Source organism: Massilia sp. W12, from assembly GCF_037300705.1.
In the GTDB taxonomy this organism is placed as follows: Bacteria; Pseudomonadota; Gammaproteobacteria; order Burkholderiales; family Burkholderiaceae_D; genus JACPVY01.
On record NZ_CP147776.1, the window covers coordinates 230,686 to 287,340 of the forward strand.

53 protein-coding genes and 2 pseudogenes (2 of these 55 cut by a window edge) are annotated in these 56,655 nt (G+C 56.8%); 24 read left to right on the top strand and 31 right to left on the bottom strand.

What is annotated here, in order from left to right:
* From V8J88_RS00960 to V8J88_RS00975, 4 genes are all read right to left on the bottom strand, one after another.
* Positions 1–534, bottom strand: the 5' portion of a protein-coding gene (locus V8J88_RS00960) for a 4-hydroxyproline epimerase (protein WP_338847274.1). The gene continues 414 nt to the left of window position 1, outside the view; the window shows 534 of its 948 coding nt (coding positions 1–534); it begins with the start codon at positions 532–534; its stop codon lies beyond the left edge, outside the window.
* Between the two features lie 156 nt (positions 535–690).
* Complete coding sequence (locus tag V8J88_RS00965; protein ID WP_338847275.1) at positions 691–1,134, bottom strand: hypothetical protein; 444 nt, start codon at positions 1,132–1,134, stop codon at positions 691–693.
* Between the two features lie 123 nt (positions 1,135–1,257).
* Positions 1,258–3,291 carry a carbohydrate-binding protein gene (locus tag V8J88_RS00970; RefSeq protein ID WP_338847276.1) on the bottom strand — a complete coding sequence of 678 codons (2,034 nt, stop codon included), beginning with the start codon at positions 3,289–3,291 and terminating at the stop codon, positions 1,258–1,260.
* Positions 3,292–3,569: 278 nt separating this feature from the next.
* The gene (locus V8J88_RS00975) at positions 3,570–4,802 is read right to left on the bottom strand and encodes a glycerophosphodiester phosphodiesterase (protein ID WP_338847277.1); all 1,233 of its coding nucleotides are present in this window, start codon (positions 4,800–4,802) and stop codon (positions 3,570–3,572) included.
* A 135-nt stretch (positions 4,803–4,937) separates the two neighbouring features.
* On the opposite strand from V8J88_RS00975, the gene V8J88_RS00980 reads away from it, so the two are divergent.
* The 7 genes from V8J88_RS00980 (at position 4,938) to V8J88_RS01010 (ending at position 7,785) form a co-directional block, all read left to right on the top strand.
* On the top strand, positions 4,938–5,225 hold the full coding sequence (locus V8J88_RS00980) for a ribbon-helix-helix protein, CopG family (protein WP_338849977.1): 288 nt from the start codon (positions 4,938–4,940) through the stop codon (positions 5,223–5,225).
* Complete coding sequence (locus V8J88_RS00985) at positions 5,213–5,503, top strand: type II toxin-antitoxin system RelE/ParE family toxin (RefSeq protein ID WP_338847278.1); 291 nt, start codon at positions 5,213–5,215, stop codon at positions 5,501–5,503. Before V8J88_RS00980 ends, V8J88_RS00985 begins: the two co-directional genes overlap by 13 nt.
* A 200-nt stretch (positions 5,504–5,703) precedes the next feature.
* Positions 5,704–6,288: a hypothetical protein gene (locus V8J88_RS00990; protein WP_338847279.1), complete on the top strand. Its 585-nt coding sequence runs from the start codon at positions 5,704–5,706 to the stop codon at positions 6,286–6,288.
* A complete protein-coding gene (locus V8J88_RS00995) occupies positions 6,264–6,791 on the top strand; it encodes a hypothetical protein (protein WP_338847280.1) in 528 nt (175 codons plus the stop codon). Before V8J88_RS00990 ends, V8J88_RS00995 begins: the two co-directional genes overlap by 25 nt.
* Before the next feature lie 80 nt (positions 6,792–6,871).
* Positions 6,872–7,441: a hypothetical protein gene (locus V8J88_RS01000; RefSeq protein ID WP_338847281.1), complete on the top strand. Its 570-nt coding sequence runs from the start codon at positions 6,872–6,874 to the stop codon at positions 7,439–7,441.
* Entirely contained in the window at positions 7,434–7,634 is a 201-nt protein-coding gene (locus tag V8J88_RS01005; RefSeq protein WP_338847282.1) for a hypothetical protein, read from the top strand. The genes V8J88_RS01000 and V8J88_RS01005 overlap by 8 nt, the downstream gene beginning before the upstream one ends.
* Positions 7,621–7,785 carry a hypothetical protein gene (locus V8J88_RS01010; RefSeq protein ID WP_338847283.1) on the top strand — a complete coding sequence of 55 codons (165 nt, stop codon included), beginning with the start codon at positions 7,621–7,623 and terminating at the stop codon, positions 7,783–7,785. Before V8J88_RS01005 ends, V8J88_RS01010 begins: the two co-directional genes overlap by 14 nt.
* A 65-nt stretch (positions 7,786–7,850) precedes the next feature.
* On the opposite strand, the gene V8J88_RS01015 is transcribed toward V8J88_RS01010, so the two are convergent.
* Together V8J88_RS01015 and V8J88_RS01020 are read right to left on the bottom strand one after the other, a co-directional pair.
* Complete coding sequence (locus V8J88_RS01015; protein ID WP_338847284.1) at positions 7,851–8,861, bottom strand: substrate-binding domain-containing protein; 1,011 nt, start codon at positions 8,859–8,861, stop codon at positions 7,851–7,853.
* A 349-nt stretch (positions 8,862–9,210) separates the two neighbouring features.
* The gene (locus V8J88_RS01020; protein ID WP_338847285.1) at positions 9,211–10,422 is read right to left on the bottom strand and encodes a carbohydrate porin; all 1,212 of its coding nucleotides are present in this window, start codon (positions 10,420–10,422) and stop codon (positions 9,211–9,213) included.
* A 382-nt stretch (positions 10,423–10,804) separates the two neighbouring features.
* Between V8J88_RS01020 and V8J88_RS01025 the strand changes: the two genes are divergently transcribed.
* Positions 10,805–11,629, top strand: a complete 825-nt coding sequence (locus V8J88_RS01025) for an SHOCT domain-containing protein (protein WP_338847286.1) — start codon at positions 10,805–10,807, stop codon at positions 11,627–11,629.
* Positions 11,630–11,645: 16 nt separating this feature from the next.
* Here the strand turns inward: V8J88_RS01025 and V8J88_RS01030 are convergent, their stop codons facing one another.
* The 3 genes from V8J88_RS01030 to V8J88_RS01040 are packed head-to-tail and all read right to left on the bottom strand — an operon-like array spanning position 11,646 to position 15,003.
* Positions 11,646–12,185 (bottom strand): SH3 domain-containing protein, encoded by a 540-nt coding sequence (locus V8J88_RS01030; protein ID WP_338847287.1) that lies wholly within the window; start codon positions 12,183–12,185, stop codon positions 11,646–11,648.
* A complete protein-coding gene (locus tag V8J88_RS01035) occupies positions 12,182–13,927 on the bottom strand; it encodes a hypothetical protein (RefSeq protein WP_338847288.1) in 1,746 nt (581 codons plus the stop codon). The genes V8J88_RS01030 and V8J88_RS01035 overlap by 4 nt, the downstream gene beginning before the upstream one ends.
* On the bottom strand, positions 13,927–15,003 hold the full coding sequence (locus V8J88_RS01040) for a protein kinase (protein WP_338847289.1): 1,077 nt from the start codon (positions 15,001–15,003) through the stop codon (positions 13,927–13,929). The genes V8J88_RS01035 and V8J88_RS01040 overlap by 1 nt, the downstream gene beginning before the upstream one ends.
* 242 nt (positions 15,004–15,245) lie before the next feature.
* Here V8J88_RS01040 and V8J88_RS01045 point away from each other — a divergent pair, with 242 nt between their 5' ends.
* A complete protein-coding gene (locus tag V8J88_RS01045; protein WP_338847290.1) occupies positions 15,246–16,193 on the top strand; it encodes a lipid A-modifier LpxR family protein in 948 nt (315 codons plus the stop codon).
* A 228-nt stretch (positions 16,194–16,421) separates the two neighbouring features.
* On the opposite strand, the gene V8J88_RS01050 is transcribed toward V8J88_RS01045, so the two are convergent.
* From V8J88_RS01050 to mdeB, 12 genes and pseudogenes are all read right to left on the bottom strand, one after another.
* Entirely contained in the window at positions 16,422–16,883 is a 462-nt protein-coding gene (locus tag V8J88_RS01050) for an SRPBCC domain-containing protein (RefSeq protein ID WP_338847291.1), read from the bottom strand.
* Between the two features lie 157 nt (positions 16,884–17,040).
* Complete coding sequence (locus V8J88_RS01055) at positions 17,041–17,676, bottom strand: hypothetical protein (RefSeq protein ID WP_338847292.1); 636 nt, start codon at positions 17,674–17,676, stop codon at positions 17,041–17,043.
* Between the two features lie 86 nt (positions 17,677–17,762).
* Positions 17,763–18,278 (bottom strand): GNAT family N-acetyltransferase, encoded by a 516-nt coding sequence (locus tag V8J88_RS01060; protein WP_338847293.1) that lies wholly within the window; start codon positions 18,276–18,278, stop codon positions 17,763–17,765.
* 192 nt (positions 18,279–18,470) lie between these two features.
* On the bottom strand, positions 18,471–18,674 hold the full coding sequence (locus tag V8J88_RS01065; protein WP_338849978.1) for a hypothetical protein: 204 nt from the start codon (positions 18,672–18,674) through the stop codon (positions 18,471–18,473).
* Positions 18,675–18,976: 302 nt separating this feature from the next.
* Positions 18,977–19,111, bottom strand: a pseudogene (locus V8J88_RS01070) (transposase); the annotation flags it as partial.
* 15 nt (positions 19,112–19,126) lie between these two features.
* The gene (locus V8J88_RS01075) at positions 19,127–19,882 is read right to left on the bottom strand and encodes a restriction endonuclease (RefSeq protein ID WP_338847294.1); all 756 of its coding nucleotides are present in this window, start codon (positions 19,880–19,882) and stop codon (positions 19,127–19,129) included.
* Positions 19,883–20,359: 477 nt separating this feature from the next.
* A complete protein-coding gene (locus tag V8J88_RS01080; protein ID WP_338847295.1) occupies positions 20,360–21,214 on the bottom strand; it encodes a DUF6602 domain-containing protein in 855 nt (284 codons plus the stop codon).
* A gap of 240 nt (positions 21,215–21,454) precedes the next feature.
* Positions 21,455–21,661, bottom strand: a complete 207-nt coding sequence (locus tag V8J88_RS01085; protein WP_338847296.1) for a hypothetical protein — start codon at positions 21,659–21,661, stop codon at positions 21,455–21,457.
* A 13-nt stretch (positions 21,662–21,674) separates the two neighbouring features.
* Positions 21,675–22,214 (bottom strand): hypothetical protein, encoded by a 540-nt coding sequence (locus V8J88_RS01090; RefSeq protein ID WP_338847297.1) that lies wholly within the window; start codon positions 22,212–22,214, stop codon positions 21,675–21,677.
* A gap of 135 nt (positions 22,215–22,349) precedes the next feature.
* A complete protein-coding gene (locus V8J88_RS01095; protein WP_338847298.1) occupies positions 22,350–22,583 on the bottom strand; it encodes a hypothetical protein in 234 nt (77 codons plus the stop codon).
* Positions 22,584–22,594: 11 nt separating this feature from the next.
* A complete protein-coding gene (locus V8J88_RS01100; protein WP_338847299.1) occupies positions 22,595–23,050 on the bottom strand; it encodes a hypothetical protein in 456 nt (151 codons plus the stop codon).
* A gap of 380 nt (positions 23,051–23,430) precedes the next feature.
* Complete coding sequence (gene mdeB / locus V8J88_RS01105) at positions 23,431–26,046, bottom strand: alpha-ketoglutarate dehydrogenase (protein WP_338847300.1); 2,616 nt, start codon at positions 26,044–26,046, stop codon at positions 23,431–23,433.
* A gap of 184 nt (positions 26,047–26,230) precedes the next feature.
* Between mdeB and thpR the strand changes: the two genes are divergently transcribed.
* Entirely contained in the window at positions 26,231–26,752 is a 522-nt protein-coding gene (gene thpR / locus V8J88_RS01110; protein WP_338847301.1) for an RNA 2',3'-cyclic phosphodiesterase, read from the top strand.
* A 13-nt stretch (positions 26,753–26,765) separates the two neighbouring features.
* Here the strand turns inward: thpR and V8J88_RS01115 are convergent.
* Positions 26,766–27,517, bottom strand: a protein-coding gene (locus tag V8J88_RS01115; RefSeq protein WP_338846097.1) for an IS5 family transposase whose coding sequence is annotated in 2 segments (ribosomal slippage) — positions 26,766–27,187 and positions 27,187–27,517 — 753 coding nt in all. Because the reading frame shifts where the segments join, the coding sequence is not laid out codon by codon here.
* A 161-nt stretch (positions 27,518–27,678) separates the two neighbouring features.
* On the opposite strand from V8J88_RS01115, the gene V8J88_RS01120 reads away from it, so the two are divergent.
* Together V8J88_RS01120 and V8J88_RS01125 are read left to right on the top strand one after the other, a co-directional pair.
* Positions 27,679–28,368 (top strand): hypothetical protein, encoded by a 690-nt coding sequence (locus tag V8J88_RS01120; RefSeq protein WP_338847302.1) that lies wholly within the window; start codon positions 27,679–27,681, stop codon positions 28,366–28,368.
* A gap of 131 nt (positions 28,369–28,499) precedes the next feature.
* Positions 28,500–28,874 carry a glutaredoxin family protein gene (locus V8J88_RS01125; RefSeq protein WP_338847303.1) on the top strand — a complete coding sequence of 125 codons (375 nt, stop codon included), beginning with the start codon at positions 28,500–28,502 and terminating at the stop codon, positions 28,872–28,874.
* 57 nt (positions 28,875–28,931) lie between these two features.
* Here V8J88_RS01125 and V8J88_RS01130 read toward each other — a convergent pair whose 3' ends face one another.
* From V8J88_RS01130 to V8J88_RS01155, 6 genes are all read right to left on the bottom strand, one after another.
* Positions 28,932–30,098: a hypothetical protein gene (locus V8J88_RS01130; RefSeq protein WP_338847304.1), complete on the bottom strand. Its 1,167-nt coding sequence runs from the start codon at positions 30,096–30,098 to the stop codon at positions 28,932–28,934.
* Positions 30,099–30,144: 46 nt separating this feature from the next.
* Entirely contained in the window at positions 30,145–30,555 is a 411-nt protein-coding gene (locus V8J88_RS01135; RefSeq protein WP_338847305.1) for a hypothetical protein, read from the bottom strand.
* A gap of 66 nt (positions 30,556–30,621) precedes the next feature.
* Positions 30,622–32,181: a methyl-accepting chemotaxis protein gene (locus V8J88_RS01140; protein ID WP_338847306.1), complete on the bottom strand. Its 1,560-nt coding sequence runs from the start codon at positions 32,179–32,181 to the stop codon at positions 30,622–30,624.
* A gap of 206 nt (positions 32,182–32,387) precedes the next feature.
* Positions 32,388–34,391: an ATP-binding protein gene (locus tag V8J88_RS01145; protein ID WP_338847307.1), complete on the bottom strand. Its 2,004-nt coding sequence runs from the start codon at positions 34,389–34,391 to the stop codon at positions 32,388–32,390.
* 92 nt (positions 34,392–34,483) lie between these two features.
* Entirely contained in the window at positions 34,484–35,587 is a 1,104-nt protein-coding gene (locus V8J88_RS01150; RefSeq protein WP_338847308.1) for an ABC transporter substrate-binding protein, read from the bottom strand.
* Between the two features lie 37 nt (positions 35,588–35,624).
* Positions 35,625–35,831, bottom strand: coding sequence for a hypothetical protein (locus V8J88_RS01155; RefSeq protein ID WP_338847309.1), 207 nt, complete (start codon positions 35,829–35,831; stop codon positions 35,625–35,627).
* A 111-nt stretch (positions 35,832–35,942) separates the two neighbouring features.
* Between V8J88_RS01155 and V8J88_RS01160 the strand changes: the two genes are divergently transcribed.
* Positions 35,943–37,127 (top strand): PilT/PilU family type 4a pilus ATPase, encoded by a 1,185-nt coding sequence (locus tag V8J88_RS01160; protein ID WP_338847310.1) that lies wholly within the window; start codon positions 35,943–35,945, stop codon positions 37,125–37,127.
* Positions 37,128–37,281: 154 nt separating this feature from the next.
* On the opposite strand, the gene V8J88_RS01165 is transcribed toward V8J88_RS01160, so the two are convergent.
* The gene (locus V8J88_RS01165; RefSeq protein WP_338847311.1) at positions 37,282–39,612 is read right to left on the bottom strand and encodes an EAL domain-containing protein; all 2,331 of its coding nucleotides are present in this window, start codon (positions 39,610–39,612) and stop codon (positions 37,282–37,284) included.
* Positions 39,613–39,747: 135 nt separating this feature from the next.
* On the opposite strand from V8J88_RS01165, the gene V8J88_RS01170 reads away from it, so the two are divergent.
* From V8J88_RS01170 to V8J88_RS01205, 8 genes and pseudogenes are all read left to right on the top strand, one after another.
* Positions 39,748–40,071, top strand: coding sequence for a hypothetical protein (locus tag V8J88_RS01170; RefSeq protein ID WP_338847312.1), 324 nt, complete (start codon positions 39,748–39,750; stop codon positions 40,069–40,071).
* 283 nt (positions 40,072–40,354) lie between these two features.
* The gene (locus V8J88_RS01175; protein WP_338847313.1) at positions 40,355–41,410 is read left to right on the top strand and encodes a M23 family metallopeptidase; all 1,056 of its coding nucleotides are present in this window, start codon (positions 40,355–40,357) and stop codon (positions 41,408–41,410) included.
* 267 nt (positions 41,411–41,677) lie between these two features.
* Positions 41,678–42,322, top strand: a complete 645-nt coding sequence (locus V8J88_RS01180) for an MBL fold metallo-hydrolase (RefSeq protein WP_338847314.1) — start codon at positions 41,678–41,680, stop codon at positions 42,320–42,322.
* Between the two features lie 668 nt (positions 42,323–42,990).
* A complete protein-coding gene (locus V8J88_RS01185; RefSeq protein ID WP_338847315.1) occupies positions 42,991–45,699 on the top strand; it encodes an Ig-like domain-containing protein in 2,709 nt (902 codons plus the stop codon).
* Between the two features lie 78 nt (positions 45,700–45,777).
* Complete coding sequence (locus V8J88_RS01190) at positions 45,778–46,134, top strand: hypothetical protein (RefSeq protein WP_338847316.1); 357 nt, start codon at positions 45,778–45,780, stop codon at positions 46,132–46,134.
* A 135-nt stretch (positions 46,135–46,269) separates the two neighbouring features.
* Positions 46,270–46,596, top strand: coding sequence for a hypothetical protein (locus V8J88_RS01195; protein ID WP_338847317.1), 327 nt, complete (start codon positions 46,270–46,272; stop codon positions 46,594–46,596).
* A gap of 125 nt (positions 46,597–46,721) precedes the next feature.
* Positions 46,722–46,844 (top strand): annotated as a pseudogene (locus V8J88_RS01200) (IS5/IS1182 family transposase); the annotation flags it as partial.
* Positions 46,845–47,170: 326 nt separating this feature from the next.
* Positions 47,171–48,319, top strand: a complete 1,149-nt coding sequence (locus V8J88_RS01205; RefSeq protein WP_338847318.1) for an HD domain-containing phosphohydrolase — start codon at positions 47,171–47,173, stop codon at positions 48,317–48,319.
* A gap of 195 nt (positions 48,320–48,514) precedes the next feature.
* Here V8J88_RS01205 and V8J88_RS01210 read toward each other — a convergent pair whose 3' ends face one another.
* Positions 48,515–49,249 (bottom strand): glycosyl hydrolase 108 family protein, encoded by a 735-nt coding sequence (locus V8J88_RS01210; protein ID WP_338847319.1) that lies wholly within the window; start codon positions 49,247–49,249, stop codon positions 48,515–48,517.
* Between the two features lie 364 nt (positions 49,250–49,613).
* Between V8J88_RS01210 and V8J88_RS01215 the strand changes: the two genes are divergently transcribed.
* Positions 49,614–51,191 carry a DUF1800 domain-containing protein gene (locus V8J88_RS01215; protein ID WP_338847320.1) on the top strand — a complete coding sequence of 526 codons (1,578 nt, stop codon included), beginning with the start codon at positions 49,614–49,616 and terminating at the stop codon, positions 51,189–51,191.
* Positions 51,192–51,200: 9 nt separating this feature from the next.
* On the top strand, positions 51,201–52,601 hold the full coding sequence (locus V8J88_RS01220; RefSeq protein ID WP_338847321.1) for a DUF1501 domain-containing protein: 1,401 nt from the start codon (positions 51,201–51,203) through the stop codon (positions 52,599–52,601).
* A gap of 314 nt (positions 52,602–52,915) precedes the next feature.
* On the opposite strand, the gene V8J88_RS01225 is transcribed toward V8J88_RS01220, so the two are convergent.
* The gene (locus V8J88_RS01225; protein ID WP_338847322.1) at positions 52,916–55,522 is read right to left on the bottom strand and encodes a zinc-dependent metalloprotease; all 2,607 of its coding nucleotides are present in this window, start codon (positions 55,520–55,522) and stop codon (positions 52,916–52,918) included.
* 200 nt (positions 55,523–55,722) lie between these two features.
* Here V8J88_RS01225 and V8J88_RS01230 point away from each other — a divergent pair, with 200 nt between their 5' ends.
* On the top strand, positions 55,723–56,655 hold the 5' portion of the coding sequence (locus V8J88_RS01230; RefSeq protein WP_338847323.1) for a response regulator. The gene runs 3,399 nt beyond the window's last position; the window shows 933 of its 4,332 coding nt (coding positions 1–933); its start codon is at positions 55,723–55,725; its stop codon lies off the right edge, out of view.

Here is a 56,655-nt window from a genome sequence, read left to right on the forward strand (position 1 = left end):
ATTCTCCAGCGCAATGCGCTGGCCATGTTCAGCAATCAGGAAAAACCAATTCCCGCCCCAGGCCACATCGCCGCTCACCATACCGATGCCCGGCACATCCACTTGCAGCGCATGATGCAGACGGTAGGCCGGCACATTGCGCAAAGTGACGCTGCGGTCAGCGTGCAATTCGACTTGCACCACGCCCACCGGGGTGTCGATCTGATGTTGGCCGGCCTGGATTTTGCCCAGAGCGGCGAGGGAGGCGATTACGCCTATCATGCCGTGTCCGCACATACCGAGATAGCCGGCGTTATTGAAAAAAATCACGCCAAAACTGCATTCCGGCGCATGCGCTTGAGTCAACAGCGCACCCACCAGCACATCCGAGCCGCGCGGCTCGCACACGATAGCGCTGCGGTAATGGTCGAAATCCTCGCGCCAGCGTGTGACGCGTTCGGCCAGAGGTCCGTCGCCCAGATCGGGGCCGCCGGACAGCACCAGACGGGTCGGTTCGCCGCCGGTGTGGGAATCAATAAAAGTGATGGTTTTCATAAGCACAGAATAGCAAGCAGACGGTTTGCCGTCTTGCCGGAATGTGGCCAGACGTATGACGAATTCTGCATAGATTTTGTGCCTGTGTGCGAGCTTCTGTGCACTGCTGGCGGGATTTTTTTCGCGCCGCCGGCTGGGCGGCGCAAGGCAGGGGGCTTACTTCTGATGCGCCTTGATTTGCTGCACCAGCCAGATGCCGGCCTTGGGATAATGGTCGCTGAACAGCTCCAGATCTTCCGCCTGCATGATTTCGAGCCGGCCCTGGCACTCGGTTTGCGCATCCGCCGGCGTCAGCGCGCGCAGATGGGCGTTGACGGCGGCAAAGATTTGCTGGCGCTGCGGATTGCCAGCGTCTTGCAGCGCTTTCAATTCAGCCAGCGGCAATTGATTCAGCTTCCAGCTCTGCCAGGCTTGCTGCAGCGCTGAAGCATGCGGACTTTTCATTTCCGCGCAAGCCGGCGCAAACGCGGCATATTCAGTCAAGGCGAATGCGGCGCACTGCGACGGCGCATTGCAAGCAGGCATACCGGTCGATCCTTGCGCCGGGGAAGTAAGCGCGAACAACAGACTGCTGGAAAGAAGAATCGACACAAGACGCATATGCACAGCTCCAAAGGTTGAAAGTGCGCGTATTGTAGGGAGAGTGCGGGGGCAGGGGAATGGCTTCTGAGTAGAGTGCAAATTCCAGCAGCGGCGCAGCTGCAGCCGCGCCGCCCGCCAAGCTTACTCCAGCGTCACATCGCCCTCCAGCGGATGGGCTTCAAACAGCAAGCCGCCGTCAGCCGCCGCGCGCGCAGGCAAAATGCGCCCGCCCTGTTTCACCAGGGCCCCAGGCGCGCCGTGCAGCTTGATGCTCAAGGGCCGCGCATAGCGCCGGCAGGCGTCTGACTGTGCGGCAAAGCCCAAGATCAGCGCACGTTCGCCGGCTTGCAGCGGGGCCAGCGGGCAATGCTGACGCGCCATGGCGTATTCCAGCACATCGCTGACTGTCCCCACCCACAAGCGCCCGGCTTGCTGCAATGCTTGCAGCTGGTCTAAATGGGCGCGGTATGGCGCCAGCGGCACAGATTCGTAATATTCATCTTGCACCGAATGGAATACGCGGATGCCCCAGCCGCCCAGCTCCAATGTGTCGCGCAACAAGCCTTCCAGCGAAGCCGGATTGCCGGCAGCCTGATCGGCTGCGGCGTACACCTGGAAGCGCAAGCGCAGCGGGTCTTCAATCTGCGCCGGGTTCACGCCATTTGCCTGCCAGTAATTCGGTGTGCGCGAGCCGAGATATTGCCCGCGCATTTTCAGGTAGCGCAACTGCTCTTCGCTGGCGACATCATAAGGAAAGGCAAAAAAGCGCATCTTATAGCCGCCCAGTTTTTGCTCCACCATGCGGGTTGATTGCAGAATTTCCAGATCATTGCCGCCCCATTTCTTCCAGGCCCAATCCGCATCCAGCGGGTGGCCATGGTCCCAGGAATGGTTAAACACCTCATGCCCGCGTGCGATGAAGGCGCGCAAATTCGGCCAATGCGGCGACCAGGCTTCATCGCCGCAAGCGCCCGGCATCACGCCGAACGCCGCACTCAGCCCGCGCGCCGCCAATTCGCGCTCTCCCAGCAATTGCCCGGCGTCATTGCTCCAGCCGCAATAATCATCAAACAGAATTGAATAGGCCGCAGCCGCATCGCCTTTCCAGTTTGTCACCTGCGCCCGGGCGCTGGCGCTGAAACGCGGCGACAACATGCGCCAGGCCCCGCTTTGATCTTGCTCTGGCGCGCTTTGCGTCCACCAATTCGCCTGATACAGCCGGCCATTCTGGTGTGCGCGTTGGCCCGCCAGATACACCTGTCCGGCCTGCCATGCCGGCGCCGCAGCATCCTGACTGGCGCCTGGCCAGTGGCCGAGCCAGGCTTCGCTCTCGCTGCACAAATCGCCCTGGCATAAACGCACCACAAATTGATTGATTCCCGGCCCCGCCGCCGCCGCGCAGCCGGCCTGCTGCATCTGCTGTGCGCCGGCCTCGGTTGGCAATACGCCGTGGCAGACCTCGACCCCGTTGCGCAGTAATTGCCAGCGTTGGGCCGGCGCACCCCACCATTTCGTCCACCCAATTTGCAGCAGACTGCCGGAAGAAAGCCCGTGCGTATCCACAAATTGAATCTTGGCCTGTCCCGGCGTCGCTTCATTCCATTGCAAGCGGTCTAATCCGGCCATGAAAAAAGTGTGCGCTTGCGGCTCATGTTCGCGTTCTGCGCGAAACAGCGCAAAACTTTGCGTCTTGGCTTGCCAACCTTGCAAACGCCGCGCCTGATCCTGGGGGCCAAGGCCGCTCAATGGCGTGTCATTTGATTGCATGCCGTGCATATGTTGCAGATGCAAATTGCCGCCTGTTGCGGCAGCGATGCCGGTGGCGCCATGCTGCAAGCTGTCCACCACATCCGGCCCGCCGTGGCCACGGATGCTGAGCGATTGCGCAAACGTCAGACTTTGCGCGCTGAGCGGCAATTGATAGCTGAAACTGCGGCCATCGACACTGACTTGCACATGGAGTTGTCCCGCCCGTTCCTCTTGGCTCAGGCGGTAAGGCTTGCCGTTCAAGCTTGCGCCCGCCGGGCCGAATAAGCCGGCGCGGTCATAACCGTCCACAATGATGCCGCTGCTGGCGGAAGTGAAGGCCGCTGCCGGCAAAATACTGAGCAGACCGACAGATGCTGCGCAAAGGCGCCAGGCCTGAGCGCGCTGCCGTGTTCCTGATTGATGCATGATTGTCCCCTTGATTATGGCGACCCGGCGCATGTGCGCCTGGTCTTATCTGCGTGCGCCGCCGTATGCCGGGCGGCGCGGGGATTTTGGCATGATAATACCAATATGTAAATTGGTATTTGTTTGGTAATGCATTGGTTTTAATGTGGCGCAGGCTGGATGATGCGGCGGGAGCAGGCCCTGCCGCTGCAATGAAAAACCCCGCACGCGCTGCGGACAGCGGGCGCGGGGCAGAGAAGGGCTGTAGAGGGACAGTGCGGATATGCGGGGGAACAGGCTTATTGGCCGATTCCGGAGAGGAAATCTTTACGCGCCTGCAAGGCAGTGTCTGTGAAATCAGTGAACAAACCATCCACCCCCAGCTGGTAAAACTGCTTGTATTCGGCCAGCGGGTCATTGTTCAAGTTCGCCGTCAGGCGCCGCTTTTCATTGCGGAAGGTGTAAGGGTGCACAAACAGGCCGGCCTTATGCGCATCTTCCAGCAGGCTGGTGGGGGCTTGCATGCTGGCGTCGGCCCAATTCACTTTGCCATCGCCATTCACGTCCTTGGCTTTGCCGTCAGCGCCAAGCTGTCCCTTGACCGGGATCAGATATGGTTTCCAGGGGCCGATGCCATCCGCATAAGTCTTGATTTCGGCCAATCCGGCTGGCGTCACCATATCGGCAAAGCCGCGCTTGTCTCCGCTCAGATGCCAGTCATAGGGACGGTCATATGGTGCGGCGTAAGTCAGTTTGCCGCTGCTTAAATCCACATCGTCAGCGTCGATCAATTGCACCATTTTCACTTGCACGCCGAGTTGGCGCAGGCGTTTCAAGCTGCCCGGTTCAAAGCTTTGCACAAAGATTGGCGCCTCTTTGCCCATCCAGCCGGCGGCTTGCAGCGTTTGCGCCAGTTTTTCTTCCAGCGGCAGACCGAGCGCGCGGTGAAAGCTGGGGTTTTTGGTTTCCGGGTACAGCAAAATCGGGCGCGCCGCAGTCGATTTGGCTTTCACCAGATCAATCAATTCCTGCAGCGTGGGGATTTTGTACAAGCCATTGAATTGCTGTGGCCGCTCGGCGTCAGTGCTGATGCCGCCCAGGGTTTTGATTTCCGCCAGCGTGAAATCAGAGGCAAACCAGCCTTCCTGCTGTTCGCCATCGACGCTCATTTTGCGCTTGCGGCTGGCGAATTCAGGGCGGTTGGCGACATCGGTGCTGTACGCCAGATTCGGATCATGGCGCGCAATCAGCACGCCATCCTTGGTGGACACCAGATCCGGTTCAATCGCATCCGCGCCCAGTTCGATGGCGCGCACAAAGGCTTCCCAGGTGTGTTCCGGCAAATATCCCGACGCGCCGCGATGCGCAATCACCAGCGGGGTTTGCTGATTCAAGCTTTTCAGTGCGGCGCTTTTTTGCTGGCTGCCGCTTTGCGCCGCCGGCGTGACTTGCGTGCTGCCGCCGCATGCGCTCAAGCTGGCGGCGAAACTGGCCGCAAGCAAGGCGGCAAAAATGGTGCGTTGAGGTGTCATGATGAAATGATGAGCTGCGGAAATGCGCACATCATGGCAGTGGCTTATTTCATCCGGATGACGGCAGAGTTTGGATTTTGGCGGGTGGGGGAAATGTGCTATGTTGGTGAATGGATAGAATCGACTGAGGCGATTATGAGCACCGCAAATCATCGGATAACTTTGCACTTGGATGCAGAGATGAATGGACGCCTTGAGCGTTTGGCTGATGTCCAACAGCGCCCGGCTTCAGGCTTGATGCACGAGGCGATCAGCCAATATGTCGAGCGTGAAGAAAAGCGCGAAACATTCCGTCAAGACGCACTGCAAGCCTGGGAAGATTTTCGCAGCAGCGGTTTGCACGTGAGTGCGGAAGAGGCGGATGCCTGGTTGGCTGAATTGGAGCAGGGCAAGGATAGCGAGCCGCCTGTATGCCACGTTTGATCTGGTCGCCTGCAGCGTTGCAGGATATGCAGCGACACTACCGTTTCCTTGCCAATAAAGATGTTGCCGTGGCTAAGCGCGCCATCCGCGCACTGCGGGCCGGGGTCAACATCTTGAGTCACCAGCCGGAGATGGGCCGGCAGATTGACAATTTACCTGCAGAATTCCGGGATTGGTTGATTGATTTCGGCGCCAGTGGCTATGTGGTGCGCTATAGGGGCGGGCCGGAGATAATAACTTTGCTCCGGGTTCGGCATCAGCGGGAAGCCGGTTTCTGACACGCGGATCAGCTGTATTCGACAGTCAGTGAGAGCACTCGGTGATTGGCTGCTTGTTGCTGTGGCATATAGCGATTAGTCGGGTTGCTCCTTTTGTCGGCAAAATCTTGAGCAAGCCCCGGTTTTGGCGCTTACTCCGCGTTTTGTCCCGCCGCCCCATCTTGCATACTGCCTGTGTGAAAAAGGCGGGGAGCGCGGCGATGCATGACTGGCATGATTTTGAAGACTGGAAGCAAATCACCACCAATCTGACGGTGGCCGAGGGGCAGTTGTTTGCCTTTGACGCGCTGCTGGAGCGTCTGCGCATGCGGATTGCCGCCGCCAGCTGGATTGTGTTTGCGCTGGCTTTAGCTGCCTTCACCCTGGCCTTGCCCATGCTCTTGCACATGGTGCGCAGCATGAGCATGCCGGCGCAGCCGGCGCCGCTGATCGCCACCGCGCCATTGCAAGCGCAGACCCAGGCGGGGCCGCCCGGCGCTGCTGCGCGCACGGCGCAAACCCGCAGCGCAGCCCTGAATGCGCCAGCGCAAATGACTTCACCTGTCCCCATGGCTGAAAGCGCAGCGCAGTATGCCACGCCGGCCTGGTTGGATTGGGTGCCGGCGCTGCTTTTGCTGTGTTTGTTCGCCATGGCGTCCACCCTGGTTTATTTGCATCGTTTGCGCGAATTGCGCGCCGATGTGGCGTTGTCGCGCGCAGCGCAGGAAAGAGCGCGGCGCTTGGTGTTGAATCGTGACTTATTGAATGGGGAGGCGAGCAAATGGCTGTCACCGAAATCGACTTGAAAACCCTGGCCGCAACCAACCGCGCCAGCCGCCAGGCTTTGCAGGAATATCAGGAACGCGCCGGCGGCCTGGGCCGGCAACATCACCTTACCCTGGCCGGTCTGGCCGGCGGTCTGGGCGGTTTATGCCTGGCCTGGGGCTTGGCGCAAGCCTTGCAATTGCCGGCGCTGGTGCTTTCCATTTTGCTGTGCGCCTGCGGCGTGATCATCGCCGTGCTCTTGCAAATGCACAGCTTGCGCGGTCATCGCGCCACCATGCTGGAGCAAAACCGCGAGCAATTACAGGAAGTGCTGGCGCGCATCCGCACCCTGCCCAAATCCACCCCGCAAGACATCCGCGATGAAATGTGGGCGCTGGTGCGGCATCTGAATGAACAGGCTTTCGCCTGGCGCACCGAGCTGCCATCCGAGCGCATCGAAGCGGTTTTGCAGCAACAGCAGCAGGAAGATTTGCCGGCCTGGGCTGATCCGCGCGTGCGCATGTTGCAGCCGAGAGCGGCGTGAGCGCACTGGTTCTGTAAAACTATTGTCGGCTATGTTTCATTATTTTTGGTTGATATTTTTTATAATCGAAAAGAGTTTGCATGGAGAAAGTAGATAAATCCGTAGTTAACAGAAGTTTTTCCGCCACGGTTGAGCATTATCAACAGCTGAGGCGTATTGCATACCAGATTACCGAGAAGAACTTTCATGCGCTTGGCGTGAAGCTGCAAGAAATCAGCTATGGCAATGCAGTTGAAGGCGATCAGTGGAGCAAGAAGTGGGCAGCACATGAAAAGCAGGCAAGCTGGAGCTGGGTTGCAGCTTACGATAATTATCAGGCTAAAAATGCATGTAAAAGATTTGATGCAGCACTGTTTTCAGGTGGATGCTTATGCGCGCTCTGCTATGGCGTGCCGACCAAAAAGAAATTGAGCTTGAAAATTCATCTATTGGCGCGCAATCCGCTTGATAATCCTCTTTCGGGCCATACACTGACGATTATCCTGTTTGCTGCGTTCGCATATGCCCGCCTGTTAGGATGTAAAGAAGTCTTGTTGTGTGAGCCGATGAATGAGCGCTTGGCTGGAAAATATCAGGAGCGGGGTTTTTCCCCTCACAGGAACCGCATGGGCGTGGTCACATATTTGTCAGCGAGGTTGAGTTATGACTGAGGAAGAATTGAAGCAGTGGATGGAAAAAAACATGTCGGGATTACAGCAGGATTTGGCCAGGTTGCAAGGATTGGATGCTGATCTGACAGAAATTGCCGGTAACAATCCTATTCTGCACGGGCCAAAAGATGAATTGTCTTTCCATCGCTTGATGAAAGAAGTACGAGGGGAATCTGATCATGAAGAAAAATGAGATTGACGAAGTCAGGTCAATTGAAGAGGCGCATGCAAGGTTGAAAAATATGGAAGGAAAAATCATGCATGAACTGAATTTTTTGCTCATGCAAGTGCGAACGGAGCAGTATGCAGAAGAAGTAAAACAAGTTACTCTAAAACAAAAGTAAATTTTCGCAGCAGCGACGCCTTCAGCAAATGTGAAGGCGGTATTGCAAGTCGCAAAATCCTGAACTCAATCCAAACACGGCCCCGCCGTTTCCCCCAAAAACAGCACCGGCTGCCACAGCACCTGCAAACTGGCGGGGGCGGCGCCGTCCAGCAGGGCCAGCATCATTTCCACCATTTTGACGCCGGCGCGCGCAGGTTCCGGCTGGTGCACCGTGGTCACGTTATAACCGGCCAGCGAATCTTCCATTTCCCCCCACACCACCAGCGACACTTCTTTGCCGATTTCCACCTTGGCGTCGAGCAGGGCGCGCATCACGCCTACGCCGGACATATGATTGTCCACAATGATGGCGGTCGGGCGCTGGTGTTTTTCGAGCAGCATGCGCGCTGCTTTGTAGGCGCTGCGGCGGTCGATGGTGTTTTCCAGCAAAAACGCCGGCTCAGGCTCATGCCCGCCCTGGCGCATTGTGTGCAGGAAGCTGTCATAGCGCTGGCGCGCAAAATTCATGTCCAGCGGCGCCGAAATCAAAGCGATTTTGCTGTGTCCCAAGGCCAGCAGGCGGTTCACCGCCAGCCGCATCCCGGCTTCATTGTCATAATCAAACCAGGCGTATTCCTCATCCATTTGGGTGCGCCCGTGCGCCACAAAGGGCAGGCCGGATTTCAGCAGCAGGCTGATGCGCGGATCTGTGATGCGGGTGCGCCCCACCACCAGACCATCCACGCGCCGGCTTTGCACCAGCCGTTCATAGGCGGCGAATTCTTTATGCGAAGGCACGGGCGATAAGACCAGGCTCATTTGGCGCGCATCCAGCGTTTCCGACATGCCGCCGACGATTTCCATAAACATCGGGTCGCTTAAATCATTCGGCTGCAGCGGGTAGATGATGCCAATCACATTGGTGCGCCCGACCGCCAGACTGCGCGCCATCGGATTCGGACGGTAGCCTGCAGCCTGCGCTGCCGCCAGCACGCGTGCGCGGGTGCGTTCCGAGACTTCCGGATAGCCATTCAAGGCGCGGCTGACCGTGGTTTCAGAAATGCCCAGGGTTTTGGCAAGGTTTTTCAGATTCATCGCGTTTCATGGTAAAGCCGGGTGGATCGCGCAATGATACCTGTTTCCCTGGCAAGGGGTGGCATGCCGGCGTCCGGCGCGCACAAAAAAAGAGGCGCTTGCCTGGAGCGGCAAGCGCCTGCATAAAGGCGCGATGCGCCTGTCGCCGAGTCAGCCCATGTACCCCAACACGGGCCGACGTACTCGAAACAGCCCAAGCCCAAGCCGGGCTTGAATTGCCTCAACCGGCGCCTGCAAAACAGGCGCCTGACCAGGGCCGGACCATGCAAACCCGGCCCCCGGTTTCCTGCCAGGCGCGTACAGCGCCCTTCAAACTGTCATGCGGCGCATCGTTGCCGCATGCGCGCGATCACCACCAGGCTTCGACTTGCACGCCGACGGTCGAACCGTTATTCGCCGTGCCGAAAGTGCCGTTGGCGATGCCACGGTTATCCGCGCCGCGCGCGGCGTCATTCCAGCGGGCGTAGGTGTAGTAAGCGCGCAGCACCGGACGCGACCAGAAGCTGTTGCCGGCGGAGAGTTGCGGCGCAATCGTGAACTTGGTCAGATTGCGGCTCGGCATGCCGTCTTGCTTGACGTTGTCATGGCCGACTTCCATCGCCAGGCTCATATTGTCAGCAAAGTGGTACACCGGGCGCACGCCGATCGAGGTCCATTTGCTGTGCTTGCCGGAAATTTTCTTGTCTTCATACACAAACGTGCCCATGGCCGACCATTGGCTGCCGGACGGTTGCACCTGAATCTGTTCCACCAGACGGAACACGGAATCATCTTTGCCCGCATCAAAATTGATGCCGCCGGTGCCCACGCCGCTGCCTTTGCCATACGCCAGGCTCAGCTTATTGAAACCGCCCCACAGATTGCCCTGGGTGTGCATCAAATTCAGCAAATAGCCGCTGGCCACGTCTTTGGCGTTGCTGCCAACGCGTTTTTGGTTGAATTGCACGCCGACTGTCAGTTCGCCATCCGGATTGGTCTTGATGCCGGAGAAACGCACATCGTGCGCAAAGCCGGTGCGGCGGGTGTCGTCGTAAGCGGTGGTGCGCAAAATCGCATACGCCAGCTTGGCGCCGCCCAGATCAATGTTTTCAATCCCGGCGCCAGGACCGGTGTTGGCCCAGAAATAGTAGTCGCTGATATGCACATCATGACGGTCGTAATAGCGTTTGCCGACCCATGCTTTGGCCTTGGCCAGTGCGCCGGAACCGATGTTTTCCGCCACCACATTCATTTCGCGGAAAGCCGGTTTGGTGTCTTCCCAATCGTGTTCCTGATTCACTGCGAAAGCCACCAGGGTGTTGATGCGCATGGTCATGCCGTTGCTGGCTTTGAAGGCTTCGCCGCCGAATTTCAATTCGCCATAGGTTTCGCACTCATTGCCCAAGCGGAATTTGGAGCTGGCGCCATTCAAACCGAAGCAAGCTTCTTTGCCGCCATCGCTGCTGGTGCCGAAACCGGAGCGGAAATAGCCGCCGAAATCGATAGGCAGGCCGGCGTTAGCGTATGCGCTCAGGGCCAGCAGCAGGGCTGCAGGCAGACTTTTTTGCATCATTTTTTTCATCTTCATTCTTCCCAAGGTCTGGATGGTTATTTTTCATCGGCTGGCGCCGGGAATGTGTTGTCTTTGGCAATCCCGGCCTGTGTCCCGCGCAGGGAGCGATGGCTGATTGCGCTGCATGAACCGCTGGCTTGATGTAGTTTCAAGACATGTTTTAAGGGTTTGATTCATGTAGTTTTAATTCATTCCGGTTGCCATTCTGGCATATGGATATAGAAAAAACCATACTCAAAGCGCTTTAAGTCCGAAATTTTTTTGCATTACCAGTGGAGGCCTGTTGCTTTTATGCAAAAAACAGATGTCAAGCATGATGCATGTAATCAAACTACATGATATTTGACTACATGCGCTACAATCGCCGCCATGCCACTTTCAGGAGAACCCCATGCCCGCCCCGACACTGCTTAAACCATTGCCCGCCGTTTTACTTGCCGCTGCGCTCAGCTTCAGCACTGCCGCCTCAGCCGCCAGCCCGGTCAATTTTCTGTATGAAATTTGCGCCCAATGCGCGCCTGGCGATGTGTTGTGGAGTGAGGGCGAGTTTGATCAGATCCGGCGCGTGCCGGCAGAGGCCGGCGCGCTCGCCACGCCGGCGCGCAAAATCGATGGCGCGGCCCTGGTTCCCGCTTTGATGCAAGTGCAAGCCGGCGGCAAACCCTGGCTGGATGCAGAAGCTGCGCAACGCTTGGCGCAGGCCGTGGCGGCCTATCTGGCGCAAGATCAAGCACAGCGGGATGGCGTCTTTTTGCTGACCGTGAAAAGCGCCGGCGGTTTTATCGCCAATCGCAACGGCGTCAGTGGCCGCGTGTTTGCCGACGCCGGCGGGGTGCATCTGATTATCGGCGAGAGCGGGGTGGATTTCATCAGCGCTTACCGCGCCACCCGCATGCAGCGCGCCTTTCAATTCGGCAGCCGGCAACAGGCCTCGAATGTGCGTTTAAGCTCACCCTGGCAGCACAAGGGACGCGCTGACTGGCTCTACATCCCCTTGCAGGAAACGCGCCAGGCTGCGCCGGCCCCCTTGAGCGTGGTTCCGCTTGCCGCGCCCGCCGCAGTCGCCCCCGCCGCAGTCGCGCCGCCAGTGCGCGATGAGAAATTTTATGCAGAGCAGGAAATGCGTTTAAAGAGTTTGAAGCGCATGCGTGAGCAGGGCTTGTTGACGGAAGAGGAATACCAGGCCAAGCGGCGCGTGATTGTCGAGCAGCTGTAAGCGCGGGCCGCCGCAATCAATCCGCAGCGCACTGCAGGGCTTTGCCTGCGCCTTTGCCGCCCGGCTGGCGCTCATCCGGGCGCCGCAGCCATAAGCTGCTGGCCCAACCGCTTTGCAGCACGCCGTCTTCGGCGCGCGTATAACAAATCCGCCACCAATCGCCGCTATATTGTCCGCTGCGCCAGACCGCCAAGCCGGCGGGCAGGGTGGCGATGCGCGGCGCGCTGGTCGCTGGCGCGCTGCGCAGATGCAATCCTTGATGCGTGACATACCAGCCGCCAGCGCTGGCGGCGCGCGGCGGCGGCGTGAGCGGCGCGCTGGCGGGCGGCGCATCTTCCTCGCGCCAGGCTTGCGCCGCTTGCAGCACCAGCCAGCTGCACAACATACTCACCGCCAGCAATAGCGCGCCATTCGCCATGGTCGGCTGACGCCACCAGCGGCGCGGGGTGGTCAGCGCCAAGGCAGGAAACGCCAGCAGCAAGCCCAGGCTGATGCACAGCAGTGGCGTAAACCAGGCAACGCCGCCGGAGAGGGGATAGAAAATAGTCGGATTCATGCCGCTTCCTTGCAGGCGTTGCCGCTGTGCTGTCCCAATTGCAAGATATACGGCCCGACTGCCAGCAAGGCGCCGGGCGCACACTGAGCTTCTTGCGCCAGCGCTTGCGCATGGCCGCCATTTTCCTGCAAGACAAACAGCGCTTGTTCCGGCGCACCGCGCGTGACACAAAAGCCGCCATCCTGCACCCGCAAATCGAACGCATGACGTGACAGACCGATGCGTTCAGCGCTGCATCGCTGCTGCGCCTGGGTGCAGGCGGCGCGCTGCAAAATGCGTAAAGCCGCCAAGCCTTGTTGCTGCCGCCCGAAACGCAGACTTTCACCGGGGCGCAAAATTTGCTGCGGGGTTTGGGCCAGCCACAGCAGGGCCGAATATTGCTCTTGCATGGCAGGCGGCGGCGCTTGCAAATGCAGCGGCGCGCCGGCTTGCGGCTCCAGCCGCGCCGGCAAACTCAGTACGCTGCATTGCCCCGCCTGCCAGGCTTGCAGCGCGCCATCGGCCTGCACGCGCAAATGCAGCAGGCCGGGGCCATGGCTCATGAGGCGCATGCCGGGGCCGAAAAATAAATCCAATTGTGCGATTCCGGCATGTTGATAGCAGGCGAGACGCGGCAGCGCCAATCCGCGCAACAGCACGGGGATGCCGGCCTGGCGTTGCGGCAAAATGGTGGCGGCGTCATGCGCGCTGAAACCGGCCAGCCCGGCCAATCCTGTCCCGTTATCAGGGGACGCGGCAGGGCGCCGGGCAACGCTGTGTGTGCGCGGCGCATCGGTTTGCGCAGTGCGCACAGACAGCTGCAATGCCTGCGGCGAAGCGCAGGCTTGGGCTTGATCGCGCAATTTCCACACCAAGGCTTGCGGCCCGCTGCCGCTTGCGGGCGCCGCAGCAGCGCACGGCTGGCGCGGCGCCGTTTGCGCCGGCTTGCACGCGGCCAACGCTGGCCCCGGCATGCTGGCAGCGGCGGGGGCCGGGGTGGCGCGCGGCGTGCGCGGCGCGTTCTGGCGCGCAGTTTGCACGCTGGCGTGCTGCTGCCGCGCTTGCAGCCACAGGCTGCGCACCTGTCCTGCTTCTACGCCGGCGCGGTTGCCGCATGCTTGCAGCAACCATTCGCGCGCGCCTTGCTGAGTGATCTGAAACACCTGCGCCGGCTCGGCCTGCAGCTGCAATTCGCCCTCTTCCTGCAACAGCAGCAGCGAGCCGCCGAACGCCGCCGGCCACAGCGGGCTGCATAAGCTGTTGTCATCCGCATGCGCCCCCAGCAGGCACAAGCGCTGATCGCGCCACAGCGGGCCGCAATCCTGCCAATGCATGCGGTCAAGAGAGAGCGCCAGCTGGAATTGCGCCGGCTCTTGCGGGCCGGGCAGATACAGGGCGTGGCCGAATTGCACCCCGAGCTGATGCGCTTGCAGGCGGCTGTCGGCGCGCAATTGGTAGCGCACCTGCACACCCGGCGGCAGGCTGAACGCTTTGCTGTGCAAATCTGCCAAATCCTGCAGCAATTGCGCCGCCTGCGCGCCACGGTACAGGCAGCGATCCTGTTGCAGCAGATCGGCGCACAGATGCAAGCGCACATGGGCAAAGGCATAGCCATGGCGCAAATGTTGCAAATGTTCTTGCAAGACATCGCGCAGACGGCGCGTGCGCGGCAGCAGCGGCAGATTACGCGCCTGCCATACGGCGGCGGCATGCAGAGGGTCAGTCACGTCCTCAAATAAAAAACTGTGCAGCCAGGTTTGCATCACGCCACCCCCGCGTTTTCCAGCATCTGTTGCAAATATTTTCCAGCCGGCCATGCCAGAGCCAGCAGCAGCCAGGAACTGCATAAAATCAGCGCCGCCACCATGGCATGCTCATGCCAGCTGGCCGGCGGCGGCGCTGCTGCGTTGTCTGCGGCGGGCGCGCACAGCTGCAATATTTTCTGTAAGGCTTGCGCCACTTGCAAACCATGGCCGGGGCGTTGCGCCGGATTGGCGGCCAACAGATCTTGCAGCAGGGCCAGTGCGGCTTGCGCGCTTTGGGCGCCGGCCTGGGCGCGCACGCTGGCGGCGAATAATTCGGCTTCTTCCGCGCTCAAGGTCGGCGTTGCGCCGGGCTGCAGGCGGCTGGCGGCCTGCCAGCCATCCTGTTTCCAGGCGCGCTGGCATTGCATGCCAAAGGCCAGCGGCAAACCGCCGCACACCAGCCAAAACCAGAGCGCGCCCAAACTGAATAAATCGCTTTGCGCGCTGAACGCATAGCGCCCATGCTGATCCGGGAAAAATTGTTCCGGCGCCTGCCAGCCCGGCGTGCCGCAAAATTCCGCGCCGCCCGCCGCCGTCACCGCGCGCACGCTGCCGAAATCCGCCAGCTTGGCGCGCAATCCCTGCGGGGTGCGATACAGCAGCACATTCGCCGGCTTCACATCCAGATGGGACAGGCCGCGTTCATGTAATTTGAGCAAAGCCTGATTCACTTGCTGCAGCCACAGCGTGGCGCCGTGAAAATCCGGGCTGCGGCCGGCGGCTTTCAAACTTTGCATATGGGCATGCAAATCGGTGTGCGCCAGTTCCAGCGCCAGCACCGCGCCGCCCTGATCCTGGCCATGATCGAGTAATTGCGGCAGGTGGGCGCTGTCCCAGGGCATGAATTGTTGCAGCAGCGCCAATTCCTGTTGCGCCGCACTGGCCGCCGCCGCATTGGCGCTATCGCGCCGCACACGCTTGATAGCACAGTGCTGCCCTTGCGCATCCTGCGCGCGCCAGACCTCACCAAAAGCGGATGCTCCCAAAGCGTCTTGCAGTTCATATTTGCCGCCTTGCAGACTCAGCTGTTCCATATGCGCCTCCCTTACTCTGGCCTGCGTCGCCGCAAACCGGTTTGCCATGTTGCTACCGTATCAGGCGGGGGGAGCAGGTAAAGCCGGGAAAAGGCGGGGCGAAAGGCTTCTGTTTCCATTTGGCAAGATTGGCCGGGCAAGACTGCTGCGCGTGGCGTGTTTGCCACAGCATGCAGCGGCAAAAAAAGCGACAATGACGCTTTGACCGCCCCGCACTCTGTGCCTCCTCTGCCAAAACGTCTATGAATATCCGCTTGCGCCGCGCCAGTCGCGCGATTCTTTATATTGTTTCAATCAGCAGTTTCACTTGCAGCGCACAGGCTGCAGATGATGGCTGGACCCAATTAGTCGCCACCTGGCAACAAGGCGCACAGCGCCATCTGTTGGAAATTGATAACGACAGCCTGCTGTTGAATAAAGTTGACGGCCTGTATTCGAGCGGCGCGCGCTGGCGCGTGCAAGCCGCGCGCCGCCAGGGCCAGATCTGGCGCATGACCGAATGGTCGCTTGGGCATCAAATGTACACCCCGCTCGACATCAAGTTGCCGCCCGCCGCCGTGCGTGCGCCGGATCGCCCGTATGCCGCCTGGCTCTACACCCGGGTCGGGCATCAGGGACAGATGGCCGATGGCAGCGGTTTTGGCTATGGCCTGAGTTGGGGCTGCCTCGGCCCCTGCGCCGGCGGTGAAAAAGTGCAAACCCGCTTGCACCGCCTGTTGCGCCAACCGGAGCCGCAAGCCTGGTCGCGCCAGATGCGCCAGGAATGGGGGCTGGTGGCGGATGCGCAATGGCAGTTTGCGCGCAGCGTGCTGGGCCCAAACGCCGATTGGCAAAGCAGCGCCGGTCTGCGCCTGGGCAATATCCACAGCGACGCCAATCTGGGCGGCATATTCCGCTTTGGCCGCTTAAACCGCCTGCCGGATGAACCGGCCTTGTATGCCTATCTGGACGGCGCCGCGCATCTGGTGGCGCGCGACGCCACCTTGCAGGGCGGCGTATGGCGGCATGACAATCCGCACACAGTCAAACCGCAGCGCTGGCAAGGCCGGCTGGCCCTGGGCCTGGAATGGCAGGGCGAACGCTGGTCGGCCAATCTGGCCTTGCAGCGGCGCAGCAATGCAGTGCAAGGCTTGCCAGCAGAGCAGGGGCGGCAAACCGTGGTGATGCTGGGGCTGGCTTATCGGCCTTGATGGCAGACCATGCCAGCCTGCGGAACTTCCCCACAAAAGATAGAATGGCGTCTTGATGGTATGCAAATATAATATTGCCGCTTGCCGCAGCGCATTTTGTAAAGCGTTTGAGGCAGCGTTTTTTGTGTGGAGTGGATGTGGACGATAATCTGGTAAATACAGTGAGGGCGTGGTTTGAGGCGGCCTTGCTGGCGCCAGCGCCGCCTATTGGCCATGTCCCCCTGAAAATCAGCCCGTAGCGCCTTGCTCGCTTAACTGCTTGAGCAAAAGCAGGGCTTGCGGCCATGCTTCGTTCATGAATTGTTCCCACTCTGCCGGCACGTCCAACTCGATCAGCAAATTGACGCCTGCGGGAATGCTGACGAAGGTGTAGTTTTCATAGCATGGGGCCCAGGCGCGCACCGCATCGCTGCTGGTATCTTCCACGCCATTCGAGATCATTCCCAAGTGACGGATTGAAATGAATTCATCTTTCCGGCTTTGCGCGATTTCGGACAGCATGCCGTCGCCGGATGGTTGGGCCAGAAAACGGATCTTCGCCCCTTCTTCCCACGAGCCTTCATAGTAACTGCCGGCGGAAAATGCAGATGTCCAGCGCTGGTAGCTGTCCGCCTCTGTCACGGTGCGCCACACCGTTGAGGCGGGCGCGTGGATGGTGATGTTGAATTGAATGTGTTTCAGGGAAGACATATGCAAGGCTCCTGGGTGATATGGCGGGGCGAGGGAAATACAGCAATTTCCCGGCAGCCTAAGATAGCATGCTTTGCGGCCCGTTTTTGCTTGCCGGCAGCTGGCTGAGGCGCCGCTTGCCGACCGTTTGCAGATCCTGATCAAGCCGCATTTCTGCTCAGGCCTTGATGATATAAGGCTCTGTCGCGAGTGACTCGCGCAAGGCGTCAAACTGCGCCAGATGCGCCGGCAAATACAATGACACCGCGCGCCAGGGTGCGTCTTCCTCGCCGATGATTTGCTGGGCTGAGGCAAGCGCAGCGGGCAGCGCCAAGGCCAGCCAGTTTTCGCGCGATTGCGGCAGATCTGTGATCACAATATGCGGCCAGGCCGGCCACTTAATCTGCTTAAGCATCACGCCTTCGCCGAATTCGCAGAAATCGAGCAGGCGCACCGCAGAGAAATCGCAATCTTGCATGCTGAACGTACTTGTTTCATCTTCCGCGCCGAAGCGGCAGCCGCTGTACTTTCCCTCGAAAACACAAGCCTGCAGCGTGCAATCCGTCAGGCGCCAGCCCTTCATTTCCCGGCGCGCTTGAATGGTGCATTGCTGCAGCGTCGAAGCGAAAATATTGACATGCGAAGCGCCGCAAAAAATCGCGATTTCACAATCCAGCAGCGTGCAATTGAGAATAAAGTCCTGCGATTTCCCTTTGCCGATTTCAATCCGTTTGCCAACCAGGGTTTGTCCCTTGATGTGATGATGGCCATCGGGGTGATTCGCTAAAAGAAGTTCGCGTTTGGGCTTTTGCATAGGGTTTCTCTGCCTGGATTGTTTGAGAATGTGGCGCCGCCAACACGCCACGCCATCATATTTGCGCGCCGGGCTGCAAGCGCAGCTCAGCGCGCCGGCTTGCGCATGACGATTTCGTCCGGCTCCGCCTGAAACCCGGCTGCCTCAGCCGCGCTGGCTGAGACAAAGCCCAGCTTGCGCAATAAGCCAGCCGACCGGTAGTTGGCGGCTTTCAGTATGGCGCAAAAAAGATCAACGCGGTAAGCCGCATGCAGTTCTTGCAGCATGGCGCTGACGGCATTGCTGCCTATGCCCTGGCGCCAGAAGCGGCTGGCCAATTCATACGCCACCAGCGCCACGCCCGACTCCAGCACGGTCGCTTGCACATAGCCGGCCAGCGCGCCATTCGGCAGGCGCACAACCCAGTTCAGCCAGATTTGGCTGCCATCCCGGGAGGCGCGCCGCTCCAACACACGATAGCGCTCGGCAAGCCAGGCCGCAGACGCTGGCGGCGCATTCTCGAATTCATAGATTGCGGGGTCGCTCAGCACCCCGAACATTTCCTGTGCATGCGCCGCCACCAGCGGCTCCAGGGTGCAAACAGCAGTGTTGAGGATTCGCATAAGACAGAAGGGAAATGGTTAAGACGGCGTTCTGGATGCTTGGGCTATCTGCGCTGCTGCCTCAGGATCAATGGGGATCAATGGGGTCAGGGATCAATGGGGTCAGACTGGGATCAATGGGGTCAGACTGGATTGATCCTGGACTTTATTCATCCAGTGATCAATGGGGTCAGACTGGATTGATCCTGGACTTTATTCATCCAGTACTTTTTGCGCGGCCTGCTCAGGCGAAAGTCCGTCATAAAAATAGTCGGTCAGCAACTCGATTTCTTCTTCGATAAATTCCTGAGCCTGCTCCACGGTCGCGCCGCCAGCCACCAAATGGCCTTCGACTTCGATACACCAGTGGATCAGGGCAAGGGTTTCTTCATCGAGCGGCTGCTGTTTTTTGGCCATCATGGGCTTTCTTGAGGAGAGGAGACTCTCGCATTATCCCTGCAATCGGGCGCCAATTCAGCGGATTAGCTCACAATTTGACGCGATCTGATAAGCGGTGTGCAGATTCCTTCGTGCTGGGCTTGTTTAGGATCAATGGGGTCAGACTGGATTGATTTTGGTGAGAGTTTGCCAGAAAAGTCATATACGCAGCTATTTGCATAATTGATATATTGGCAATTTTTTTGATGCTGAGTAAAGGTGGAAAGATAAAAGAATTTCAAATCAATCAAGTCTGACCTCATTGATCCGATATTACGCTAGGCCAGGGAGAGCAATTTGCTGGAGGTGTCATCGCTTGGGAAATGCCCCCGGTCTTTGACGATCTTGCGCAATTGCATGCTCTCGATGGCGTTGGTGGTGTAAATGATTTTGCGCACGTCCCCAGGATAAACGAACTGTCCCGTTTTTCGTTAATATCGTTGGAGCCATGACTTTATATCGGTAAAATCTTTTAGATCCAGTTGGCTTTCCATTTTTTCGGCCTCCTTCATTGCATCTTTAGAGAAGAAGCTAGTCGTAACGATGATGCTTTTTGAAGGCTTGCGTATGTGATGGACACCAATTACTTCCCTGATGATAGCAACACCAACTTTATTGTCTGCAGCATAGCGTTTGCACTCGATGTAAGTTAAGTAGCTGCTAACTGCAGTCCTCACTTGAGCGATGATGTCTCTTCCACCATCTCGGGTTGCCTGAGTAAGCTCTACGTCAAAGCCCAAGTCTTTCAAAATGCTTGCCACAAGCTCTTCGAATTGCCTTGGCGATAACTCATAGAGCTTCTGCGGATGCTTTTTAAGGTACTTTTTTATCTCGTCGTCAATGGATGTGATGACTAACGTAGCCTCGTTTTGAGCTATCGTCTCTGGCTCCGTGTATAGCTCTTCTTCATAATATCCCACGATTTCAATGCGAGTCGCGGAGGCGTATAACTTTGACTCTGCATCCTGCTTAGTAGGTAAGCTATCTTCTCCTCCCGTATACCTGTAAAAGCCGTCCTCATCTTTGGCCAAGAGGACATAGGCCCAATCCTTGTCGACTGGATCCCTAATGACGGTCCCAGCAAGATCAAGCTCCGTGCTTCTAAACCAAGCTTGCTCGGGAACGAAGGCAGTTCGTTCGATATCGAGTGAATCGAACTCTTCGTGCGAAATTTTAATGATGCTCATATGGAGAGATGACTGGATTTTGGACTAACATGTGAGTTTAGCGGGCACCGTAGGCGATCCGCTGCACGATGGCTTAGGCACGTTGAAAAATGATGACGCATAACACACCTTGAACCCAAACTAAATAATGATGGCTGATTGTAAAGCGCCGCTTTGGAAATGGCAATGAGCATGCGCGTGCCTGCTGATTGCGAAATCTGAAAATTGCGGCGAAATCATCACAAAAATTGAAGTCGGTGTTTTTACTAATGGACGTAAAACACGCCAAAACAGAATGCCACCTTATGTTCGCCATAGCTGGAGTGCAAGGCAGAGCGAAGCAGCGCTTTTGCACGTCCGACTTGATGGCGTTGTTACGGGCGTGGTAGCCCAACATTTCTACTCTTGTTGTTCCAAGGTAAGTCGGTATCGTTGCTTGTGTTGCGAAAGATCAGTTGATCTTCCAATGCCAATTCACTTTTTTCATGACTCTGTTTTTCAGAGGGCCGACAAGTATGGGGGGGGATCATCAGTGCAGGAGTACATGACTTCAGCAGTCCAATTGTGTATTTCGTTCAGATACTCCCAATACGGTAGCCCTGCGACACGAATTTCCTCGATTGCTTGGCCAAGTAGTAGAAAAAATCTCATAATCAAGTCGGGTGAATCTTCAGCTTTTTGGAGCGCAATTCCGCGCGCGTGCATGGGGTTTGGGCACACACCATCATCACAACAGAAGGTTACGAGATATTGATCCAATGCGAGAAATACATTTGGCCACAGATGGGCTTCACGAGAAATGACATATTCAAGAACGTGCTCTTGAATAACTGCACCCGAAATGGCCTTCCCAGTCACTAATACGAAGCTAAAAATTTGATGAAGGTGATTGAATCTATGGTCAATCTTCTCGTTGAAGCGCTTATCGAATGCCCTACCGCGAGCTGAACGATCGAGTAATTTTACCGACTCCAGGTTATCTAAGGAGTCAAGGATTTTTTTTTCAGAGGTGAGGGACGATTTAACTTGGCCTATTGCAACCACAGACTCACACGGGTAGTACCGTGTGCCTCCGGATGTTTCGAAATGCGTGCAGGCAAGCGAATCGGCAATGATTACATCGATTTGTTTGCTCACAGCTCCGCTCGCGTCGAAAACGAACCCCGTCGATACTTCAAATCGCTTCGGCAAGTAGGATCTAAGAAATGACCGCACCACTTCCTCGCGGTCTGTACCAAGCTCACCTGGATGTGCAATTAACCGTTCGCGAAGGTCTGCCTTCATGCGATCGGCTGCTGATGCCAGGAGCTTATCGAGTCGAAAATTCGGTGCGGGTAGCTTGGGTTTTGACATGGATCAAGCTGCCCAACGTTTGAGTTTAGAGGGAGCCAATGGCGATCCACTACAATGAACGTTTAATCTGTTTGATGAGCGATAGTGCATAACTCCCCCCTCAAAAAATCTACATAAAATAATAGCCAATTGTAAAACAAGCCAACGGGGTCAGTTCTAAAATTCCAACAAATTTCTCATGATGTTTGTTTGCTGGAACTGACCCCGTTTTTTCTCAAAAAAACCGTTCCGACCAGATTGCTAGGGAATGGCCGTTATACCAGGGGCAGCTTTAGCACGCGACATCTCTGCCAATACACTTTCGATAATCAAAATATCTTCATGTTCACCGCCTTGTGGATCTTCAGCGGCTTCGCGTTGCAGTTGTTTTATATATTCTTGCATGGCAATGATTGCATTGGAAATTTGCAATCGGGTTAAATAGATCGTTTTGAATTCGGTGTTCATGAATATCCTCTCCTTAGATTTTTTTACCGTAATAACTAGTGCCAGCACTAATAAATTTAAGCGTTAGCACAAGTTGCATGAAGGCATTGACAGGCATTTCCCTTGTCACAGTCAAGGTACAATGCCCTGGCGGAACACCATCATAGATAAGCTGCAAACCAGTAGGTAGCGGTTGCCCTGATTCAATTTGCCACCAGAATCTTTCGTCGATTGGGTTGAAGTCATTTTTCAAATCTTTGATCTTTGTCTTTTCTATACCATCACCCAGATACACAGTGCTTTGAGGAATCATTCGTTTGATGAACAAAGAGATGCCATCGCCTGGTCCGACGACAAAGTTCCCCCACTCCTCTTGTGGAATTCGCCCTCGTCCTTTAGTTTCTTCAAGACCAATATCTTGCCATCTCAAAAAATCAACCCCCGGTGCATTTTTTCCGCCTGACCTGAATGCCTCTTCAGAAAGTGGCACATCAGTAGCCCAAAGCAATGTTCCCGGTGTCAGACGCTTGCTTTTGGCGTAGGCATTGACTTCATCAGAAGTGTAATTCGTCATTCAAGGCTCGTTTAATGTTTAAAGGTAGCTAATGGCTGGCGGTTTTTGTATGATTACTGACATGCCTGCGTTAGTGTTCTTAATGGTGTTTCCTTAATATGTGCCTGTTATATCTTATTCCGTCTTTTATAGGGATTACATATTCTTTGTTAACTCGTCAAAATCAGGAAATTCAGGATATTCTTTCCAGGCTTCTTTGTAGGCCATACCCAGTTCTCCAAAAACCTGAGTTAAATCAAGAACATATTGGCCATGGTCTGCACGTTCCTCTTCGCTCAGCGATTCATCATTGTTCAGTCTTGTAAAATGTTGAATATCGCGGTTAATTGCAAATAGGGAAAGCATTATTGCATTCATTGATATATTCATGGTAAATCCTTTTATGCGTCAATCAGTTGATTATCTAATGATTTTAGCCATGCAAGAAATAAATCAAGTGGCATATCATCTTTTGGTGCAATTGTATAATGATTAGCCTTATCTTTATGGGCAGATTCTTGTGTAATGGCAAGTGCTTCAGGAATTTTCACTCCCACTGGCAGGCAATACCAGCGAAAACCGGATAAATCTGGATTTTTCCGGTCAAAAGTTGAGACGCCACGATAATAGCCTGACGTCGTGCGGCAGCCTAGAACAAATTGCATGCCATCGCGCTCGACAATTTTTACATCCGCAGGGCGGATTTGGCCATTACCGCGATTGAAACCAGGATTAGGAAAAATCCGAGGCAAGCCTTTCTTTGCGTCAACATCTCTTTGGCCTCGAAATAAGTTGCATGGAACTTTATCATCAAAGTAGAAGTGCAACTTGTTTTCATTCTTGTAAATATTTTTCAAGTCGTCTGACATAGCGGAAATTAGTGATTTATTGGAGGTTGTTGAATGAATGTTTCAAGAAATGAAAATAACTCTATCGCCGTGAAGCCAATGGGTAAGAAACGAGACAATGAGGTCAGTTCTAACATTGCAAAATTTAATCTCTCCCAAAAAACAGACCGCCAAGCAGGCAGAAACCCCAATATACCAAACCCAAACCCGAAGTGACAAAAATCACCGCCAGTTTTGCAAAAATTTTTCCCCCTCCTGCAACAGTCCTATGTCTTGCCTGCACTGTCAGGCGCCGGGCTTCGCTCAGTACCAGCGTCAGCCTGCGCCGGTACGGAGCGCCAGCAAAACCCGGCTCTCACGCGCATTTACCAATCCGCGCCGCCTTCACATCACCCAGCCACCCGCCTTGCAACCTCCGCAATCCTCCCCGCATCCACCCCAAAATACCCCCGCAACGCCGCCCTGGTGTCACTGCGCCCAAAGCCATCCGTCCCCAGCGTCAAATACCGCCGCCCTTGTGGCAAATACGCCCGCACTGTCTCCGGCACGGCGCGCACATAATCGCTGGCGGCGATAATCGGTCCGGCGCCATCTCCCAGCAATTCCAGCAACCATGGCGTGTGCGCTTCCTGCCCCGTCAGTTGCGCGGCTTCCCAGGCCTGCCCTTCGCGCGCGAGTTCGCTCCAGCTGGTGATGCTGATCACTTCCACCGCATGCCCGTCTTGCGCCAACGCCTGCGCCGCTTGCATCGCCTGCGGCAAAATCGCGCCGGAAGCCAGCAGGCTGATGCATTGCCCGGCGTCCTCAGATCCAACACTGCAGACGCGCCAGGCGCCGCGCAGAATATGTTCTGCGGCGCCGTCCGGCATGTCCGGCTGGGCGTAGTTTTCATTCATCAGCGTGATGTAATAAAACACATCGCGTTGCGCAAGCAGCATTTCGCGCATGCCGTGGTCAACAATCACCGCCATTTCACAGGCATAGGCCGGGTCCCAGGCGCGGCAGTTGGGAATGGTGGCGGCGACCAGATGGCTGGAGCCGTCCTGGTGTTGCAAACCTTCGCCGCCCAGGGTGGTGCGGCCTGACGTTGCGCCCAGCAAAAAACCGCGTGCGCGCTGGTCGGCGGCGGCCCAGATCGCGTCGCCCACACGCTGAAAACCAAACATGCTGTAGTAGATATAAAAAGGCAGCATGGCCAGGCCGTGCACGCTGTAACTGGTGGCTGCGGCGGTCCAGCTGGCGATGGCGCCGGCTTCGCTGATGCCTTCTTCCAATATCTGGCCGTCTTTCGCTTCGCGGTAGTACAGCACCGAGCCGATGTCTTCCGGCGCATATTGCTGGCCCACGCTGGAATAAATCCCTACCTGCTTAAACAGATTCGCCATGCCGAAGGTGCGCGCCTCATCCGCCACAATCGGCACGATGCGCGCGCCCAGGGTGGCGTCTTTTAAGAGATTGCCCAGCATGCGCACAAAGGCCATGGTGGTGCTCATTTCTTTTTGCTGCGCTTGCAGGGCGAAGCCGGCATAGGCATGGATTTCAGGCACGGGGACGGGTTCGCATCCGCTGTGGCGTTGCGGCAGATAGCCGCCGAGGACGGCGCGGCGTGCGTGCAGATAGCGGATTTCCGCGCTGTTTGCGTCCGGCAAAATATAGTCCAGATTCAGCGCCTGCGCGTCTGTCAGCGGCAGCTTGAAGCGGTCGCGGAAGGCTAATAAATCATCGTCTTCAAATTTCTTTTGGCTGTGGGTGGTCATTTTGCCCTGTCCCGCTTCGCCCATGCCATAACCCTTTTTGGTGTGCGCCAAAATCACGCAGGGCTTGCCGCGTTGCGCCAGGGCGGCGGCATAGGCGGCGTGGATTTTCACCGGGTCGTGGCCGCCGCGCTGCAGGCGGTCGATTTGTTCGTCCGTCATGCCTTGCACCAGGCGTTGCAATTGCGGATTTTGGCCAAAGAAGTTTTCCCGGTTAAAGCGGCCATCTTTGGCGGCGAAGGTTTGCATTTGTCCGTCCACCACTTGCGCCAGCGCGGCCAGCAAGGCGCCGTCGTGGTCGCGCGCAAACAGTCCGTCCCAGTCGGAACCCCACAGCAGTTTGATGACATGCCAGCCGGCCCCGGCGAACAGGCGTTCCAGTTCGTCGATGATGCGGCCATTGCCGCGCACCGGGCCGTCCAGGCGCTGCAAATTGCAGTTCACCACCCAGACCAGATTGTCCAGTCCCTCGCGTGCGGCCAGGGTGAGCGCGCTCATGGATTCCGGTTCGTCCATTTCGCCGTCGCCAAACATGCCCCACACTTTGCGCCCGGCGCAGTCTTGCAAACCACGATGGCTTAAATAGCGCATGAAGCGCGCTTGGTAAATTGAGCTGATCGGCCCCAGTCCCATTGAGCCGGTGGGGAATTGCCAGAAATCCGGCATCAGCCAGGGATGCGGGTAGCTGCACAAACCTTGCGCGCCGGCGGCTTTGGCGCTGATTTCCTGGCGGTAGTGGTTCAGGTCTTGCGCTTGCAAGCGCCCTTCGAGCAGGGCGCGCGCGTAGATGCCGGGCGCGCTGTGCGGCTGGAAAAACACCAGGTCGCCGCCATGATCTGCGCTGCGCGCGTGGAAGAAATGATGCAGCCCGGTTTCAAATAAATCGCAGGCGCTGGCGTAGCTGGCGATGTGCCCGCCCAGCTCGCCATGCAGGCGGTTGGCGCGCACTACCATTGCCAAGGCATTCCAGCGCATCCAGGCGGACAGGCGGGTTTCCAGCTCCAGGTCGCCGGGGAAGGGCGCTTGCTGTTCCGCCGCCACCGTATTGCAGTATGGGGTGTTGCGTGCCGCTTGCCAGTCCAGGCGCGCGGCGTGCGCTTGCGCCGCCAGCATGTCTAAAATTTGCCGCGCGCGCGCCGGGCCGGCGCTGGCCAGCAGGCTGGCGAAGGCTTCGCGCCACTCGGCGCTTTCTTGCGGGTCGGGGTCTGCATAGGGTAAAACCTGGGCTGAAGGGGGGGGCTGCATCATCATGTTTATTCTCCGGGGGTAGGCGGGGCCTTGTCTGCCCCGCATAGCGCTTTGCATGTTGCAGCAGTATAGGGGAATGCCGGGCGCAGGCTTGCGCCGGCGCGTGCTTTCTGCAGAAATTCAGGGAAAGCGCGCTTTGCTCTATACTGTATATGAATATATCCCTGCGGAAACTTTTGAAATCAATATGAGCAAGACGCTTCGCCTGTTTTATGCCCTGATGCCGGATGATGTCTGCCGCTCGGCCTTAACCCGCCTGCAATTTGATTTGCCCGGCGCGAAGACGCGCTATCGCAATTTTCATGTGACCCTGGCTTTTTTGGGGGAGCAGGATGCGGCGCTGTTGCCGCGCTTGCAACAAGCGTTGGAGCGGGTGCAGGGGAATTATTTTGAGATGCAAATCGATAAGCGCGGGCATTTCGCCAAGCCGCGCGTGGCCTGGGCCGGTTGCCGTCATGAGCCGCAGACCTTGAAAGAGATGCAGGCGGCTTTGGTGGCGGATCTGCGGCAAATGGGGGTGGCGTTCGCCGACCATGCATTGTTCAAGCCGCATGTGACGCTGGCGCGCGATGTCGATCAGCCGCCGCCGCCGCTCGATTTCCCGCCCATCATCTGGCATGCGAAACAAGTGGTGTTGGTGCAATCGGTGCAGGCGGAAGATGGCTTGCGCTATGATGTGCTGGCTTCACACTGGTTGAAAAAAAACTAGGGTGTGTTGACATTTATTTCAACCATATCATTGATGCCGCCAAGGTTACAAACGAAGAGAAACGGGTATCCAGTTTGTCGTAGCGGGTAGCGATCCGTCGAAATTGCTTAATTTTGGCGAAAAAGCGCTCAATGAGATTGCGGTTTCGATATTGGAACTGATCATAATCCCGCTGTTCTTTCCGGTTCGCCTTTGGTGGAATCACGACCTTGGCATTTTTTCCCTCAATGCAATCAATCAGTGTGTTGGCATCATAGGCTTTATCTGCCAGCACCGCTTGTGGCGCGACGTCATTGAGTAACGCGGTTGCCTGGGTTATATCGTGAACTTCTCCGCCTGTCAGGATGAACTGAACCAAATTGCCCAAGCCCTCAACGCAAGCATGAATCTTGGTGGTTAATCCCCCACGAGACCGGCCAATGGATTGCGGCCCCTTTTTTTTGCGGCTCCTGCTGCATGCTGATGCGCCCGCACGATAGTGCTATCAAGAAAAACTTCCTCAAAGTCCGCGTCCTCGCGTAGCACGGCAAAGATTTTGTGCCATACCTGCTTATCCGACCAACGCGCAAACCTCACATAGACGCTGTTCCATGGGCCAAATTCAGCAGGCAAATCCCGCCACGGGCTGCCTGTCTTTGCTATCCATAAAACAGCTTCCACAAACAGCCGATTATTCACGCCTGTTCTGCCTCTATCGCCAACCTTTCCTGGTACCAAGGCTTCAATTCTTGCCCACTGATCGTCCCGTAACATCATCCGTGCCATTCTGTTTTGCCCAAAAACAAGAATGTAAACACAAGTGGCAAAAAGTTAACAGCTTTTTTTGAAAATTCCCATCCAAAGTGCTGTTAATTGTCAACACGCCCTAGCACGCTGCCGTATGCGCAGTGGCAGGAGCGCTGCGGAAAATCTGAAAAGGGGGCGGGATGGACATTGTGTTGACCTTGCTCAAACTGCTGGCGGCGCTTGCCGGGATGTATTACACCATCAAAATCTTTCGTGATGCGCAAGCCCGCCATCCCGTCTTCGACTATACCGGGCATTCGCAAGCCAACGACGCTGCATGGCGCTGGCGCAAGCCGGATGCGGAACTCGGCTTGCGGCTGGAAGATGATGCGCAAAAAAGCATCTTGCATATCCCTGTCAATTTTCTGTTTTTTGAAAAAATCTGCATGCTGGCCGGCGCTGCCTGCACCTTGCTGACGCTGTATTTATATGGCTTGTTCGTGTGGCGCAACAGCGGTGTGGGTGAATATCTGATGGGCTTGATTTTTGTGTTTCTCTCGATTGCCCTGTTGCATGTCGGCAGCCGGGTGAGTGCGCTGATCCTGTATCCCGATCATTTGGTAGTGGTGGTGCGCTATGCCTGGTTCTTGCAGCATCGCTATATTTACCAACGACATCAAAAACTGGCGTTCAGCGGGAAATCTGAGTCGCCGCTTGAGCTGACGGTGGATCACGCGGCGCCGGATTATAAACTCTTTATTCTGCGCCGCCGCCCCTTGTTTTTTTCCAGCCGGCAGCGCTTTATTCTTTCGCTCAATCAAAGCCAGGGCAGTTGGCTGGCGGCGGGTTTGCAGTCGTGGCATGCCCAGGCTGTGGAGCCGGCGCCATAGCCGGCCTGTGGCTTGCCGCACAGTTTATACACATTGTTTGCCTTGACGCTTGCGTGGCTTTGCTATAATTGCCGGCCTTATGCATACATGCAAAGGCTGCCGCTCTTCCTTCTTTTTCCTGCAAGCTGCTTATGAGACTCTTTCTGATCCTGTTTTTTATCGCTGCCGCCTGGTATGGCTGGAGCCAGCGCGATGAGGCCATCACTATCAAAAAAGCGCCTGGCCCGGAGCAAATTCAAACCCTCGCCGCCAGCGTCAAGGCGCATGAAGTGGTGATGTACGGCACGCAAGAATGCGGCTACTGCCATCAAGCCAAGGCTTGGCTGAATCAAAACGGTTTTGCTTTCACTGAGTGCGATTTGCGCAAGGAAAAACATTGCGAGGCCGAGTATGCGGCGTATGGCGCGAACGGTACGCCTTTTCTGGTGATCCGGCGCGGCGATAAAGAATATTTGATGAAAAACGGCTTTGATTCAGATGAGTTCTTGCGCGCTTTGCGCACTTGATGATGCGTCGATAGCGCTGCAAGTCAGCGGGCGCGGCGTTTGCCGCGCCCGCTGACTTTAAAACACGCCCTGCAAGGAAACCGACAGCATGCGCGCATCGCCAAAGAAGGGGTAGGGGTAATGTGATTTATCCTTGGTGATGTCGTATTGGATCTTCAGCGCGGTGTCTTTGCGGAAATCCCAGCGCAGCGAAAAATATTTGCTGCTGCGCGCTTCAATCGGCTCGGTCACGGTGGTGTAGCGCGACATGGTGAACATCGGCGTCCAGTTGCCATAGTTGTAGCCGACCCCGAGCAGGGCGTATTTATAGATATTGCGGATGCCGGCTTCCGGGTTGATCTGCTCGAAGCGGTCGAATTCAGATTTCACAATCCAATTGTTGTAATCCAGATTCGCCGCCAGGCCGGCGATGCGGGTGAATTGATTATTCAGCAAATAGGTTTTGGCTCCGCTCGCATCTTCCTGCCAGACGGTGGCGCGGTGTTTCATCAACATCGCGCGCAATTCCAGCACGCCATTGTTCAAGGTCACCCAGCCGCCGGTGATCTGCTTCCATTTTTCATGGGTCGGCGTGGTGTAATAAATCAGGGTGTCGTAGGCGTTATTGCGCTGGGTGAAGCCGCCATACCAGAGTTGTGCGGCGAGCGACCAGTCGCTTTTGCCTAGCTGGGTTTTATAGCCGATATTCACCCCGTCATAGGCGTAAATCGGCCAGCCATACACATCCGGCGCCGGTCTGACCCAGGGATAGGCGTAACCGATGTACAGATAATCGGAGTAGTAATACAGGGGAATGCGGAAGCGCCCGGCCTGGATCGTGATCGGTTGTTCCGGCCAGGGGTTCCAGCTGAAATAAGCCCAGTCTATGGTCGGTTTGCTGCCCCGATTCGGGTTTAAGGCGCGCGTCACCAGTTGCGTGGTGAAGGAAAAATTCGGCGAGAATTCTTTTTTGATCTGCACCCCGAGCAGCGATTCCTGATCCAGCTGCCAGCCTTTTTCTTTTTGATAGACTCCGGTGTATTCCCAGTTTTGCATCATGCAGGGACATTTCCAATTCTGATATGTCCACGGCGTCGAGCTGCCCTGCGCCGTGCCGCTCAAGACTTTGCCGGCGGTCAGGCTGTAAAAGCCGGTCAGGGTCAGGCTGCCGCTATCATCCAGGTTGATGGCCTGCGAAAAGCCGGGAAGCAATGCAGCCAGCGCAAGCAAGAATTTCGATTTCATCAGATGCTCTCCTCAAATCGGATCAATGGTGCGGGTTGCAGCCCACTCAAGGCACACTCAGCACAGCCTTGACGCTGCCATCCAGCGCACTTTTCTCGATATAGCCGATCGCATTCGGATCCGCCGCCACGGCTTTTTTCACGTCATCATTACCCGCCAATTCACGCGGCATCCGTCCCTTGCCGGTAAATACCAGTTTTGCCCAGATGGCGCGCACCTGTCCCGGTTCTTTATTCGTGACTTTTTTGTAAAATTCGGCGCGCAAGGGCGATTCCACCTGATCGAGCGGGGTGAAACTGTTGGAAATGCCGAGATACACTTGCGACACCTGTTCCACCGTCAGACTGGTGGCTGGATTTTTCGGATTCACCACCAGCACAATTTCCGCCGCCAGCGCCGAAGCGCACAGCGCGCAGCAACTGAGCGCGGCTAAGCTTTGCATCAAGAAATATCGCATACTGAGCTCCTGATCAAAAAATACTGAGCTTGCGGCGCAAACGGTTTTGCGCCCAACCGGACCGGCTTAACGTAAAGCCAGCCGGCGCGGCGGCGCAGCCGCTGGGCTGTCCCCTAATTTGAATACCGCCAGCAACCGGGTCAGGGTGGCGGCTTGTTCGCTCAACGATTCGGCGGCGGCGGCGGCTTGCTCGACCAGCGCGGAATTTTGTTGCGTCATCTGATCCATTTCATTGATGGCGCGGCTGATGTCGGCGATGCCGGCATTTTGTTCCTGACTGGCGGCGCTGATTTCGCGCATGATGCCGGTTACATGTTCGACTGAGCTGACGATTTCCTGCATGGTTTGGCCGGCCTGATCGACCAGGTTTTTGCCGCGCTCGACCTGCTGCACGGAGTCATTGATCAGGCTTTTGATTTCTTTGGCGGCGGCTGCGCTGCGCTGCGCCAGGCTGCGCACTTCGCCCGCCACCACGGCAAAGCCGCGCCCCTGCTCGCCGGCGCGCGCGGCTTCCACTGCGGCATTCAAGGCCAGAATATTGGTTTGGAAGGCGATGCCGTCAATCACGCCGATGATGTCCACAATTTTGCGTGAGGCGTCATGAATGCCGCCCATGGTGTGCACCACTTCCTGCACCACGGAGCCGCCACGGCTGGCGATGCCGGCGGCGGTCTGCACCATATTGTCGGCCTGTTGCGAATTGTCGGCATTGTGGCGCACTGCTTCGCTTAAGGTTTCCATCGCGCTGGCGGTTTCTTCCAGGCTGCCGGCCTGGCTTTCGGTGCGCGCGGACAGGTCGGCGTTGCCGCTGGCGATATCCGCGCTGGCGTGGCGGATGGTGTCGGCGGAGAGTTTAATGCCGCTCATCATTTCCTGCAGCTTGACTTGCATATCGTGCAGCGCGCCGAGCAGGCTGTGCACGCTGCCGCTGACATCAATGCGCATGCTCAAATCGCCATCAGCCACGCTGCGCGCGATTTTGGCGGCGTATTCCGGTTCGCCGCCCAGCTCTTGCCAGATCGCGCGGATCACAAAAAACGCCACCGTCACGCTCGCCAGCACCACCCCCAGCGCCACCAGAATAATCGTCAGCAGGGTTTGCCGCACCCCTTGTTTGCTGTCTGCAATGCCTTCATTAAAATCCTTTTGCGCCTGCGCGTTTAAGCGGTTCAAATCGTCTTCCAGCACTTTTAAACCGTCTTGCATGCGCTTGACCAGCTCTTGCGGGTCGCCTTCAGCCCCCGGCACGCCCAGCATGCTGCGCGCGACTTGCAGCGCGGGTTGCAGATAGGCTTCAAATTCCTGCAGCAGGCGTTGTGCTTGATTTTGCTGACCCGGCAGGGCGGACAGGCGGCGGATGCCGGCGCGCACTTTATCGGCTTGCGCGGTGCTTTGTTCCAGGCGTTTTTTATCGCCTTCTGAAACAGCTTCTTTGAAGCCATCCACCAGGGATTGCACGTCCAGCTTGAGTTGTTTGGCGCTGTCCAGGGCTTGATAATCGACTTTTTCGGTGCGCTCGATGGAGCGCAGGGCGGACAGGGAGAAGGGGATGCAAATTGCCAATCCGATCACAAAAATCACAGTGGACAGGAGCGGCAAAGCCCAAATTTTCGTCTTGATGCGCATGTCAAACACCTTCCATAAAATGCGGTGTATTGGCAAGGCCGCCGGGGCGCTCCGGTGGTCTTGCTGCTTGCTTCAAGCGCCGGTTGATGGAGGGCTTCTCCGGCGTTTATTGCAGTCTGCATGCACTTGGCATGCGCTGCTTATTTCTTATATCTTAGCCTGAATTCTGGCATTAAGTTGTTGTTTAATAGCAACTTTACGCCATTTCAGGGACTGTCTTGCGGCATCACTTGCGCTGCTGTGTCTGTCGCTGGGGCAATGCGCGGCAGCTCCAGTGTGACACAGCAACCTTGTCCGGGGCTGGATTCCAATACAATCTGTCCGCCCAGCACATTGCGCACCAGGTTGTACACAATGTGCATGCCCAAGCCATTCCCGCCTTGTCCCATGCGGGTGGTGAAAAATGGCTCAAACACATGCTGCAATACGCTTGCTGACATGCCGTTGCCGTCGTCGCGCACGCTGATCCGCACGGATTGCGCATCGGGCGCGCTGGCGCTGACGCTGATGCGTCCCTCACTGCGTCCCTCCAGTCCGTGCAGGAGCGCATTCGCGAGCAGATTGTCCAGCACCTGGCTCAGGCTGCCGGGGTAGGAATCCAGGCTCAGATCCGGCGCGAGTTGCAATTCCAGGCGGCAGTTCTGTCTTTGCAAGCGCGGCCCGTACATACTCAAGGTGTCTTGCAATACGGTGCGCAAATCAAAACTGCGCCGCGCATCCTGGCTGCGATCGACCGCCACCTGTTTGAATGAGGCCACCAGATTGGCGGCTTTTTGCAGGGATTGCAGCATGGTGCGGGTGGCGTGCAAATTGTTTTGCAAAAAATCCAGTAACTGGCTGCGCTTTAAGACATTGTTTTGCACCGCGCTTTCCATTTCCTGGCTTTGATCGTGCAGCGCGCTGGCCATTAACAGGCTGTTGCCAAGCGGGGTGTTCATTTCATGCGCCACGCCGGCCACCAGCGAACCCAGCGCCGCCATCTTTTCTGAAGTCACCAGTTCGGCCTGGGTGCGGCGCAAGGTGGCTAAGGTTTGCGATAGTTCCTGATTTGCGGTTTGCAGCGCGGCGGCGCGTTCGGCCACGCGTAATTCCAGGGTGGCGTTGAGTTCCTGCAGGGCGCGGCGGGCTTGCAGTTCCGCGCTCAGATCCAGCAAGGCCCACACCAGATTGCCTTCATCGGTGCGGGCCGACCAGACCGCCACTTCCAGCACCACGCCTTGCGCGGTACGCGCGCAGGCCACGATGCCTTGCACCTGTCCTTCGTTTTTCAGCTGATCCCAGATTCTGGCGCGTTCTTCCATGCTGTCCCAGAAGCCAATATCTTGCGAGGTGCGGCCCAGCACTTGCGCCGGGCTGTAGCCGAAGCAGTTTTGCCAGGCTTGGTTGACCGCTTGCAGCCGGCCATCGATGCTGGTCACGGTGAGGGGCGCGGGCGCAAGTTCAAACAGGGTTTTAAAGCGCGCTTCGGATTTGCCCAGTTGGCGGCGCGATTCTTCCAGCACTGCGATGCGCTCTTGCAGTGCGCCGCCGAGCCGGTTCATGACTTCCGCCAGGGTGGCGATTTCATCTCCGCCCCGGGTCGATAAGCGTGCCCCGTATTCGCCTTGTTGCAGGCGTTGCGCATGCGCATGCAGGGCCTGCAGGCGGCGTCCGATGCCGCGTGTAAACAGCAACAGCAACATCCAGCTGAGCAGGGCGATGACGCAGGCGATGGCGATCCCCTGCCACAGCAGATTGCGGCGGGTTTGGCTTAATTCTTCGGTGGAAATGGCGAAATGCATTTGCCCAATTTCGGCGCGCTGCAGCAGAAAAGGGGCGGCGGCGTGCAGCAGCAAGCCGCGATTGCGCATTTGCAGCCCGGCCTGGCGCGCCAATTCCTGGCCGCTGATCACGTCTTGCGGCGGGGGCTGGCCGACGCTGAAAATGCGTTCGCCCCGGGCATTGCTGATGTACAGATAGCGCAGATAACTGTCTTGCGGGGTGGCCAGCATTTCATCCAGATAGGGTTTGACCTGATCCAGCCGCGCTTGCTGTGCATAGGGGGAGAGGGAAAAATTCAGCGTCACCGCATACTCCTGCGCGATGCGGCTGGCGTTTTGCATGATGGCGTCGTCCAACAGCCGCCCGCTGTTGGCCAGCAGCAGCGCCACCAGCAGGAATTGCACTACTCCCGCCAGCAGCAGGAATTTAGCGCGCAAGGAAAGCTTCACGCGGCTACCTCACAGAAAATACCGGCTGTCACAGCCGTGTGGCCAGGATTGGCCGCTCTTCATGGTAGCCGCGCGCAGGCTGCGGGTCAAATTTAAAACATCAGGCTGCGCCCGCGCCGCAGCAGGGCGATATCGACATAATTCGACATGCCGCCCTGTGGCGTTAAGGTGACATTGAAGCCGCCCAGGTCGATTTGTTTGCGTGACAGTGCGGCTTGCAAGCTGCCGCCGCGCGCCAGGCTGATCGCTTTCACCAGCGACTTGGCGACGGCATATCCTTCCAGCGTCATGCTGTTGGCTTCTTCATCGCGGAAGCGTTTCATCATCGCCAGATGTTCGCTTTGCAGCGGGGTGACGGGGGCGCCGGGATTGGGCGTGACTTGTGAAAACACCGCCCAGTCGGTGGCGCGCGGGCCGGCGATTTCAACCAGGGTCGGCAGATTGATCAGTGAAGCGCCGGCGACAAAGGTGGTGGGCGCATATTTGCGGAATTGGCGCAAAAACAGGCCGGCCCCGATGCTGTCTGAGAGTGAGAACACCAGATTCGGCTTGCGCTCGGCCAGTGCGCGCGCTTCCCGTTCGGTGCTGGCGTTGTCTCTGTGCACGCGCGCCACGCCGCTTAAACGCAGCCCGCGTTTGCTGATTTGATCTTGTACAAATTGCAATAGCTGGCGGTTCACATGTTCTTCCTGATAGCTTAAACCGACATCGCGGATGCCGAGTTTTTCAAACCAGCCGAACAGATATTCGATTTCCTGTCTTTGTCCCGGACGCCAGATTAAGGCCCGTCCCTCCCACTCTTTCTGTGGATTGGCCAGCGGTGCGAACAGCAAGTGATTGCGCATGCCGGGCAGCGCCAGGATGGCGTTGGTGCTTTCATCGCCGATGCCGCCGATGATGTAATCGGTGCGTTCCGCCATTTCAGCGGCGTTTTTGGCGGCGGTCTGCGGGTCGCCGCGATCATCCTGCACCACATATTTGATGCGTTTGCCCAGCACCCCGCCTTGTGCGTTGACTGCGTCAAAGCAGGTGGTGATGCCGGCCACATAGTCGCGCCCCAAGGCGCCATTCGGCCCGCTCAAGTCGATGCTTTGACTGATCAGGATGGTTTTTTCACCGGCTCCGGCCACCGGCGCCAACATGCCTGCGCACAGAAAGAGTGCGGCAAGTTTGCTGAGAATGGATGAGAGTTTCATTTTTTTGACCCCTTATTATGATTTGCGCGGCGCAATATTAGGCAGCCTGTGTGACAGCTGGATGACAGTTGATGCCATACAGAAACATTGCCGGGGAATCACCAGGATTCAATGCGATATTCTTTTTTTTAGAGAGAGAAAGCGGGCGATTGTCCGGTGCATCCAACAAGATTTTGCACAGTTCTTTGTGATTTTTACTAGATGTCGCCAGCATTGATGCGCGGTTTTTGCTGGTGAAATGCAACTTTTGCACTGCAGCATTGAAATCCGCTGCAGGACATGTGCTTGCGTACTGACCGGGCTGGCTGGATAATCAGGCGATCCACCTTGCGTGCCATCAAGACAGGAGATCGCCATGTCCACATTCGGCCCCGAAGAGGCGCTAAATTACATCCATCAATTATTGAAAGTGATGCACCATGCGGGCGGTTCGGATTTGTTTATCTCGGCTGATTTTCCGCCCAGCATGAAAGCGCAGGGCGCGATGAAGCCGCTCAGTCAGCAGCGCCTGACCGGGGACATTACCCGCAAGCTGGCGTATGCCTTGATGAACGATAAGCAAAAGCATGAGTTTGAAGCGGAGATGGAATGCAATTTCGCCATTTCGCTGCCCGGGGTGTGTCGCTTCCGGGTGAATGTGCTGGTGCAGCAGCAGCAGGTGGCGATGGTGATCCGCACCATTGCATCGGAGATTCCGACTTTTGAAAAACTTGATCTGCCGCCGGTCTTGAAAGATGTGATCATGACCAAGCGCGGCCTGGTGCTGGTGGTGGGCGGCACCGGTTCAGGTAAATCGACCACGCTGGCGGCGATGATTGACTACCGCAATACCAATTCAGCGGGACATATCATTACTGTAGAGGACCCGGTTGAATATGTGCACCGGAATAAAGGCTGTCTGATTACCCATCGCGAAGTCGGGGTGGATACCCTGTCCTGGCATCATGCCTTGAAAAACACCTTGCGCCAGGCCCCGGATGTGATTCTGATCGGTGAGATCCGCGACACGGAAACCATGGAGCATGCGATTGCGTTTGCCGAGACCGGCCATTTATGTCTTGGCACCTTGCATGCGAACAATGCGAACCAGACTATGGACCGCATCATCAACTTCTTCCCGGAAGAGCGGCGCAATCAATTATTGATGGATCTGTCCTCAAATTTGCGCGCCATCATTTCGCAGCGTCTGGTGCGCACTGAAGATGGCAAGGGACGCAAGGCGGCGATTGAGATTTTGCTCAATACCGCCACCATCAGCGATATGATTATGAAGGGCAATTTCCACGGCATCAAAGAAGTCATGCACAAGTCGCGCGAACTCGGCATGTGCACCTTTGATCAAGCCTTGTACGATTTGTATAACAAAGGCTTTATTTCCTACGACGAAGCGATTCGCAACGCTGATTCCGCCAATGGCCTGCGTCTGGCGATTAAACTCAACTCCAGCCGGGGCGAACCGGGCAGCCAAAACCATGCCGCCGGGCCAACGGAATTGAATATTCTGGAGGAAGAAGAGCCGGAAGAGGAGGAAAAGAAATAAGCTTGCAGGGGCTTGCCGTTACGCATGTTTTCAACGGCGTTGTTATTTTCCTTGCGCAAGCATGCCCTTCGACAGGCTCAGGGAGAACGGCGTATAAGTCTCAAGTCCGTCTCCGGCGCGCGCCCCGCAAGGCTATGCTGTGCGCGGGCGTTTTTCACGCCACCAGCAAGCCGCTCCCGCTTTCCCTTGCGTTGCGCGCGAGTGCTTCTTGCAGCGCTTGCAATACCTTTTGCGCATCGTCCTGCGGCCCCAGGCAGCGGCAGATGTCGAGCTGGTTGATCAGCCATTGCCATTCGCCCAGTTCGGGGCTGGCGCTGTGAACCACGATTTGCATCTGCGGGTATAGCGCATGCGCTTGCAACAGCCAGTCGGCGGCGGCGCGCAAGCCTTGCGCCGGGGCGTGCCATAGCAGCAGCGCTACCGTCTGGCGGGCCAGGAATTGCAGGGCGGCAGGGCCGTCTTCCACTTGTTGCAAACGCCAGCGCACATCCGCCGGGGCCGGCCCGCCCACGCTCAGCAGGCAAGCCTGGCTTGCGCCGGCCTTGGGCGGCAGCAATTTGACCGCACGCAACATCTGCTCGCATTCGCTGGAGGGCAGCGGGCGGCTGAAATAATAACCTTGCATGCGTTCGCAATGGTGACGCCGCAAAAAACTCAGCTGTGCTTCGTTTTCCACCCCTTCCGCAATCACTTCCAGGCGCAGGCTGTGCGCCAGCGAAATAATGGTGCGCACAATCGCCGCGCCATCCGCCTCGCGCCCCAGGTCTTGCACAAAAGATTGATCAATTTTCAGCACATCAATCGGAAAACGCTTCAAATACGCCAGGCTGGAATAACCCGTGCCGAAATCATCAATCGCAATCTGCACCCCGAGTTGCTTCAAGCTGCGCAAGACGCTGCTGGCCTTGTCCACATCCTGCATTAAGAGGCTTTCCGTCAGCTCCAATTCCAGCAGATGCGGCGGTAAGCCGCTGTCGGCCAGGGCTTGCTCAACTTGCGCCAGCAAATCGCTGTCGCTGAATTGGCGCGCGGAGATATTCACCGCGATGCGCGGCGGCGCATCCTGGCGTTGCGTATCGTCCAGCCATTGTTTGGCCTGACGGCAGGCTTGTTGCAAGACCCAGGCCCCGAGCGGCACAATCAAGCCGGTTTCTTCCGCCAGCGGAATGAATTGCGAAGGCGGGGCGATGCCCAGATCCGGGTGTTTCCAGCGCAACAGCGCTTCCATCCCGACCACGCTGGCGCTGTGCAATTCAACTTGCGGCTGGAAATACAGCACAAATTCGCCGCGCTCCAGCGCGATGCGCAAGCGGCTCTCCAGATGCAAGCGCAACAAGGCTTTATCCTGCATCGCAGGGGTGTAAAACTGAAAACGGTTGCGTCCGCTCTGCTTGGCGCGGTCCAGCGCGATGTCGGCGTGTTTGAGCAGGGTTTCGCCATCCTGGCCGTCCGCCGGCCAGGTTGCGACCCCGGCGCAAGCGCTGGGAAATACACGCTGGCCCATGACTTCCACCGGTTGCGCCAGCGCTTGCAGGCAGCGCTCCAGAATGCGGGTGGACAGGGTTTCAGATTGCTGCCGGCTGCGTTCAGGAAACACCAGCACGAATTCATCAGAGCAAATGCGCGCCACGGTGTCGGTGTCGCGCACCGCCGCCTGCAGGCGCTGGGAAATGATTTGCAAGACCAGATCGCCGGCTTGATGGCCCAGACTCTCATTAATCAGTTTGAAGCGGTCCAGATTCAGGCACATCACCCACAGCTGATGCTGATAGCGGCTGGCGTAGGCGATTGACTGGCTCAATAAATCCAGCAATAAGGTGCGGTTCGGCAGGCCGGTTAAGGCGTCGCGCCCGCGTTGCTGTTGCAGGCTGAGGCGCCAGTTCTGGCTGGCGCTGATTTCTTCCAGCTGTCCACAGTAATGGGTCAGGGCGCCATGGCTGTCGTACAAACCTTGCAGCCGCAGCCGCATCGGCAGCGCATCGGCATGATTGCGGCGCAAGCGCCATTCCAGCTCCAGCGTGGCGGGGCCGGCTTGCAGACCGGGCGGCAAGCCATCCGGCGAGAGTTGCGCCATGTCTTGCTGTAATAAAGAAGCTGCCGGCAGCTGGCAGATTTCAAGCAAGGCGGCATTCACAAAGCTCAGGGTGTAGCGCTCATCGCACTGCACGATAAAGGTCGGGTTGCGGCTGTGCTGCAAAGCGCCCAACTGCAATTGATTGCTGTGTTGCGCCGCCGCCAGCTGACGCCGCATGCGGCGCATATCCTGCCATTGCCACCAGGCGAACAAGGCCAGCAGCGGCAGCGCCAGCGACAGGCAGAGCAAAGTGGCGAACGCATCCAACTGCCAGCCGCCGGCGCCAAACGCCAGCAGCACGAGCAGTAAACAGATGAATATAGCCAGGCGCGCAGCTGGCAGATGTTTGCGCGCAAGAGGGTATTTGATATCCAGCATATAGTCGGGGCGCAAGCTAATAGGCATGCTCATCTTTATCGTGCGAGGAGTCATGCAGTCCGGTCAGTTTTATCGGCGCTACAGCCGCCTTATACAGCCGTGGGTGTCGGCTTGCAGCTAATCATCGGCGGCCTTGGCCTTCCATGGTAGCTGTCAGCTTTATCAGTGTTGCAATCGCCTTTTTATGCTTTGACGGCGCTGGCGTGTATTCAATCTAGGCGGCTTTCGCGAAATTGGGGAGGCGGGGCTGCTGCTGCGGGCGGCATCAAGCATCGTGATGCGCCGGATTGCTGCTTTTGCCACACTGCGCAGCCGCTTTTTTTATCTGCAGAGGAGGCGCCGCCGGATTGTCTGATGGTGATGGAAAGGGGGTTGGAAAAATTGTGGCGCATGATTTGCTGTTTTTATTTTTGTGATGGCAAGGGCTTGATTTTTCAGGATTTCTCATTTCCTGATGCTATCAATGAATATGTTTATCTATTGCAAAATTGATTTCCTAATGGAAGCAAACACCTTCGTTTTCATAACAAAAAGCAAGATCAGTTTCCATTTGTGCAAACTGTATCTATTAAAAAAGACTTAATCTGTATCTGTTTTGTTTTAAAAATGGGGCGTAAGATGCTTACATCAGATCGCAATTAAGCGCAAAACAAGCAGGACAGTCAGGGGATGCGCAGCCAGAGGGCCATCCTCCTGAACAACTGAAAAGCGCGCGTATCTGAGGGTATCTATCCGGCTCTGACCGGGATGTCAAAATCTATTTAGAGAGAAAAACATGAACAACGCTCTTTCCGCTTTCAGCATCAGTCTGCTGGCAGGTTTCACCCTGTTTTCAACTTCCAGCATGGCGGCGCAATTCCCCTTGCGCGCTGACGACTTGAATTTGAATCACCGCTACAGCACCACCACGCACGGTGGCGGTTATCTGCAGGGAGAGGCAAAAGACATCGTGGCGCGCCGCCGCACCGCAAATGGCACATGGAGCGCCCTGGTCAGCGATGGCGCTGACGCCACCGTGAACGCAAACCACCTGATTTATAACAAGCCGATCCGCGCCATGATCTCGGGTACGGTGGTGGGTTGCTGGCGCAATGCGCCGGATAATGCCAAGGCCGGCACGAAAGACGCTGATGTGGTGAACGGTTATATCGGCGTGGCCGGCAACCACGTCTGGATTTTGGGCGATGACGGCACCTATGCCCTGCATGCACATGCGATTCCGGGCACCGTGCCGGCCAGCATTTGCCCGCACAACGCCACCAAATTCAAGAACCCAAGCAGCACCGGCTGGATTGCGCCGGAAGCAGCGGTGACCAACGGCGTGCGTGTTAACGCCGGCCAGATCATCGGTTATGTCGGCAACAGCGGCAATTCGACCGGCCCGCATCTGCATGTGCATATGGCGAAAGACAGCGTGGCGAAAAAGATGCAATTTGATCGCGGCATGACCACGCCGAATCCGAATAATAATGCACCGGTGAACGGACCCTGGACGCTGCTCAAAGGCGCGGCGCTGCCGGACGGCCCGATTCTGGTCTGGGCCCCGCATTCGACTGCTTATTGGACGGTCAACAATATCCAGGATGAAAACATGCAGAGCTGGTTCAACCATATGGCGGATTCCGGCGAGATGGCGGAAAACATGTCTTGCACCAATAATGGCCAGATTTATAACACTGACTGGGTGCCGGCGACCGGCCCGTGGTATGCCAACTTTGGCATGAGCGTGGCGGACTTTGAATCCAAGAAACTGCTGTACGCATCGCAAGGTTTCTATCTGTACAAATGGTGGTATTGCGGTGATGTGCGCTCGGCAATCTGGCGCAAATAAGCTGAGCAGGCCCGTACAGGTCTGACCGCGCCAACACAGCCGGCCTGGCATCAGGGCCGGCTGTTTTGCTTTAGGGGAAAAATATCGTTGCGCTAAGATGGTCTTTTTCAGCAGCCTGAAGCCGCTTGCGAAAAACTGAGGCGGTCTGGCGGCATACAAGATGCCGCCATGGCTGTCGCATGAATGCATGCGCGGATGCCGGGCCGGGCGCCGCCATGGCGCAAAACTGCCGTATCATGTGGGCTTTATTTTGCCTTGAAATCCGCCATGGCCTTGCAATATCACATTATTCCCGTCACCCCCTTCGCACAAAACTGCACCCTGCTGTGGTGCGATGAAACCATGCAAGGCGCCTTGGTTGACGCTGGCGGCGATTGCCCCAAATTGCTCGAAGCGGTGCGGCAAAGCGGGGTGCGCATCACAAAATTGATTTTGACGCACGGCCATCTGGATCATGTCGGCGGCGTGTTGGAGCTGGCGCAGCATTTTGGCGTGGCGATTGAAGGCCCGCAAAAAGAAGAGGCGTTCTGGCTGGATATGTTGCCCACCCAGTCCACCATGTTCGGCTTCCCGCCGGCCAAGGCGTTTGCGCCGCAACGCTGGCTGGAGCCTGGCGATAGCGTGCAAGTTGGCAATCTGAACTTGGAAGTGCGGCACTGTCCCGGCCATACGCCTGGCCATGTGGTGTTCATCCATCATCCCGGCAAATTGGCGATTGTCGGCGATGTCTTGTTTCACGGCGGCATTGGCCGCAGCGATTTTCCGCGCGGCGACCATGAGCAATTATTGCACGCCATCCGCAGCCAATTATTCACCCTGCCGGATGATTACCGCTTCATTCCCGGCCATGGGCCGATGTCCACCATAGGCTGGGAAAAACAGCACAATCCCTTTGTTGGTAAATTCGGTTGACAACTCGCGCAGCTATGCATCAGTTATGTTCCTCCTTCCAATGCGAAGGAGGGCAATATATGCAATCGCTTTATCAATAAGTTAAAGCTGGATTGTTCACGGTTGCCCCTGTTTTTTCTGCGCGCAGCAGATCGTGCACAGCGTTCCACCCTGATCTCCCCTTATTTGCCCCAGCGCCGGCGGCGCGTTTTCCTATGTACACAGTTGGATCAAGGCGATCTATTGTGCATGCCACAGTGCTGGCAGAGTCTGCGACGCGTATGCCGGATGGATTTTATGCACAAGTCTTTTCAGCTCATCGAACTTTGTGTGCGCAAGAGTATTCATGCAACACATGCCTATACCCAGCTGCCTGCATCGCATATGTAATAGCAAAAACTCTGTATCTGAGTAAATTTACCATTTGTAAATATGATTTATGTTTCATCCCATCTTTGTTCTTGCATAGGGAGATCATGAATTGCTCGAAGTGAATTTTGTATTTTAATCTAAAAATTTTAATGATTTAAAACCAGCATTAAAGATGCAAAAACAGAAATAGAATTTTCTCTACTTTTTGATATAAAAAATGCACTATTTCTCCCGTTGCATAATTATTTAATAAAAAAATAGATCCTGATGTTATAAATGCTTGCTTCTTGCTGTGAGTAAAATATAGAATGCTTGCAATGTCTTTTTGGTGTAAAGGCTATTCCTTTAATGAAGGGGGAATGTTAAATATGGTTATTAAAAACAGTATTGGCAGGCTGACCTTGGCGGCGATGCTCATGGGTATGGTGAGCATGGATGCCATGGCGCTTACGGCGCAAGGTTTTGTTATTGGTGTCCGTGATCCTGATACTAAGATTGATTTTGGGGTCGGAGCCAAGTATGTCTGGGGTCAGAAAGTTGAAGTCTATGTTGCAGCGACTTCGCCTGGGGCTGAAATCTCTGCCGCCAATCCAGTGGATTTTATGTCCCAGATGATTGGTTCGCCTTCAGCTTGTAATTTGACGAATGAAAATAGAAGTGAGGCGAACGCCTCAGTGGTTGTCGAGTTTTTGCACGGCACGGATGCCACTCATACTTGCAAATTGGCCGTGGTTCGTCCGGCGTTTGGTGCGTTTTCACCTGCAGACTATCCAGTATCATTCACTGTAGGTAAGAAAACTCCGCGCGATATTACCTCTGATGCGGGCGGTTCGAGCATAAAGTATGGTTCTGCGCCACAAACCTTCACTATCAATTCTTCACCGGATCTGAATACGCCGCTGCAGGTCACATCCAGCAACACTACGGTGTGTTCCTTTACCCAAAACGCTAACACAGTCACAGTTACGCCAAAAGCCATCGGGACTTGCACCTTGAATGCAAAAAACATCGGTAATCTGGACTACTTTGATGCAAACAAAGCCTTCAGTATCACGATTGAAAAAGGTATAAGCACGATTAGCTCAAGCAATATCAAGTCAGAAATGGCGGTTGGCGAATCGGCTTCTTTCGCGATTCAAACCACTGGCTCAAAAGCCAAACCGGGCGTTGGCGGCTCGGCTTCTCCCACTGGCGCTTGCGAGGTATCCCGCATTAATGATTTTTCATACCTGCTGAAAGCATTGGCTCCAGGTGTTTGCACAGTTGACTTGAAGCTTGATCCAATCAAAGGAGATAGTATTGATAATAACTATCTGAATGCGATTAATACCTATCAGGTCGAAATAAAGAAAAAACAATCAGTTTCAATTGTGGGCTTGCCTGCCAGCTTGGATGTTGGCGCTGCTGTGAACTTTACGGTAATGGCGGATGCCGCACCGGGTGTATCACCGTTGATCAGCAGCAGTGATCCGAGTGTTTGCCGTCTTACAGGAAACAGCGCAACAGGCGCGTGGCGACTTGAAGCCTTGCGTGGAAATTCCTGTAAGGTGAGCGCGCTGCTGGCTGGCAACGCCGAATATGTCAAAGCTGAAGCAATCCATACGGTGCAAATTGTTAAGAAAACAATTCCGATTGATATTGTGCCGCCACTTGGCCTGAAAGTGGGGCCTGCGGTAGAGGTCAAGGTAAGTGGCGACACGCCCAACAGCAGAGTGCGTCTGATCAGCAAAACCCCGACTGTGTGCACAGTCGTGCCAGGCCCGAATGACGGATTTCTGCTGAATCCATTGAAAGCGCAGACTTGCATTCTCGAAGCGGATCGTCCGGATGATGGGTATGCGTATGCCGCCGGCCCTGTCACGCGCTCCATCCTGACGGCCAAAGGTTTGCAAACTCCTCAGGTGCTTTTCATGGGGCGCTTGGGTTATATGCGCGATGGTATATACGACGATCTGAAAGTGACCGGCGGCGCCTCTGGCAATCCGGTTGAGTTGACGGTTTTGCCTGACGCCAATGCACGTTGCTCAATGTCTAATCCACTGCGCACTGAAAATGCGCTGACCGTGAAATTGCTTGGTATTGGTCGTGGCACATGCACTGTTTACTATTCTCAAGCTGGTAATGATGATTGGGAGCCTGGCTCGATAAACATCCCGCTTGATGTGAAGTATTATCAGCTTGTCGGCTTCGAAAATACTTACACCAAGATTGGCATGGGGGCGCAGCTTGAAGTTAATCTCAAACCCACCATCAGTCAGATTGAGCCGACCCTGCATTCGCGCAATCCGGAATACTGCAATGTGCTCAAGACGGATGTGCGCAAGTATCAAGTGATGGCGATCAAGCTCACACCGAGCGGGCAAGCATGCCGTTTGGTCGCCAGCCTGACCGGCAATAATGATTATGCGCCTTCAGAAGATTACTTCATGGATTTGGCTGTAGTGAAAGGAAGCCAGACCATCAACTTCACCGCCTTGCCGGATGAAACCCTGGATCGCAAACAGTTGACGATTAGCGCAAGCGCCTCTTCCGGTTTGCCTTTAACGCTGAGCGCCACGCCGGCGACGGTATGCAGCCTGAGCGGCAACCAGTTGAATCTGTTGAGTGTGGGCGATTGTTCGGTGACTGCCTCTCAGCAAGGCGATGCGGACTATGATGCCGCTGTCAGTGTAACACGCAGTATGACAGTGCGATTGCCTGCAAGCACCACCCAACTGAGTGTGAACCCTGAGCGCATCATGGTGCGCAAGCCGGTGACATTCACGGCCACTGTCGCCAGCGCGAATGCAACGCCAACCGGCAGTGTCAGTTTTTATTTGAATGGTTCTGGCATCAGCGCTTGCAGCAATCTGCAACTGGTGAATGGCGCGGCGACGTGTTTGCAGAATTCGCTCCCGGCCGGACAGCATAAAGTGCGGGTGGTATATGCAGGCAATGCCAATTTCAGCAGCTCAGAATCGAGCATGGATATCAATGTCAACAGTCTTGATTGGTTGCCGACATTAATGGATATGATGCTGAATTGATAAAAATGCCCGTCATCTGTTATGCCGGAGGGCGGGCGATTGTAATGAGGAAGCGCAGTTTGTGCTTTTTGAGTCTTGATGAATTTTGTAAAGGGAAATGGTATGAAATCATGGATGATCGCTGTTTTAATGAGCATGGCTTGTTTGCAAGCAAATGCTGCCGCTGTGATTGCCGCAGGCGAGGTGACGGAGGTGCGGGTTGATGCGTCGGGCAATGGTTTTGTTGTCTTCTCAAAAGACCTGAATACGCCGACCGCCTGTGGAACGAAGCAAAACGCACTTTCGTTTAATGTGGACAGTGTCGGCGGACGTGCCGTTTATGCGATGGTCATGCAAGCCAAAGCCACTGGCGCCAGAATTTGGGCGACTGGCACAGGTGATTGCCTGCATTACGGCAATACGATTGAAGCATGGAAATATGGAGCAATTTCCTGATTCTGGCGAGCCGCCTGGCGGTATCTGACGCAAGTTATGATGACTGCCTGCGTTGGGGCGGGGCGCAGCGTTGCAGAATGATTGCAGCGCAGACACCCCCCGCTTGAATGAGGATAATCGGTGAAGGATAAGAGAATGAAATCATGGTTTTTTGCAGCACTCCTGGGAGTATGTTGCATACAGGCGCAAGCCGCAGCTTCAATTACTGCTGGCACTGTCAGCGAAATCCGGGTGGATGCGGATGGGCGCGGGTTTGTGGTTTTTACCGAAAATCTGGTGAATTCAACTTGCGCTACGAAAAAGAATGCGCTGTCATTTGATCTGGCAAAAGCATCAGGACGTGAAGTGTACGCGATGGTGATGCAGGCTAAAGCCGCCAATGCCAAGATCACTGCAGAGGGGTTGGGAACATGCGGAAAGTACTCTGTGGTTGAAGAGTGGAGCAGTGGTTTTATCCATTAAACATTTCAATTTGGCGGCCCGGCGCAGAAAAATTGTTTGCCCTGTAACGCTGCCGAATTGATTCCAAAGCCCGGCATGCCGGGCTTTTTTGCCTTTTTTCATCTGTCCATGGCGGTACGCACATTCTCCTGGCTGAAAGGCTGATGGCGCGCGACTTCGAGCGGCAGCTCGTCGAGTTGCAAGTACGCGCTGCCATCCTCAATCGCTTCACCCGCCTGGGCGTGTCCACCACGGTGGCCATGCCCTGAATCTGTTTTGAATATGGGCTTTTATGCGCTGACTTTATTTGCGCAACAAAGCCCATTTGCACAGCCTGCGCCAAAAATTCCCCTGCCGGAGCATGGCTGGTGCAGCTTGGCTCGGCAGGGCGCATTTCGCACCTCAGCCCGCACCAGTACCGGCATATCCTCCAGTCCTGCTTATCTGTGGCGGCTCTGCAATCTCCGTTCCAGGTATCAGACCGGCACTGCAGCGCGGCCGAAAAATTCCGATATACTCAAACAGCCTGTGCCCACGCCTAAACAATGCAGCCGCAGGCGTCTTCCCGTTGCTGTCACGCAGGATGGAGCCGGATATGAGTGAAAAGCGGATTAGCTTGGCGGATCTGGAATTTGCCCACGCGCTGATGTGGGATGTGTACGACGCTGCTGGCCGTCAGGTGATGCAAGCCGGCGAATTTCTGATTGACGCGGCGGAGCTGGTGGCGCTGGCTGAAGAGGGCTTGTTTGCCCATGCGCCGCCGGGTGGCATGGCCGGTGATGCCTCCGCTGTGGCAGGGCCGGCCAGCGGCGGCCTGGAAGTGCTTGAAATTCATTCTGTGTTGCAAACCATCAATGCCTGCAATGACCAGTTGGAGCAATTGCTGCCAGACCTGGCCGCCGCGCCCAAAGCGGCGCACAAAATCCGCGCCATTGTGGCGCAATTACAAGCCGCGCTTGATGTGCAGCGCGATATTGCGCTGGGCTGTATTTTCTTAAAACAGATCGCCGGCGCGTATGCGATCCGGCATTGCATTGAAACCGCCCTCCTGACCTTGATTATTGCGCGCGCCGATGGCATGAGCGAGGCGGAATGCATTTCCATCGCCTGCGCCGCGCTGACCATGAATATCGGCATGCTCGATATCCACGAGCAATTGCAAACCCGCAATGCCTTGTCTGAGCTGGAAAAACAGGCGATTGCAGACCATCCGGAGCGCAGCGTGGCGATTTTGCACACTGCCGGCGTGACCGATGTGCTGTGGATTGATTGCGTGTTGCACCATCACGAAGTGGAAGACGGCAGCGGCTATCCCTATGGTTTGGAAGAAAAGCAGGTGCCGTATGCGGCGCGACTGCTGGCCATGTGCGACCGCTATTGCGCGCAAGTGTCGGCGCGCAATTACCGCCGTTGCATGCGGCCCGATATGGCTTTGCAAGCCTTGCAAACCGGCCACCCGCAAGATACCCGCATCTGGCAGGTTTTAGCGCGCGAACTCGGGCCGTATCCGCCCGGCGCCCTGGTGCGTCTGGCGAATGGCGAAACCGGGGTGGTCTCGCATCAGGCGGCGCAAGACCAGCGCGCGCACATTCTGTTTGACGCCGCCGGGCATGCCGTGCTGTATCAAAATCTGGAGCGGGTCTGCAACAGCGGCCCATTTGAGATTCATCATTGCTTGCATCAGGATGAAGTTGACATCCGTTTTCATATGAAGCAAATCTGGGGACAGTTAGCCAGCGATTAAGGCGCTGCGCGCAATCTGCTGTTTGATCCGCTTTCAAGATGAGCAGAAAGTCTTGATGCGGCAAGCGTTTTTTGCCGCGCCGTATGAGGCAAACATGCGCCGCGTGAAGCGCTCTGCCAGCAGGCTGATCAGGCTTGCGGTTGCGGCGTAACACCGCGCCAGCCGGCGCCGGATAATGCCAGCGCCGGCCCGGCCTTATGCCATCAAGCCCAGCGCGCGCCAGGTGTTGCGTCCGGCAATGCCGTCAGCCGTCAAGCCATGGCTGGCCTGGTATTCCTTGAGCGCTGCTTCGGTTTGCGGCCCGAATTGGCCGTCCACCGCAATCCCGAGCGCGCTTTGCAAGGCCCGCACACTGTCCCCGCTGGAGCCCAGCCGCACTGTGACCAGGCTTGGCGCCGCCTGGCTGGCCGGGGCATTGCCGCCCAGCATATCCAAAGCCTGCTGCCGCACATCGCGCACCCGCTTGCTCCATCCGGCGCCGAAGGTGGCGAAAGTGGACAGGCTTTCCAGATACGCCTGGCGCGCATCGCACAGCTGATTAATCATGTCTGCAGGGTTGGCCGCCGCCACCAGGGACAGAGTGGCCGGGCCCATTGCGCCATCCTGCTGCGCGCCGAGAATTTTCTGTAAAAACTTGACCGCCCGACCCGGGCCGGAATTCACGGCGAAATCAAACATGGCGTAATCCAAGCCGGCGGGCAAGGCGTCGCCGCTGCATTTATCCCAATAGCCGCTGCGGTAGATCTGTTCCAGCTGGGCCTGGCTGATGTTTTTCAAATCATCCACCGTTTTGTCCGCGCCGAAATAGCTTTGAAAAACCTGCAATGTCACGCCCTTCATGGTCGCGCCGCCCGGGTCTTGCGGATGATTGGAAAAGCCGCCTTCATGCACCAAAACCAATTGCAATGCTGTTTCAAAATCAGCTTCCATCTGTGCGCTCCTGTGTGGTTGATGAGGTGTCGCCCGCGTGCGGGCATGTGGGGGACGGCATTCTTGTGCTGCGCATGCAAACCCGGGCGGCATGTGCGGCCGGCAGCGCCGGGTTTTTCCATACTCTACCCATGCCGGCCTTGACTGGCAATCGGCATGCGCAAAGTTTGTGAAATGGAAGCGCTGACATTTCTTGCAAGTAAATTTTCTATTAGGAAACATTTTAACGATAATGTTAACTTTTGTAACATCAAAACTTGTTTTTTAAATAATTGGAGTATGGTTTTGCTTCGCTGATAAAGCGAACCCCTGCTTGTCCGCCTTGATCAGGCGGGCATGTCCCACTCTTGCCATAGGACTGATAATGACAAATGGTATTACCCCCCGTATAGCGCCAGTCCGCCTTGCGACACCCGCAAACGATGCGGAAGCGGCGCGTTTTTTGGCGCAGGCGGCCTTTGGCGGCGACGCCAAATCAATCGCCAATTTGAAAGCCAAAGGCTATGACGCCTGGCTGAATGAGCAATTCGCCATGAGCACCGACATCGGCTACTGGGATTGGATGTTGTCTAAAGGCTATGCCGCGACTTCTTCCAACCCCTCGGTGCACAATGGCGCTGAAGCCGTGTTGTGGCGTAAGCTGATGCGTTCCCCCGACGTATTGCGGCAACGCGTGGCGCTGGCGCTGTCTGAAATTTTTGTGGTCTCCATGGTCAGCGTGACCAGTTTGTGGAGCGGCTATGGCGCCGCCGGCTATATGGACATGCTGGCTGCTCATGCCTTCGGTAATTTCCGCGCTTTGCTGGAGGCTGTCACCCTGTCCCCGGTGATGGGCGTGTATTTGGGCACGCGCGGCAATCAAAAAGGCAATCCCGCCACCGGCCGCCAGCCGGATGAAAATTTTGCGCGCGAAATCATGCAGTTGTTCAGCATCGGCCTGTACAAGCTGAACCCGGATGGCAGCGTGAAAACCGACGCCAGCGGCAAGGCGCTGGAAAGTTATGGTCTGCGCGATGTCAGCGAACTGGCCAAAGTTTTCACCGGCTGGGGCTTTGATGGTCAGTCCCCGACCAGCCCGGAATACTGGCGCCGGCCAATGGTGGTGCGCGACGCCAGCCACGCCACTGAAGCCAAGAGCTTTTTAGGCGTGACGATCGCCGCCGACAGCGGCGCCGGGGCTGGCGTGCGCGATTTGAAAATCGCCCTCGACACCCTGTTCAATCATCCGAATGTCGGCCCCTTTATTGGCCGGCAATTGATTCAGCGCCTGGTCAGCAGCAACCCCAGCGCGGCATATGTGCAAAGAGTGGCGCAAGCCTTCGCCAACAATGGCAGCGGGGTGCGCGGCGATATGAAAGCGGTGCTGCGCGCCATTTTGACTGACGTTGAAGCGCGCAGCCTGCCGCAAAACAACTACAGCGGCAAATTGCGTGAACCGATGTTGCGCCTGCTCCAATGGGCGCGCACCTTTAATGCAGTCTCCGCCAGCGGCAATTGGAATTTGCGCAATACATCCGACCCGGATTCCGGCCTGGCGCAAAGTCCGCTGCGCTCGCCCACTGTGTTCAACTTCTTCCGCCCCGGTTATGTCCCGCCCAGCGGTGTGATGACTGATCCGTCCCTGGTGGCGCCGGAGCTGCAAATCACCACTGAATCGACCATCATCGGCTACGCCAATTTCATGCAGCGCGCGATTAATGGCGGCTACGGCGATTTGACGCCGGATTACACGCCCTGGCTGCCGCTGGCGGCGGATGTGGTGGCGCTCACCACGCAACTCAATACGGTATTGGCGGCTGGCCAGATTTCGGCCAGCAATCTGGCGACGATCCAAAACGGCATCAGCGATATCGTCATCAGAACCGATGCGGATCGCCTCAACCGCATCAAAGCCGCCATCATGCTGGTGATGTGCGCCCCCGAATACCTGGTACAAAAATAAGGAGTTGTGATGAGCGTAAACGATATCAAACGGCGCGAATTCCTGCGCCGCTCGGGGATGATGGGCGGTATGCTGGCCGGCGCGGCGCCCTGGGCCTTGAATCTGGCGGCAATCGGCGAAGCGGCGGCGCAAACCGCCAACGATTACAAAGCCGTGGTGTGCATTTTTTTGCAAGGCGGGAATGACTACGGCAATACCCTGATACCCTATGACAACGCGAATTACAACGCGTATGCGGCGATCCGGCAAAAGCTGGCTTACCGGCAAAGCGATTTGAGCGCCACCGTCTTGAATCCGGCCAATTCCCTGCCGGACGGGCGGCAAATGGCGCTGGCGCCTGCGCTGGCGGCCTTAAAGCCGATTTTTGACGCCGGCAATCTCGGCATCATCGCCAATATCGGCACCCTGATTGTGCCGACCACCCTGGCGCAGTACAAAGCGCAAAGCGTGCCTTTGCCGCCCAAGCTGTTTTCACACAACGACCAGCAAAGTTTCTGGCAAGCCGGGCGGCCGGAAGGCGCCGGCAGCGGCTGGGGCGGGCGGATGGGCGATTTGATGCTGTCCGGCAATGGCGGTTCCTTGTTTACTGCGATGTCGATTTCCGGCAATTCCTTGTATCTGAGCGGCAATCAAGTCTCGCAATATGCTGTTTCGACCCAGGGCGCGTTCAGCATGCGCGCGCTGGAAGGCAATTTATACGGCTCCACCCGCGCCAGTGCGGCCCTGCGCAGCCTGATCACGCAAAGCCGTCCGCATCAGCTGGAAAACGCCTATGTCAAAGTCACCAATCGCAGTCTGGCCGGGAATGCGGTCTTGAAAAGCGTGCTGGACCCGAATGGCAGCTTGCCGTTTACCACCGTGTTCGAGGCCGCCAATCCGCTCGCCCAGCAATTGAAACAGGTGGCGCGTCTGATCGCCAACCGGGGCCAGCTGGGGGCTAAACGGCAAGTGTTTTTTGTCTCCATGGGCGGGTTTGACACGCATGACAATCTGGCTGCGGCGCACCCGGTGCTGCTGCGCCAGACCGCCAGCGCGATGGCCAGCTTCCACGCCGCCATGAAAGAGTTGAATTTGAATGACGCCGTGACTTCTTTCACCGCATCAGACTTTGGCCGCACCCTGGCGGTGAATGAAGATGGCAGCGACCATGGCTGGGGCAGTCATCATTTCATCATGGGCGGGGCCGTCAATGGCCGCCAGATTCATGGCAAATTGCCGGCAGTGGCGGTGAATGGGCCGGATGATGTGGGACAGGGCCGCTTGCTGCCTACCACATCGGTGGATCAGCTCGGGGCCGCCATCGCCACCTGGTTTGGCGTGTCCGCCAGTAATCTCGGCACGGTCTTGCCGAATGCGCGCAATTTTGATTTGAACGCATTGCGCCTGTTCAAAACTGCGACCAGGGTGTGACGCATGGAACACGCCGCCTCAGGCGCGGCGGCGTGTCAAACAAGGAGGCGGCGGCCAGGGCCGTCGTAGCGCCCAGTTTTTGCATGCGGAGTGTGTCAGATTGGTATCGTGAATTGCGCGGGCGGCGGCAGTGCTGAAGGAAAGTTTGCCTGGCGCATAAATTACCCATGCGTATTTGATGCGCTGCTTGTGCAATTGCCTCACAGTAAAAAAAAGCGGCATGCCGCAGCATGCCGCAAACAACGACGGTCGGGGGAGGGGAGACCGCCGTATTCAGCCGCTTGGCAAGCAAGCGGCTGCCACACACAGATTGCTTACACGCCAGCGCGCATCAGCGGGGCTTTGAGCGCTTCGGCCAAGGTGGCCTGGCACTCCGCCAGATGGGCGCGCGCTTCTTTGCTGCTCATTTGCGCCGCTGCCGCACTGATGTCTTTGAGCAGGCTTTGCGCGGTCATGCGCTGCAGGCTGCGCGCATCAGCCGGCGTGCCGGGGGCCGGTTTCAGCAAGGCATTGGCGAGGCGCTTGAGATGTTCACGCTGCAAATTGCGACGCAAGGCGGGAATATCCTTGCCGCCCTTGAGTTCAGACCAGATCGCGTTTTGCAAAGTTTCATGCAGTTGCGCCAGGCTCAGCAGGTTTTTCGCATCCGCCACTTTTTCCGGCGAATCCAGCAAACGCAGCGCCACGCTGTCGCCCATTAATTGATCCAAGGCCCCGGCTTGCAGTTTCAAAATACTGCGCGAAAGCGAGATGTCGCCACGCTGGCCGCGATCTTCAAAATGATCCGGGGCCAGGCGCGCCGCCAGTTCCGGGGTGATGCGGAAGCTGTCTGCTTTGAACAGGTTGTTGGTCAGCAGCGCCAGCGCTTCGCGTTGCTGTTTGCCATCCACCGGCGTGAAAGTGGCGCGGCCGCCGGCGCGGTCGCGCAGGAAGGTCACGCCGCCCACATATTTCAGCAGCGACGGAATTGCGCGCGCGAACTGGTTAAAACCGAATTCATAGCTGCGGCGCAGCGTTTCATAGCTTTCCCCGCTCTTCAATTGCTTGCTTTGCAGGCGGTCCCACAATTCACGCGAATTGGTCAGGCGGCGCTTGAAATACCCCAGCGCATCCGTGCCCAGATCGAACACGTTGACATCCGGGTCTGCGGCCCAGGTGTAGGCATCCTCATCCGTGCCGTAGGCAAGTTGCGGCTCAGTCGAACGGGCGGCGATTTTCGCCAGTTCTTCTTTTTCCTTGTCCGCCGGCAGCGGGCGATAGGCGTATTCAATCGCCCAGTAGTCGTAAGGGCCAAGGGTGGACATCACATATTCGCCTTGCGGCTCGCCCTTGGTGGCGATGTTGAAGGGGTTGTAATCCATCACCGAACCGGACATCCCGTTTTGTTTGGTGAAATTCGGATCCGACAATTGCTTCAAGCTGTAAATGGTGGAAGAGCGGAAGTTGTGGCGCAGGCCGAGCGTATGCCCGACTTCATGCATGATCACATCTTTCATATAGGCTTGCGCCAGCGCTTCAGCCTTCGGGCTGTCCATTTCCAACTCGCCGCGCGCTTCCAGCAGCCCCATGGCAAAGCCCATTTCATTCGCGGCGCCATGTGCATATTGGCAATGTTCCTGATGCTTGCCATGGCCATTCAAAGGCATGCTGTCTTCCGCGATAAAGCGGCGCGAACCGCGCGTGAAGACATCGGACATGCCGATATCCGCATCCAGAATTTCGCCGGTGCGCGGGTCGGCGTGCGACGGCCCGATGGCGAAGCCGACATCCGCGCCGACAAACCAGCGGATCGAAGCGTGGCTGGCGTCCATGGTGTCAAAATCGGCGTCATCCGCTTGCTGCTTGACCACGATGGCGTTCTTGAAGCCGATGCGCTCAAACGCTTTATTCCACTCCAGCACGCCTTCGGTGACTGATTTGCGATATTTGTGCGGAATGTTTTTATCCAGCCAATAAGTGATCGGGGTCACCGGCTCAGACAGCGCGGCTTGCGGATCTTTCTTTTCCAGACGCCAGCGCTTGACCATATGACGCGCCGCCTTCGGGCTCAGATCTTCGGTGTAGTCGTACTGGGTCATGACGAAATGGCCAACCCGGTCATCCGCGATACGCGCCGCCATCGGGCTGGCCGGCAGCGGACGGAAGCTGTAGTAGAAGCCGACAAACATGCTGCGCGGATCGGGCGTGGTGTGCGGCGGCGGCGGCAGCGCCACCGGCGGCGGGGTCAGCGGCGGGGCCGGAATGCGCGGCGTGGCGAAATGGGTGTTGACCAGGAAACCGGTCAAATCCTCGGCGCTGCGCACGCGGCTGAAGCTGGAGTTGCGCGCATCCGGCGCAAACGGCAGGCGGAATGCGTATTCCAGAATGGTGGAATAGCCCACCAGGTCGCCAAACAGCAGTTGCGAGGCATCGATCAGGATGCCCTTGCTCTCCGGATGCGGGGCCGAGGCCACCGCCGCCGAGCCGATCAGGCTGTCAGAAAACGCCTGCGACACGGTGACGGCTTGCGGGGTGCCGGGTTTGGCGCTGAATTCGGTGTTTTTCGCCAGCAATTGCACGGTGTTGCCGATTTTTTTGAAACTCACCACATGCGAGGGGCCCATCTGGCTGGAGTACAGGCGGCGTTCGCCGATGCTGTGCGGCACGTTGGCGCTGAAGAAAAACGGCTTGTCGAATTGCTCGGGGCGGATCTCAATCCAGACTTTTTCGTCTTTCTGATACACATTGAAAAAGCCTTTTTGCTCTTTGGCGTCTTTGATGACATCTTTGAACGGCTTGGCTTCGCCGGGGGCTGGCGGGCGCGCTGCAGCGGCGGGAGCGGCGGCGCCAGCCGCCGGGGCCGGACTTTCCTGGGCGTGAGCGGCGAATGCGAGACAGAAGCTGGCGGCAAGCGCCGACAAAGCAAATTGTGAATTTTTCATTGTTATCCGAATTTTATGTGATGCCAGGACGCACCGCAGTCGGTGTGTAGGCCCCTCTGTTTAGTGTATGCTTGACCCTGTCGCTGGCGGACAGAGGCAGGCGCCTCTTTTATCCGGCAGTATGCAGCCGGTATGGTCGGCTATGATGGCGCTTTGGCGGCAAAGTTCCGTGCGGCAAGCACGGCAAACAGGGAGGGCGGATGGAAATCTTCGTGACTGACGAAGAATTGGCGGCCTGTGAGACCCGCGTGAAATTGGCCCAAGAGACGCCAGGTGAATTATTACCGCCCTTGATCGACTTGATCTGGCTGATCCGGCAGCGCGACAGCCAAAGAGCGCAAAACCTGGCGCTGCAAGCGGCCCAACTGCTGGACGCCTGCCAGGCCGATGACCGCCAGGCGCAGTCCTGGCGCGCGCGTCTGCAGCTGGTGCGCGCCGAAAGCTTGTGGCTGGGCGCGCAACTGGTGCGCGCACACAGTGAGGCGGATGAGGCGCTGCAGGTTTTTTACGAAACCAACGACGCGCTGGGCGAGGCCGACGCCCATTGGCTGCTGGCGTATATCTGCTCTGAACAGGGCATGATTGATGATTTCAATTCCCATATGCAACAAGTGTCGGTGGCGGCGTTGCGCGCCGGCGACACCATGCGCGCGGAAATGGCGCGCGCCTTGCGCGCTTCCTGGGCGGTGTTGCGCGACCTGCCAAGCGCACAGGAAATCTGGGCGCAGGAATTCCCGCAGGAGCTGGACGGCCTGCCGCCGGCGCTGGCGGCCTGTATCGCCGATTATCAATTCACCGCTGCCTCGATCAAGGGCGATTTCGGGCGCGCCATCAGTTATGGCATGCAAGTCCATCATCTGTCGCTGCAAACCGGGCAGATCCGCACCGCGATTATTTCCGCCACCAACACCGGCGACAGTTTCAATAATTTAAATGACCACGAAAGCGCGCTGGAGTGGATGCAAACCGGGCTGGATCTGGCGCGCCGCACCGGCTGGCCGGCGCGCATCGGCGGTTGCTTGAATCAGACTGCGGAAACGCTGCGCAAACTGGGGCGGCTGGAAGCGGCGGAAAGCATGCAAACCCAGGCTTTGTCGATTCTTTCCACCATGCCCGGCTCGCGCAGTTATGCG

What these genes read in the sequence shown, in the direction of transcription:
- V8J88_RS01080 (WP_338847295.1), bottom strand. Translation starts at nt 21,214, where the DNA reads ATGTCAAAACCCAAGCTACCCGCACCGAATTTTCGACTCGATAAGCTC.
- V8J88_RS01175 (WP_338847313.1), top strand. Translation starts at nt 40,355, where the DNA reads ATGAACAACGCTCTTTCCGCTTTCAGCATCAGTCTGCTGGCAGGTTTC.
- V8J88_RS01055 (WP_338847292.1), bottom strand. Translation starts at nt 17,676, where the DNA reads ATGCAAAAGCCCAAACGCGAACTTCTTTTAGCGAATCACCCCGATGGC.
- V8J88_RS01150 (WP_338847308.1), bottom strand. Translation starts at nt 35,587, where the DNA reads ATGAAACTCTCATCCATTCTCAGCAAACTTGCCGCACTCTTTCTGTGC.
- V8J88_RS00985 (WP_338847278.1), top strand. Translation starts at nt 5,213, where the DNA reads ATGCCACGTTTGATCTGGTCGCCTGCAGCGTTGCAGGATATGCAGCGA.
- V8J88_RS01095 (WP_338847298.1), bottom strand. Translation starts at nt 22,583, where the DNA reads ATGAATATATCAATGAATGCAATAATGCTTTCCCTATTTGCAATTAAC.
- V8J88_RS01050 (WP_338847291.1), bottom strand. Translation starts at nt 16,883, where the DNA reads ATGTCTTCCCTGAAACACATTCAATTCAACATCACCATCCACGCGCCC.
- V8J88_RS01040 (WP_338847289.1), bottom strand. Translation starts at nt 15,003, where the DNA reads ATGGAACAGCTGAGTCTGCAAGGCGGCAAATATGAACTGCAAGACGCT.
- V8J88_RS00995 (WP_338847280.1), top strand. Translation starts at nt 6,264, where the DNA reads ATGGCTGTCACCGAAATCGACTTGAAAACCCTGGCCGCAACCAACCGC.
- V8J88_RS01165 (WP_338847311.1), bottom strand. Translation starts at nt 39,612, where the DNA reads ATGAGCATGCCTATTAGCTTGCGCCCCGACTATATGCTGGATATCAAA.
- V8J88_RS01125 (WP_338847303.1), top strand. Translation starts at nt 28,500, where the DNA reads ATGAGACTCTTTCTGATCCTGTTTTTTATCGCTGCCGCCTGGTATGGC.
- V8J88_RS01140 (WP_338847306.1), bottom strand. Translation starts at nt 32,181, where the DNA reads ATGCGCATCAAGACGAAAATTTGGGCTTTGCCGCTCCTGTCCACTGTG.
- V8J88_RS01225 (WP_338847322.1), bottom strand. Translation starts at nt 55,522, where the DNA reads ATGAAAAATTCACAATTTGCTTTGTCGGCGCTTGCCGCCAGCTTCTGT.
- V8J88_RS01210 (WP_338847319.1), bottom strand. Translation starts at nt 49,249, where the DNA reads ATGGAAGCTGATTTTGAAACAGCATTGCAATTGGTTTTGGTGCATGAA.
- V8J88_RS01035 (WP_338847288.1), bottom strand. Translation starts at nt 13,927, where the DNA reads ATGCAAACCTGGCTGCACAGTTTTTTATTTGAGGACGTGACTGACCCT.
- V8J88_RS00980 (WP_338849977.1), top strand. Translation starts at nt 4,938, where the DNA reads ATGAGCACCGCAAATCATCGGATAACTTTGCACTTGGATGCAGAGATG.
- V8J88_RS01180 (WP_338847314.1), top strand. Translation starts at nt 41,678, where the DNA reads ATGGCCTTGCAATATCACATTATTCCCGTCACCCCCTTCGCACAAAAC.
- V8J88_RS01065 (WP_338849978.1), bottom strand. Translation starts at nt 18,674, where the DNA reads ATGGCCAAAAAACAGCAGCCGCTCGATGAAGAAACCCTTGCCCTGATC.
- thpR (WP_338847301.1), top strand. Translation starts at nt 26,231, where the DNA reads ATGAGCAAGACGCTTCGCCTGTTTTATGCCCTGATGCCGGATGATGTC.
- V8J88_RS01075 (WP_338847294.1), bottom strand. Translation starts at nt 19,882, where the DNA reads ATGAGCATCATTAAAATTTCGCACGAAGAGTTCGATTCACTCGATATC.
- V8J88_RS01220 (WP_338847321.1), top strand. Translation starts at nt 51,201, where the DNA reads ATGAGCGTAAACGATATCAAACGGCGCGAATTCCTGCGCCGCTCGGGG.
- V8J88_RS01090 (WP_338847297.1), bottom strand. Translation starts at nt 22,214, where the DNA reads ATGACGAATTACACTTCTGATGAAGTCAATGCCTACGCCAAAAGCAAG.
- V8J88_RS00990 (WP_338847279.1), top strand. Translation starts at nt 5,704, where the DNA reads ATGCATGACTGGCATGATTTTGAAGACTGGAAGCAAATCACCACCAAT.
- V8J88_RS00965 (WP_338847275.1), bottom strand. Translation starts at nt 1,134, where the DNA reads ATGCGTCTTGTGTCGATTCTTCTTTCCAGCAGTCTGTTGTTCGCGCTT.
- V8J88_RS01045 (WP_338847290.1), top strand. Translation starts at nt 15,246, where the DNA reads ATGAATATCCGCTTGCGCCGCGCCAGTCGCGCGATTCTTTATATTGTT.
- V8J88_RS01135 (WP_338847305.1), bottom strand. Translation starts at nt 30,555, where the DNA reads ATGCGATATTTCTTGATGCAAAGCTTAGCCGCGCTCAGTTGCTGCGCG.
- V8J88_RS01000 (WP_338847281.1), top strand. Translation starts at nt 6,872, where the DNA reads ATGGAGAAAGTAGATAAATCCGTAGTTAACAGAAGTTTTTCCGCCACG.
- V8J88_RS01130 (WP_338847304.1), bottom strand. Translation starts at nt 30,098, where the DNA reads ATGAAATCGAAATTCTTGCTTGCGCTGGCTGCATTGCTTCCCGGCTTT.
- V8J88_RS01060 (WP_338847293.1), bottom strand. Translation starts at nt 18,278, where the DNA reads ATGCGAATCCTCAACACTGCTGTTTGCACCCTGGAGCCGCTGGTGGCG.
- V8J88_RS01010 (WP_338847283.1), top strand. Translation starts at nt 7,621, where the DNA reads ATGAAGAAAAATGAGATTGACGAAGTCAGGTCAATTGAAGAGGCGCAT.
- V8J88_RS01205 (WP_338847318.1), top strand. Translation starts at nt 47,171, where the DNA reads ATGAGTGAAAAGCGGATTAGCTTGGCGGATCTGGAATTTGCCCACGCG.
- mdeB (WP_338847300.1), bottom strand. Translation starts at nt 26,046, where the DNA reads ATGATGATGCAGCCCCCCCCTTCAGCCCAGGTTTTACCCTATGCAGAC.
- V8J88_RS01020 (WP_338847285.1), bottom strand. Translation starts at nt 10,422, where the DNA reads ATGAAAAAAATGATGCAAAAAAGTCTGCCTGCAGCCCTGCTGCTGGCC.
- V8J88_RS01160 (WP_338847310.1), top strand. Translation starts at nt 35,943, where the DNA reads ATGTCCACATTCGGCCCCGAAGAGGCGCTAAATTACATCCATCAATTA.
- V8J88_RS00975 (WP_338847277.1), bottom strand. Translation starts at nt 4,802, where the DNA reads ATGACACCTCAACGCACCATTTTTGCCGCCTTGCTTGCGGCCAGTTTC.
- V8J88_RS01190 (WP_338847316.1), top strand. Translation starts at nt 45,778, where the DNA reads ATGAATTTTGTAAAGGGAAATGGTATGAAATCATGGATGATCGCTGTT.
- V8J88_RS01015 (WP_338847284.1), bottom strand. Translation starts at nt 8,861, where the DNA reads ATGAATCTGAAAAACCTTGCCAAAACCCTGGGCATTTCTGAAACCACG.
- V8J88_RS01185 (WP_338847315.1), top strand. Translation starts at nt 42,991, where the DNA reads ATGTCTTTTTGGTGTAAAGGCTATTCCTTTAATGAAGGGGGAATGTTA.
- V8J88_RS01195 (WP_338847317.1), top strand. Translation starts at nt 46,270, where the DNA reads ATGAAATCATGGTTTTTTGCAGCACTCCTGGGAGTATGTTGCATACAG.
- V8J88_RS01215 (WP_338847320.1), top strand. Translation starts at nt 49,614, where the DNA reads ATGACAAATGGTATTACCCCCCGTATAGCGCCAGTCCGCCTTGCGACA.
- V8J88_RS01120 (WP_338847302.1), top strand. Translation starts at nt 27,679, where the DNA reads ATGGACATTGTGTTGACCTTGCTCAAACTGCTGGCGGCGCTTGCCGGG.
- V8J88_RS00970 (WP_338847276.1), bottom strand. Translation starts at nt 3,291, where the DNA reads ATGCATCAATCAGGAACACGGCAGCGCGCTCAGGCCTGGCGCCTTTGC.
- V8J88_RS01085 (WP_338847296.1), bottom strand. Translation starts at nt 21,661, where the DNA reads ATGAACACCGAATTCAAAACGATCTATTTAACCCGATTGCAAATTTCC.
- V8J88_RS01025 (WP_338847286.1), top strand. Translation starts at nt 10,805, where the DNA reads ATGCCCGCCCCGACACTGCTTAAACCATTGCCCGCCGTTTTACTTGCC.
- V8J88_RS01030 (WP_338847287.1), bottom strand. Translation starts at nt 12,185, where the DNA reads ATGAATCCGACTATTTTCTATCCCCTCTCCGGCGGCGTTGCCTGGTTT.
- V8J88_RS01005 (WP_338847282.1), top strand. Translation starts at nt 7,434, where the DNA reads ATGACTGAGGAAGAATTGAAGCAGTGGATGGAAAAAAACATGTCGGGA.